Origin of the sequence: Cohnella sp. 56 (assembly GCF_037963805.1) — a bacterium.
Classification (GTDB): domain Bacteria; phylum Bacillota; class Bacilli; order Paenibacillales; family Paenibacillaceae; genus Cohnella.
The window spans coordinates 288357-346027 of sequence record NZ_JAZDQE010000006.1 but is presented as its reverse complement, the minus strand read 5'-3'; the positions used below and the strand labels follow the sequence as shown (position 1 = coordinate 346027).

Genomic DNA, 57671 nt, shown 5'->3' with positions numbered 1-57671 from the left:
CGCTCGCGCCGGGCAGCTACGCGATCGCCTGCGAGGCGGTGTCCGCCTCGGGCGAGCGCCGTCTGCTGCACCAGGGCTTCTGGTGCTACGACCGGGAGCTGCTGCGGCGCGGCGCGCCGCTGGCCGCCGGACGAGACTATTTTATCAAGGACGGCAAGCCTTTTCCCGTCGTCGGCATGACCTATATGGCGTCGGACACCGGCCGCAAGTTCATCAACCTGCCGAACCCGGCGCTGTGGGACCGGGAGATGGCGACGATGAAGCGGGCGGGCATCAACTGGATTCGCACCGGCATGTGGAGCGCGTGGCGGCATCTGATGTTCGAGGACGGGCATGCATCCGAGGAGCAGCTGCGCGCGATCGACGCTTTTATTTTGACGGCTGCGCGGCACGGGCTGGAAGTGACCTTTACGTTTTTCGCCTTCGCGCCGGAGGCCTGGGAGGGACGCAATCCGTACCTGGACCCGCGCAGCGTCGAGGCGCAGAAGCGGTTCATCGCAGCCGTCGTCTCCCGTCACAAGGACACGTCGAACGTGCAGTGGGACTTGATCAACGAGCCCTCCCTTTTCGACCCGACACGGATCTTCACCGGTCCGCGCGCGCTGCACGACAAGTTCGAGCGGCAGGCGTACAGCGCATGGCTGCGGCAGCGGCACGGCACGATCGAGCGGCTGCAGGCCCGCTGGAACATGACGCCGACCGAGCTGCCGGACTTCGAAGCCGCCGAGCCGCCGGAGCAGACCGATATCGCCTTCGACATCCACGACGTGAAGAAGCTCAAGAAAAACGGGCGCTGGCTCGACTACACGCTGTTCACGATGGACATGCACAACCGCTGGGTCGAGGCGCTGAGCGCGACGATCCGCTCGCTGACACCCGGGCATCTGGTCACGGTCGGGCAGGACGAGGCGCTGGGCAGGGGGCCGCGGCCGTCGCCGTTCATGTACGCGCAGAGCGTCGACTACACGAACGTGCATACGTGGTGGCTCAACGACCAGCTGCTGTGGGACGGCCTGTTCGGCAAGGACCCGGGCAAGCCGACACTCATCCAGGAGACGGGCATCATGTACGTGGAAATGCCGGACAATCGCGCCAAGCGGACGGAGGAGGAGCTGCGCAATCTGCTGGAGCGCAAATACGCCTACGCCTTCGCGGGCGGCAGCGCGGGCGCCGTGCACTGGCTGTGGAACACGAATTACTACATGGACAATGTGTGCGAGTCCAACATCGGCGCGCTGCGGGCGGACGGCACCGAGAAGCCGGAGGCGGACGTGTCGTACGACTTCGGCCGCTTCATCGGGCGCATCGCGGACCTGTTCGAGGAGCGCGAGCTGGCGGACATCGCCGTCGTCTTCCCGTATACGAACGACTTCTCGAGCCGCAGGTTCGCCTGCGAGGCGACGCAGAGCCTCACCCGGGTGCTCGCCTACGACATGAAGGTGCCGTTCTACGGCATCAGCGAGCTGCATCTCGATTCGCTGGCCGCGGACAAGCCCCGGCTCATCATCGTGCCGAGCGCGCACAGCTTCAGCGACGAAGCATTGGACCAATTGCTCGGGCATGTCGAGATTCATGGAGGCACGCTGCTGTTCACCGGTCCCATCGGGCTCGACGCCTACTGGAAGCCGACCACGCGGGCGGCGGAGGCGGTTGGCACAGCCTATCGGCTGACCAACCTGTCGCGCGAGGAGCAGGTGCGGATCGCAGGCCGTACGTACCGGGCTTCCTTCGGCGACCGCAAGATCGGCCAGCTGAGCAAAGAGGTCGTGCCGGGTGCGGACCGCGACGGCTGGAACCGGACCGCGGAGCTGCTCGTCCGTCCGCTCGGCGCCGGCAAGCTGCTCTGGTGTCCGCTGCCGCTCGAGCTGAACGAGCGCACGGATACGCTGCAGGCGCTGTATGCGGCAGCGCTGGAGCAGGCGGGGGCGGGAAGCGGCGCAATGGTATGGGAAGCAGGCGGCGACCACCCCGGCGTCTACGGCACGAGGCTGACGTTCAAGCGCGGCAGTCTGTATGTCTTCATCTCGGAGTCGGGCGCCGACTGCGAGGTGGCGATCGCCGACGGAGAATCGCGCTACCGGTTCACGCTGCCGAGCGAACGGTCGGTGCTGTTCGCGACGGACGCGCAGGGCGAGCTGATCGCCGCCTACCGGGACGTCGCCGTCGCCCGCTCCGAGCCGAGCGGCGCGCGCTAAGCTTGCAGCACAGGTCGTTGCTTCGTTCGGCATCGATGCGAGCGCTTGCCCCCGGGCAAGCGCTTTTTGTGCGTCCGGCCGTTTCCCCGCTGTCAGCTTTATTGGCCGTCTGCGTTTCCTGTCGATAGCTGCTTCTCCGAAAAATCAAGTTGACAGGCCGGTCGTATGTGCCGATACTTTAGAGTATATCGCTTTCTTAGCTATCGAGGAGAGGAAGCTATCGTAAAATGAAAGGGTTTACAAAATATGTAGGCGGCATCTCGATCCACAATAAAATCTTTATCTCGAACCTGCTCATTATTGTATTTTTTATATCCACCCAAGCGATCTTCACCAATACGATCTCGCAGAAGGCCATCATTGAGAAGGCTGTCAACGATTCCTCGCGGGAGCTTGTCCTGATCAGAAATAACCTGCAGACCCTGTTAACTTCGATTGAGGATTATTCCAAAATTTTGGCCAGCGATTATCGCCTGCAAAATGTGCTCTACAACGATCTGCTGCTGAACAACGAGTCCTATCCGCATCAGCCCGCTGCAGGACTGAGCAACCTTTCCATGAATAAAATTCTCTCTGAAACGATCAGCAACATCGTGGAGCCGAACACCAAGATCAAAGCGGTCAGCATTCTGACCTCGAATCGTCAATGGGTGGACGTAGGGTTTGCCGACAACGACTACGCCTCCCGCCTATTCGGCGAAGGAGACGAGACCGCGGATCATTCCTACCTGCCCGTCTGGACGGGACTGATCCGCTTCAAATTCAGGTACGAGGGAGAAGACAACGTTTTTGCAGTGTCCAAGACGGTCGTTCACAAAGACACGGGAAAAACGATCGGGCGCGTTTTTTTGTACGTCAAAGAAGACGTGATCACCTCGATCTACGAGGAGGGGAAAAATCACAAGGGCGGACAGTTCTACATCCTCGATGCAGACGGCAACATCATCTCCGCCAAAAACAAAGATATGCTGTACCGGAACTTCGACGAAGCGTTCGCCGTCACCATTCCCGACTTTGGACAGAAGGACGTCAGCTTCACGCAGGCCAGCGGAAGCAAGCGGATGCTGGTATCGACGCAGCGGTTCAAGCCGCTCGGATGGACGATCGTCAGCACGATTCCGATCGACGAGATTACTTCGGAGCGCAAAAAAATCAACCAGCTGATCATCGGAATCGGCGCCGTCTGCTTGCTGGTCGCCTTGATCGTTTCCTTCATGCTGTCCCGTTCGATTACGCGTCCTATCCTTCGCCTCGCCAAGACGATGAGAGAGATTCGGACCGGCAAGATGCAAGTCAGAAGCGCCTATCAGTCAAGAGACGAGATCGGCTATTTAAGCGACGGCTTCAACAATCTGATGGACCGCATCGAAGCGCTGATGGCCGAGAATGTGGAGAAGCAGAAGACAAAGGCCGAGATCGAATTTAAGCTGCTGCAATCTCAGATCAAGCCGCACTTTTTTTACAATACGGTGGAGACGATCATCTCGCTCATCAAGCTCGGCATGGGCAAAGAAGGGATCACGGCAGCGCAATATATGGCGGACTTTTATAAAATCTCGCTCAGCAACGGGAACGATATTATCTCGATCAAGGACGAGATGCGCTTAACGGCAAGCTATCTGGAAATTCAGCAGCTGCGCTACGTGGAATATATGGCGTATACGATGGAGATTGACGAGGAGATCATGGCCTATTCCATCCCGAAGCTGACCTTGCAGCCGCTCGTGGAAAACGCCATCTATCACGGATTGAAGATGAAAAGCGAAAAAGGCTTCGTACGCATCGGCGGGCGGCGCGTCGGCGAAGATGTGCATATTGAAATTTACGATGACGGGGTCGGCATGCGCGACAGCCAAGTTCAGGAGATGATGACGGGAACGGCTGCAACCAAGGAAAAAGGCGGCTTCGGGTTCAGGAGCGTATCCAACCGGATTCGCATGCTGTACGGAGACAGGTACGGACTGAAGGTGGAAAGCGAGTATGGCGCCTACACCCGAATCACGATCGTATTGCCGCTGAGACAGCACTAGAGCCTCGCGCCAATCGTTAAGCCGACATTATGACAATCCGCTCCGGGCGGGCAACAGGAGGGTTCGGGCATGTACAAGGTGCTTATCGTGGACGATGAGTATTATTTCAGGCAAGCTTTGAAAATATCGCTGCCGTGGACGGAGCTGGGATTTCAGATTGCGGGGGAAGCAAAAAACGGAGCGGAGGCGCTGGCGCTCCTGCCCGAGCTGAAGCCGGATGTCGTGCTGGTCGACATGAATATGCCGATCATGGACGGCATCGAATTCATCCAAAAGGCGAAGCAGCGCGGTCAGGATACGAAATTTATGGTGCTGTCCGGACATAGCGAATTCGTCTATGCCAGACAAGCCGTGCATCTGGGCGTGTTCGATTATGTGCTGAAGCCGATTAACGAGGGAGAGCTCCGGGGCTCCCTGCTGGACATGAAGGAGCAGCTCCGAACGGAACGCCTGGGCCGGATGGAGCTTGAAGACCTCCGGAAGCAGGCGATAGAGAGCTTGCCCGTGTTGAAGGAGCAGGCGCTGAACGGCTTGCTGCAAGGCAGCGTTCATGCGGCGGCGATGCCCGGACAGGATCGGCTGGCCTACCTGGGAATCCGGCTGGAAGGGCCCTATTATGCGGCGGTCGTGGTCGATCTGGACCCCCGCGACGATTGGAATCGCGAGGAGGACCTGCTGGCCAGCAAGGCTGCCGTTCAGGAGATTGCACAGCGCGAAGCGGAGCGCGCATACGCCTATGCCGCCTGCCGCGATTACGAAGACCGCCTCGTGCTCATCGTCGGATCGCCGGACGGCGCGTTTGCCGGACTGGAGCCGCTGTGCAGAGAGATTCGCGACCGGATTCGCGATCTGCCGTGCTCGGCAACGATCGGAATCGGCGGCGTCTGCCGATCGCTGTCGTCGATCTCCGGCTCCTACAAGGAAGCGCTGCTCGCCTTGAAGCGCAGGTTCGTGAGGGGCGGCGGCGAGGTATTCGCGTATGCCGCAGCGTCCGAGACCGGCCTCAGCGCCAGCTTGTTCCCGGTGGAAAAGAGGAGCGGTCTGCTGATGTGCATGCGCGTCGGCAACCCATCCGAGACGGAGGCGTGGCTTGCGGATTTTTTCGGGCATGTGCGCGCCCGGCAAGCCTCGATCGAGATGCTGCTGCTCGCCGGCATGGAGATCGTATCTACTTGCGTGGAGTTTCTGGCCGAAGCGTCGCAAAGCTTCGAGGATGTGTTCGGGCACACGACGCAGCCCGATATGCTTCAGCACGTGCAGCAGATGAAAACGTTGGGCGAGCTGGAAGACTGGATACGGGCCTTGATTCTGAAAGTCATGGACCATGTGCATCGCCGCAAGCCGAATCGGTCCGCCAAAGTCATCGAGGAGGTCAAGGCGTACATCGCGCGCCACTATGGGAACGAAGAGCTGAGAATCGAGGATATCGCCAAGAGCGTGCATATGAATTACAATCACCTTTGCTTTGTGTTCAAAAAGGAAACGACGGTCACGATCAATGACTATCTGACCGAGACGCGGATCATGAAAGCGAAGGAGCTGTTCGACCGGGGGGAGACGGTCATTCAGAGCGTAGCCGCCCGGGTGGGGTATGCGGATGCCAATTATTTCGGCAAATGCTTCAAAAAGTATATGGGGATTCCCCCGAGCAGGTATGTCAACCAGATGGGGTAAGGTCTATGACAACGCCAAAGGGATGAAGCGGGCACCGGCCTGCTTCATCCCTTTGGCGTTGTCTGGGGATGTGCAAACCGGCGGTTTGCCTTCGCTGCGACAGTTTTATTTTTTGCCGTTAATTTTACTTCTGGGCCGAGAATAATCTCTGTACTAAAATTGGCAAGATTCGTAAGATGAATTCAAGGTTGATATCGCTTACAATTCCGAATCAACCTGAGTAGAGGTCGATACGCAGGGGAGGCAAACAATGAGAATCAAGTCAAAGGCAAAAGCAACGATCCTGACGGCGAGCGCCTTGCTGCTACTGTCGGCATGCAGCGGCGGGAACGAAAAAGGGAACACACAACCATCCGACAGCCCGTCGGTCTCGGCGGGCAGCACGGAAGCTGCCAAGGAGAGCGCGGGGACGGACGGCAAAAAGATCAAAATGAGAGTCATCACGATTACGACCGACGAGAATCGCAACAACATCATGGAACAGTATATTAAGCCGAAGGTCGCGGAAGCGCTGCCGAATCTCGAGGTCGAATTCGAACCCGGCGGCGGCGGCGAGGATATGGCGAACAAATTGAAAACGTTGAACGCTTCGGAGGATATGCCGGACGTCTTCTGGAATGACGCGGGCTACTTCACGCCGCTGAAGAGCACGGGCAGCATCATGGACCTCACCTCCTACATTTCCAAAGACGGCTTCCTGAACAAGTACGCGGTGCCGGACGCGCTGAAGCATGTCGACGGCAAGATTTACAGCCTCTCATCCGGGGCGGACACGTACTTCACGCCGATCATCTTCTACCACAAGGATATGTTCGAGCAAGCCGGCGTTCAGGTGCCGACGACGTTCGACGAGCTGCTCCAGATCTCCAAGACGCTCAAGGGCAAAGGGATGGTGCCTGCGGTGACGCCCGGCAAGGACGGTTGGGGACCGAAGCTCTTCCTGCTGCAGCAGATGATCCAGATCGGCGATCCGCAGGCGATGGCCGATCTCGTGAGCAACAAGACGGACTTCGACAACCCTGCCGTCCAGGAGGGAGCGGCCCGCATCGAGACGCTGGTCAAGGGAGGCGTATTCCCGGACGGCATCGCCAACCTGGATTACGGTCCGGCGATGGAGATGTTCACGTCCAAAAAAGCGGCGATGCTCATGATGTTCACGTGGGAGCTGCCCAACCTCGCCAAAGACGAGACGGTCGACTTCTTCCCGTTCCCGACCGCCGGCGACAAGTACGATCCGACGAAAAACGTGCAGTTCTGGGGTTCTCCGCTTAACGGCTACGCGGTAAGCGGCAAGACCAAGCATCCGGATGAGGCGGTCCAGCTGGCCGAGTTCCTCGCCATGGCGGACGCGCTGTACTTCGAGAAAACCGGGGCGCCAATCGCGCTGCAGACCGGCAACCCGCCCGCGGACAAGAGCCCGCTGATGCAGAAGTTCGTGGACTGGTACAATCCGATCCCGAACAAGATCGCTTCGATGGCCCTGAATTCGCTGGATGCGCGGACGTCGGCCGAGATGTCCACGCAGGGTGCGAACCTGCTGACCGGCGAATACGCCGCCGCCGATTTCAACAAGGCGATGAACAAGATCTGGAGCGAGAACACGTGGTTTGACAATTAAAGGTCCGGCAACAGCTAATCCCCCTCGGCGAGCCCGCGGGGGGTTAGACATAAATTAAACGGTGGAGAGCGCTATGAACAAGTACTTCAGCACCAAGTTGTCCCTATTCGTGTTTGCTGCGCCGGCCTTGCTGTTGTTTACCGTATTCTGCGTGTATCCGCTGCTCCCGGAGATCTGGATGAGTCTGCACAAGCATGACGGCTTCCGCAATCTGGGCTTTGTCGGATTGGATAACTACAGGGAAGTGCTGTCGACGCCTTCCTTCTGGACCGCCCACAAGAACACGTATCTTATCGTTGGAATATCGCTGCTGCTGGGGCTGCCCCTATCGATGATGCTCTCGCTATTTATGGATGTGCAAACGCCGAGGCTGCGCCGCTTTTTCAAGACGGCGGCCATGTTTCCCGCCATACTGTCGGTTACGGTCGTGGCCCAGATCTGGCTTGCGTTCTACGAGCCCAACTGGGGACTGTTCAACCGCATTCTTGATTCGATCGGGCTGAGCGCCTGGACACATTCGTGGCTGACGGAAAAGAAAACGGTCATGCCCAGCATCGGGCTGTCGTTCCTGTGGCAATATATCGGACTTAACGCGATCCTGTTCTATACGGGAATCAAGACGATCCCCAAGAGCTATTATGAAGCGGCCCTGATCGATGGCGCCAGCTTTGCGCAGGTGAGTCTCAGGATCACGATTCCCTTGCTGCAGAACGTCATCAAGTACGTATTGATTCTCTCTACATTAGGTTCGATGGCGTTCTACTCGCATGTGCGCGTCATGACGGCCGGAGGCCCCGGGGATACGTCGAGAACCGTGATCTACCAGATGTACTATACGGCGTTCGACACCTCCCAGTTCGGCAAGGGGACTGCCATTGCCGTGATCTTCATTGTTCAATGTCTCTTGATCTCCTTCGTCATCCAGCGGTTTGTGGCGAGAGGGAAGCTGGAGTTCTAAGCTAGGGAGTGATTTATCTGAAAGTGTTGAGCCGAGTTCTTTGGGTGGCCGTTGGCTGCACGTTTTTGTTTCCCCTGTACTGGATGGTAACGATGTCCTTGAAGTCCAAAAACGAGGCTTATGCCAATCCCTTCGGCATTCCGACCTCGTGGGACTGGCTGAACTTCGGCGAAGCCTTGTCCAAATATCATTTTTATACGTACTTTCAGAACAGCCTGATCTATACCGCAGGGACGATCGCGCTCACGCTGACGACCGGCAGCATGCTTGCCTACTGCCTCAGCCGGATGCAGTGGAGGTTCAATTCGGCGGCGCTGTTCTATGTATCGCTTGGGCTGATCGTGCCGATCGAAGTCGTCGTCATTCCCTTATTCCAGCTGATCAAGTCTCTTCATATAAAGAACAGCTATCTCGGTCTGATTCTGCCGTATTCCGGGTTCGCGATCGCGTCCTGCGTGCTCATGCTGTATGCGTTCCTGCGCTCTCTGCCCAAGGAGCTCGAAGAAGCGTCATGCATCGACGGAGCGAACGTGTACCAAACCTTTTTCAAAATTATATTTCCGATCGTCATGCCGGCGCTCATGACCCAATGTGTACTCATCTTCATTCGCATATGGAACGAGTTCCCGCTCGCTTTTATTATCGCCTCCAAGGACCAGTTCCGGCCGCTCACCGTCGGTCTGCTCAGTTACTTCATTAATGTGGGGGTAGCGGACTGGGGACTGATCGGCGCGAGCATGCTGCTGTCCAGCCTGCCTATGATTATCGTCTATTTGATCGGCAACGAAAGAATCGAAAACGCGCTGACGGCGGGAGCCATCCTCAAGTAAGGAAGCCGTGAGCGGAACAGCAGGTATCGTCAAAGACACCGTCAAGGTGTCTTTTTTGCGGTTCAAACGACTTTCCGTAAATCATCCCGAAAATATTCCTTATGCACAAACAATCGTCTCTGTGATTATGCAGGGATGCTGAGTATCATTGTTGGTAGCGCTTCCATGGCCGCTAAAAGCGCGAATCGCTCAAACCGCTTGAACGCAGCGCACAACTAGAAAGCATCAGGCTGAACGAGAGAGGGACGGGGGGGAGGACGGTGCGCCAGCGAGGGACCGGCACCAATACCGCTTAGCCGAAAACGTGAAAGAAATATATCCAAGGAGGTTTTACGAAAGTGAGAAAAAGGGCACTGATCTGGATGATGACTTTGGTTCTGATGTTTTCCATGCTGCCATTTGCAGGGGCGGCAGCCGCAGCCGACAGCAGCGCGCCGAGTGCAATCATCTATGTGGCGACGAACGGCAACGACAGCACAGGCGACGGAACGCAGGGAAAGCCGTACAAAACGGTTGCCAAAGCAAAAGCGGTCGTAAGGACGCTGCCCAAGACCGGCGGCGACATCGTCGTTCGAATCGCGGATGGATTTTATTCGCTTGACGAAACGCTGCTCTTTACCAAGGAGGACTCCGGCAGCGCAAGCAGCACGATTCGCTATGAAGCGGCACCGGGCGCGAAGCCGGTCATCAGCGCCGGTCAAATGCTGGAAAAGGGCGTATGGACAGAAGCTGCAGGCCTGACCCAGACGGGCGGCCTGAAGGCGTATAAAACGACCCTTAACCGCAGCGACAAGCTGCGCGCGATCTATGTCAACGACAAGCGCGCCAACATGACGACGAGCACGCAGGTCGTGTCGGCCAACAGAACCGTCACCGGCACGCCCACGGCCAGCTTCACTTCCGCCAATAACCCCTGGGCGTGGCGGGACGGCAGCGGCATCCGGGCGGGTATCGTATTCGACGCCAGCGTAGGTCTGACGGCGGACACGAAAAACCCGCAGAACATCGAAGCCGAAAGCGTGGGCGGCTCCACGGCCAGATGGGCGAGGCCGTTTGTCACCTTCGCGTCGATCGAACAGGCGCCGGCAGCCAGCAACAAGCCCGGCGGCGTCATGCTCCGGTTCCAGATGCCGTATGCGGCGATCTCGCAGTCCTTGAGCAATAACACGCAATACAATCCGGGCAACAACCAAGTCATCCGCAACGCTTTTGAGTTCCTCAACAAACGCGGGGACTTCTACTTCGATCAGGCGGAGAGCACGCTCTATTACATCCCGCTCGAAGGCGAGGATATCAATACCGCCGAGGTGGTCGTGCCAAGACTGGAGACGGTCGTCGACATCAGAGGCATCCCGGTTGGAGACCGGTTGAACCCGATCGCGGGCTCGGATGACGGACGCGTCAAAAACATCACCTTCAACGGCCTCAAGTTCGCCCATACCGACTACAAGCTGTTCGAGCTGACGGGCACCTATACGCTGAGCGACGGGTCGGGACCCGTCACGACCAGCTCCCGCGGATATGCGTCCGTTCAGGGCTCTATCGTCAACAAAGTTTACTTCCCGAGCAGCATCAACTGGCATGAGACGTTCTACCGCGGCTATGACATCCCGCCTGCCGTGGTCATGATCAACGCCGCGAGGAACATCAAGGTGCTGAACGGCGAGATCGGTCTGGCCGGCTTCAACGGCATCCATATCGAGAACGATGTCAAGGATATCGAAGTGACGGGCAACTATATCGTAGATACGCTCGCATCCGGTATTGTGGTCGGACATCCGCAGCATATTTACGAGAACGACCAGCCCATTAAGCATGAATCGAGCGCTTCGGTTGGCGGCACGCCGATCAGGAGCTGGGCCGGCGTCGACAAGGAAAAATTCGCAGCGGGGACGGAAGCCGTACCGGAAAACATTTATATTACCAACAACTTCCTGTACCGCACCTGCTACGGATTCCCGGGCGCCAACGCGCTGGCCTCTTTTTACACGACAAACATGCAGGTACTGCACAATTACATTTATGACACCACTTACGGTGCCATGAGCATCGGCTGGGGCTGGGACGAGTACGACGGGTTCGGCTTCACGGCCCAAGGCACCAACAAGACCGGCGGCCCTTACAATGGTACGCACGAGACGAGCGTCGCAAGGTCTCCGGACATTACGACAACCTCGAGGAACAACAAAATCAACTATAACCGGATCGAGGAAATTTGCACGGTCGTCAACGACTCCGGGGCCATTTACTCCCTGGGCCGGCAGGGCGATCCGGGTAATCTGCCGGGCGGCGGGACATGGGACACCGTCAACAATCTGACGAACGATCCCGTCACCGACAAGAACAGCAACTGGAACCCCGACAACTGGACGAATTTTACCGAGATGAACTACAACTTCCTGAATCCGAATCCGACCGACAAGCCGACGACCTCCAACAACTGGACGAACGGATTCCATCCGGACGAAGGCAGCACGTTCATCAAGATGATCGGCAACGTCGTGCAGTCCAAGCTCTCCCATGCTCCCGGGCAGAGCCGTCTCTTCGAGTTCAACAACTGGAAGCGCAAGAGCGATATGATCGCCGTCGACGGCTATGTGGACGGGAACAACAATCAAAATGGCGCGCCGCGGATTGTCAACAACAATTACAAGAGCGAAGCGCGCATCTGGCCGATCAAGGGCAACGAGATCGTATTGAACTCGGGTCTGGCCAACGAATACACGTACATGATCCCGAGAAGCCTCATTGCCGACACCGAGTTCGAGCTGGCTTCCAACGTCATCATGGGTAAGGGCGAGAAGCTGAATCGCAGAGGTCTGTTGAAGGCGCAGGATACGGTTTGGCTCGCGCCTGCGAACACAACGGCCTTCCAGGAAGGCAGTGCGATGACCAAGGCTGCCGGCAACGCCAATTCGATCAAGGCGCCGAATGCCGCGGGAGAATACAAGCTGTATATCCAATACGCGGACGGCAGAGCAACGGCCACGTCCAAGTATACGGTATACGTCGATCAGAGCGCGGCAGCGATCAATGTGACGGACGGGGAGAGCTACGACGTCTCAGCCGTGCGGCCGCTTGAGCTGACCTTGAGCGCAGACTACACCTATACGCTGAACGGCAATCCCGTGACGAGCGGGTACAAGATCGCTACCGAAGGAAGCTGGACCCTGGTCGGCAGCACGCAGGCGCAGCCGAATGCCGTCACCGTCAGCTTCAGCACGACCGTATCGGTGGCCAACAGGCTGCTGCCGGCCGACGTGTCCGTCGCGCCCGGCGGGAAGGTCAGATTTGCGCTCGATCTGAACGACGCGTCAAAGAAGATATGGATCTCCTCGTCGAGCGGCGGACACTTTGACGGCGGCGACGATGAGACGGTGACCTCCGGCGACAAGGTCGGGATGATCGCGCCCCTGCTGCCCGGTCCGTACATCATCTACGTACTGGCGGCAGACGGCGAAGTGCTCAGCCAGTCGCATGCTCGCGTCATCGTGACCGATACGACGCTGGCCGATATTCCGAGAGAAGGCCTCGACCTGTGGCTCAAAGCCGATGAGGGCGTGGAAAAAGACAGCAGCGGCAACGTGACCGGATGGACGAATATGGGAAGCGTGCCGGCGAAGCTGGTCCCGGCGAACGTCCCCGGCAGCGGCGGCGATAATCTCGGTACGCCAACCGGCAATCCGACGATTAAGAAGGACGTATACGACTATGTAGATTTTGCGGCGAACGCAAGGCCGCTCAAAGCTGCCGGCTTCAAGGATTATAACGGCAGCACGAAGATGACGATATACACGCTGGTTAAACCGACCGCCACGGCCAACAACTCCAGCGATCAAAGCGGTCTTGTCTACTTCGGATTAAACGAAGCATACCAAACCTGGGCCGCCAACGACGGGTGGAGCGGCATTAACCTCGGCGTAGGCACGAACAGAGTCAACATCCGCTTCGGCAACGCGGACGGCAGCGTATCCGGCGGCGGGCAGCAAATCGCCACTTCGGCTACGAACGATCTGGTCAGCGTACGGGCACAGCTGGACGGAGCGAACAGAGCCGTATATGTGAACAACAGCGTCATCGGCACCGGCACCAACGCCAAGGCTCTTGCAGGGAACAGAGCGGATCTGGGCGTAGGCTATACGATGGCGGCTGCAACGCCTTACCGCTTCATGGGCAGAGTGCTGCAGGTTCTCATCTACGACAGAGCGCTGACAGCCGACGAAGTGACGAAGGTAGAAACGTACTTCAACGAAGTCAAGGCGGGCCGCGGCGGAGCCGCGAATCCGAGCGCCCCGGCGGCGGTCGACAAGTCCTTGCTGACTGGCCTGATCGGGACCGCCAGCAGCCTGGATCAAACGAAGTATTCCGTCGATTCGTGGAACGGCCTTGCAAGCGCATTGAGCGGAGCCCAAGCCGCCGTCTCGAATAGCGAGATCGGGCAGGATGCGGCGGACGATGCCTACTACGCGCTGCGCGGCGCGATCCAGGCGCTCCAGCCGCTGCAGGAGCTTGGCGGCAATGTGACGCTGACGGGTCCGACTGTCGTCGTTGCGGGTCATCAAGTCCAGCTAGCGCTTGGCGTCAAGGATGTTGAGTCCGGATTCGACGCGCTGTCCTTCGTCGTTCACTACGATCCGGCGAAGCTCGAATTCGATACTGTCACAGAGGACGGCGACACGCGCCTGGCTGACCAGGCGATCTCGGTCACACGGCCGGGCCTGCAAATTCTGGGCACGGGCGTGAAGGCCGATCTCGGACAAATTATCGTTATTATGTCTACGCTCGGCACACCCGATCTGACAGGCGGCGAGCTGGTGCGGCTGATCGGCAAAGCTAAAAACGATGCCGGAGCAGGTATGGCGAACGTAACGTTAAGCGACTTTATCCTGTCGCTCGGCGGGACCTCCGAGGACGTCAACACAGACGACGTCAAGGTAAGCATTCAAATCAAGCTGGCAGACAGCTCAGCGCTCGATTCCGTCGTCCGCGAGGCAGAGGAACTGCTGGCTCAGTCGGTCGAAGGCACACAGCCTGGGCAATATCCGGCCGGCTCCAAGGCGATCGTGCAGGCTGAAATTGCGCAAGCGATCGCGGTCAGAGACCGTGCGGATGCTTCGGAAGCGGAGATCGCGCAAGCGATCGCGAAGCTGAATGAGACGATTGACCAGTTCAAGAGCAAGGTAATCGGGATTCCGACGCCGACTGCCGACAAGACCGCATTGATCGCGACGCTGGGCACTGCACAGGCGCAGCTGAATCAAGCGAAGCCGGGTACGAAGGTCGGGCAATACCCTGCTGCCGCCATCTCCGCGCTGCAAGCTGCAATCGATACGGCGAACGGCGTGAAGAACAATGCGGGCGCTTCGCAAGCGACGGTCGATCAAGCCGTCACGAGCCTGAATACGGCCATTCAGACGTTCAAGGCGGCGATCGTCACGCTCGTACCGGGTCAGACGGAAGTCACGATTCGCGACCTGTCGTACTTGTCGATGTACTTCGGCTTGAAGTCTACCGATGCGAACTGGAGCAAGGTCAACAAAGCCGACCTCTTCGGAAGCGGCGAGATTACGATCCGTGAACTGGCGGCTGTCGCCAGAATGATCATCAGCAACTGGATGAATCAGTAGGAAAGGGTTCCGGTCTGTTCGCGCTGGCGAACAGACCGGAGCTTTAGCTTATCATCGAAAGGGAGCCGAGGAAAATGGCCATACGTAAACTTGCAGCATGGATAATCGTCTTCTTTGCCATAAGCATCTGTATCATTCCTGCGGCTGCCGGCGCAGAAGAGCCGCCCAAAATTGAGTTGAGCATGCAAGTTGCCGGAGACAGCGTTCAAATTACGGCTGTCGGAAATCATCTGAACGACATGTACGCCTATGACCTCACCTTCCGCTACGATCCGAAAAAGCTGTCTTTTCAGAAGTTTACGAGCCCGATTAAAGGCTTCTCGGTCGAACCGATCGTCAAGGAGGATACGGTCCGGATCGCCCATACGCAGGTCGGCGCAGGAAACGGACTGAGCGGTAAAGTGGAAATGGCGACGCTCGTATTCAAGCAAGTCGCCGCCGCGAGCTCGACGATCAAGCTGATCGACGTTCAGCTGGTAGACTCGAAGCTGAATGTCGCCGAGATGAAGCCGCAGGTGCAAGTCGTCGTGACTGGCGGCTTGGCGCTGAAGGACATCGCGGGCCACTGGGCCGAGGCCGGTATCCGGCAGGCCGTCGGGCTTGGCTTCGTAACCGGGTATCCCGACGGAACGTTCGGGCCGAAGCGCCAAGTGACGCGGGCGGAGTTCGCCGTCATGCTCGTCAAAGCGATGAAGCTGAGCACCGTCGATCAAAAGACGGCGTTCAAGGACGCGATCGCGCCCTGGGCAGAGCCTTATGTGGCGACTGCGGTGGAGGAAGGGCTTATTGCCGGGTATCCGGATGGCACATTCCGCCCGGGCGCCGCGATTACCCGTGAAGAAATGGCGGTCATCATCGCCCGCGCGCTGAAGCTGGAGACGAACGGCCAGTCCAAGCCAGGCTTTGTTGACGATCAAAAGATTGCCCCATGGGCACTGTCCTCCGTAGCCGCAGTACAGGATAAGAAAATCATGAACGGCATCGGCAAAAATCAGTTCGCGCCAAAAGCCTATACGACAAGGGCGGAAGCCGTGATCGTACTGCTGTCGGTCGCGTGAACGGGCGAGCGGGGCGCCGGTCGGCTTGCCCGCGGGCTTCGTGCCGGAGCGCCCGCCCGGCCGCGGAAGCCGACCGGAGGCCGCATCTTCGTCAAGAGCGCCGGCTACGGCCTCGCGATCAACGAATCCGGCCGGTGCCGCTCCATCCAGGCGACGGCCCAGTCGACGAACGGCCGCATCTCGAGCAGCCGAATCTCGGCTGTGCCGATCCTGCCGACCTGCAAGCCCCGCTCCAGCTCGTACTCGCTGCCCAGGCGCACGAAGTCGCCGTCGTACACCTCCTGCGTCCGGTAGGTGACCCATTGCCGCCGGCCGCCCGCGAGGACGGCGCTGCTCTCCTCGACCAGCCGCTTGCCTTCGAAGACGGCGCGCGTCTCGGCCAGGTGCAGGGAGGTGCTCTTGTCGTGGCCGACGCCGATGAGCAGGATGCGCCCGCCGAGGCCGTACAGCCGGCCGAGCGGCGAATCCTCTCCGAAGATGTCGGAGAGGTCGTGATCCGCGGTCAGGTAGTCCGCATGCCGGCCGACCGCCGCGAACGATCGCGCCGGATGGTCGCTCCGCCGCGCGCCCGGCCAGCAGCGCAGCATCTCGGCCGCAGCGCCCATGCCGACGGACGGCGTGACCGCCTTGTCGTACGCGGGCCAGCCTTCGCGGATGGCGGGCCACCACGCCTGCGGCACGTCGCCGTGCACGCCGGTCGCCGGATCGAGATTAAGCCATGTCTGCGACGGCATCATCACGGTGCCCGTCTCGCCGACGAGCGCGAGCAGCGCGCGCACGAGCGTCTCGGCGCCGCCGACGACGAAGCCCAGGCTTGAGAGCGAAGCGTGGACGATCAGCTGCTGTCCGCTCGCGACGCCGCAGCCCCCGAGCCGCTCCTGCAGCTCGGCGGGCGTCAGCAGTGTACGGTTGTCGATTGCATATGTCATATCCGGTGGTCCTCCCCCATAGATGAACAAAAAGGCGAATGCGGGCCAGCCCGTCACGCGAAAAAGGTCCAACCTCCCGACTTGCAGAAGAGGTTGAACCTGGCGTTCATTGCCTTTAAGTTTGATTCCTACTGTATCGCGGATCGGGGCTGCGGGCAAACGCCGTTTTTTGGAGCAAGCGTGAGATAACCGGAGCTATATCGAGGAAATCTGGTAAAATGCAAAGAAAAACTAAAAATCTTTTCCATTTTTGCATATTGCAAACGCTTTAACAGGTTGGTTATGATAAAGAAGATCCGGATCGCCTATATGAAAATTTCCAATTTAAAGGCAATGCTACCTGACAAGGGTACAACCTCGGCACTTTGTGCGAACGAGGCTGTGCTCTTTTTTGTTGTATCCAAGCCCGTGCGCCGGCTGCGCTGCGGGCCCCATCCTACGACGATAAAGGGAAAGGGCGGTTGTCATGAAAGAGATGGCGAAAACGAACGAAACGCAAACGAAAGAGATGCCGACGAGCAAGCGGAATGCGGGGAAGTGGGGAGGCCTCGTGCTGCTGAGCCTGGCGCTCGCCGCGACGGGCTGCAGCTCGAACAAAAGCGAGAACGGCTCCGGCGCCAGCGCGTCCGCACCGTCGCAGACGGAATCGGCGGCTCCGTCGTCCGCCTCCGCCAGCGCCTCCGCGGAGGACGAGGTGAAGCCGGAAGCGGGCGCGAAGCTGGTCGTGTGGGAGGCCAAGGAGCAGCAGGCCTATATGAAGGAACTGGCGACCGCCTTCGAAAAGGAATACGGCGTCCCGGTCACGATCGAGGAGATGGCCGGCGGCGATCAGGGCGGGCGGCTCGCGACGGACGGCCCGTCCGGCTTGGCGGCGGATGTACTGACGCTGCCGCACGATCAGATCGGGCAGGCGGTCAAGGCGGGGCTGCTGCTGCCCAACGACCTGTTCGAGGAAGAGACGCGCGCCTCCGCCGTAGAGGCCGCGGTCAACGCCTCCACCTATGACGGCGTGCTGTACGGCTATCCGAAGTCGGTCGAGACGTACGCGCTTTTCTACAACAAGGATCTGGTGCCGAGTCCGCCGCAGACATGGGACGATATCGTCAAGTTCGCCAGCACGTTCAACGATCCGAAGCAAAATAAATTCGCGGTCATGTGGGAGTTCGTCGGTTATTATTCGTATCCGTTCATCGGCAGCTTCGGCGGCTACTTCTTCGGCGATAACAATACGAATCCGAAGGACATCGGCCTGAACAACGAAGGCGCCGTGAAGGGCTTCAAGTTCCTGCAGAGCCTGAAGCCGATCCTGCCGCTCAAGGCGGGAGACGTCACCTACGACGTGAAGACGCAGCTGTTCCAGGAGGGCAAGCTGGCGATGAACATCGACGGACCTTGGTCGGTCGGCGCGTTCAAGGACAAGGTCAACCTCGGCATCGCGCCGCTGCCCAAGACGCCGGACGGCCAGCCGTCGATCTCGTTCTCCGGCGTCAAGTCGTATTACGTCAATTCCTACACCAAGTATCCGCTCGCCGCGCGGCTGTTCGCGAACTTCGCCAGCAGCAAGGACAACCAGCTCAAAAACTATCAGATGACGGGCGCGATCCCCGCTAGCCGCGAAGCCGGCGAGGCGCCGGAGATCAAGAACGATCCGATCGTGAGCGGCTTCTACGAGCAGTTCACCCATTCGGTGCCGATGCCCTCCATCTCCGAGATCAATGCGATCTGGGAGCCGCTCAAGGCCGCCTTCATCACGCTGTGGGACCACCCGGACCAGGATGCGAAGACGACGCTGGACCAGACGGTCAAGACGATTCAAGCCGACCTGGCATCGAAATAAAGAATAGGTGGACGACCGGATGCGCAAACGAACGACAGCCGCCCTGCTATCGGCCCTGCTGATGGGACTCGGGCAGCTCTACAACCGCCAGACGATCAAAGGCCTGCTGTTCCTGCTCTTCGGAGCGGCCGGCCTGTACGGCGCGGCGTACAAATACCCGGCCTTCATCAAGGGGCTCGTCACGCTCGGCGAACGGCCGAGCGGCATGGTCAAGGTCGGCAAGCTGACGAAGATGGTGGCGGGCGACCACTCGATCTATATGATGATCGACGGACTGATCGCGACGTTCGGTCTGGCGATGTTCATCGGTCTGTACGCGATCAATATCCGGGACGCCTACAGCAACGGGCTGCTGCGGGAGAGCGGGCAGCGGCCGCCGGGCATCGCCGGGTCCCTCGCGGGGCTGGGGCGCCGCCACTTCGCCTACCTGGTGCTCGCCGTCCCGTTCGTGACGATCACGTTTCTGACCATTCTGCCGCTCGTCTTCTCCATCCTGCTCGCCTTTACGAACTATGCGGACCCGATTCTGCCCCCCGCCAATCTCGTGGACTGGGTCGGGTTCGACAACTTCAGGAAGATGCTCGAGCTCAAGGTGTGGAGTTCGACCTTCGGCGGCGTCGTCACGTGGACGCTCATCTGGGCGGTTGTCGCCACCTTCACGACCTACGTGGGCGGCATCGTCGTCGCGGTCGTCATCCACCAGCCCCGCATCCGCTTCAAGAAGCTGTGGCGCACGATTCTGATCGTGCCGTTCGCCATCCCGAACATGATCTCGCTGCTCGTCATGCGCAATCTGTTCAACAATCAGTTCGGTCCCGTCAACGGGTACCTGCGGGCGCTGGGGCTGGACGGCCTGCCGTGGCTGACCGATCCCTTCTGGGCCAAGGTCACGGTCATTCTCGTCAACATGTGGCTCGGCATCCCGATCACGATGATCCTCGTGCTGGGCGTGCTGACGACGATCCCCGGCGATCTGTACGAGGCGGCGGAGGTCGACGGGGCGGGCGCGCTGCAGAAGTTCAGGCTCATCACGATGCCGATGGTGCTGTTCTCGACCGCGCCGGTGCTCATCATGCAGTTCGCCGGCAACATCAACAACTTCAACGTCATCTTCCTGCTGACGAACGGCGATCCGGTCAACCCGGACTACCAGTACGCAGGGCATACCGACCTGCTCGTGACCTGGCTGTACAAGCTCGCGCTGAACCAGTCGCAGTACAGCTTCGCCTCCGTCATCGGCATCGTCATCTTCCTGCTCGTCGCCTCCTTCTCCATCTGGAGCTACCGGCAGACGCGCGCCTACCGAGAGGAGGACATGATCGCATGAACAACCGCCAGGTCGGAGGCACGGCCAAGCTCACCGCCAGCTATATTTTCCTCATCGCGCTCTGCGTCCTGAGCCTGTTCCCCGCGCTGTGGATCGTCATGTCGTCGCTCAAGACGGGCAACAGCCTGTTCAGCGATACGCTCATCCCGCGGTCGTTCACGCTGACGCACTACGAGGAGCTGTTCGCCAAGACGCAATACGCGGTATGGGCCAAGAACACGATCAAGATCGCGGTGATGTCGACGCTGCTCGGGACGTTCCTGCTGCTGCTCTCGTCGTACGCCATCTCCCGATACCGCTTCTCCGGGCGCAAGACGTCGCTCACCGTGCTGCTCGTGCTGCAGATTTTTCCCGGCTTCATGGCGATGATCGCGATCTACGTGCTGCTCAATACGATGGGCCTGCTCAATTCGCATTGGGCGCTCGTCCTCGTCTATAGCAGCGGGGCGATCATCACCCATATTTTCGTGGCCAAGGGGTTCTTCGACACGATCCCGAAAAGCCTCGAGGACGCGGCCAAGATCGACGGCGCCAGCCATATGCGCGTATTCTTCGCGATCATGATCCCGCTGTCGACGCCGATGCTCACGTACGCCAGCCTCATGATTTTCTACGGCAGCTTCGTCGACTTCATCTTCGCCGACCTCATCCTCCGCACCGAGGAGCAGCGGACGCTCGCCGTCGGGCTGTACCGGATGGTCAATCAGCGCAACTCGACCGAGTTCACGCTGTTCGCCTCGGGCGCGGTGCTCGTCGCGCTGCCGATCACGGCGCTCTTCTTCTTCCTGCAGCGGTTCCTCGTGGACGGGCTGACGGCGGGGGCGAACAAGGGGTAAGAGACAGGCGCGGGGACGGCCGAAGCCGGAGCCGAAGCCGAAGCCGAAGTCCGAGCCCAAGCCCAAGCCGAAGCCGAAGCCCAAGCCGAAGTCGAAGCCGAAGTCCAAGCCGAAGTCGAAGCCGAAGCCGAAGCCGAAGCCGAAGCCGAAGCCGAAGTCGAAGCCGAAGCCGAAGCCCGAGCCCGAGCCGAAGCCGAAGCCCAAGCCGAAGCCGAAGTCCGAGCCCAAGCCAAAGTCGAAGCCCAAGCCGAAGCCCAAGCCCAAGCCGGAGCTGAAGCCGAAGCCCGAGCCCGAGCCCGAGCCGGATATACGTTTATCCGATATTGATATATGGCGCTTGCCCTCGGGCGGGCGCTTTCTTTTTGGGACGGCAACGCCCGATTCGCGTCCGGAGGAACGGTTTAATACATGTTGTTCTGAATACTAACAGCTAGGGGGACACACATGTATCGGCAACTACGCGCGATCGGCGCCGCTCTGTTGGGCATGACGGTTATCGGTTCGGCGGCATTGCCGCTCGGCGCCGCGCAGGCGGCTTCATTGGGATCAGGCGGGGCGAAGACGGCTGCTGGCGCTGCGACGGCGACGTTCCAGGATCGGGACGCGCAGGCGGGGGAGATCGGCGGCATTTTATATTTTGATGAAGACGAAGCGTCGTCGGCAAAAGGGTACGAGGCTTACCTGGCGGATGCCAAAGGCAAGCGGTACGGGAAGGCGCTGGGCGTATATGTGGCGGATCGGCATTCGTTCGTCATACCCGAGAATACGAAGATCACGAGCCGGGCCGCGGCGCTGGGCGTATACGCCGTGGCGGACAACGGCAAGGCGGCGGACACGCCGCTCGCGACGGCGCCGCTCAGAGACGATCCCGCGTACAAGATCGGGGATCTGAAGTTCGTGGATGCCAATCCCGACATCGGCGCCTGGGCGGCCGTAAGCTGGTCTGATCCGGCGGACGGGTCGAGCTATGACGGCTATCTGGTCAAGTACCCCGGCGGACAGACCAAGATCGCGAGAAAGTCACCAGGCAAGTACACGCTGCCGCTGCGCGATATCGGCATTCTCGGCGCAGTGTCGGTGACGCCCTATCGCGGGACCGCGCTCGAATACAGCGCGGGCGGCACCGTGCAGGCTTACGACGATATCGGCCAAGAGAGCGTGGATCTGCTGACGCCGGGAGATGTAAATTCTCCCAGTGCGCCTGTATCCGATATTCACTTCAAGCCGGTCGTCTCCAGCGGCAAGACGCGCGTGTCCGGCGAGCTCAGCTGGTACGACGCGGCCAGCGCTTCGGCGGTCAGCTATGTCGTCTACAGCGCGGATGCGGCCGGACAACCGATCCAGCCGCTCGTCGACGTGACCAACGACTATCCGTTCGACGGCAGGGAGGTTCGCGTGACGCTGCCCGAGTTCAAGCTGAAGGGCAGCGCGCAGGTCGCCGTCTATGCCGTGCGGGACGGCGGCCGCGGCAGCTCCGCTCCGGTGGCGGTGCCGGTCGGCGGCGACCCCGATCCGCTGTTCGCGGATACGGACGCGGCGGCCGGGCGGATCGGCGGCACCGTCTACGTCATGCCGCGTTTCCCGGCGTACGGGGCCAAGCTCCAATTCGTGGACGCATGGCTGTGGCCGGTCGGCGAGCCGATCGACATCGTGCAGGGCGAGAGCCGCTACTTCGAGATTCCGGCGGGCACCGAGATTCCCGAGGGCGCCTGGAAGCTCGCCATCTACGACAACGGCGGCCTCGAAGGCAGCGAGTTCGAGAAGGCGCCGCAGTATATCGGGTTCGAGGATAAGAAGTGAGGCGTTAGGGATCGAGGTTTAGATGATCTCGTGCCCCATGAACAATCGTTTTTATGATGACGTTCCCGTTAACGATTTAATAAATTAATTTATAGCTATGTACAAAAACTTCCCGCAAGTTCGGATCGTCCATTTCTGGAACCATTCGTCCTCTTTGCGGGAAGTCACTTCATGTAGCGGCTTTATTCATGATATCTTCGTATACTGATTGTTCCGGTTCAGCCATTTGTCCAACCTCGCTTTGACATCGTCATGAGCCAACAAATTGCCTTCAGCGATATCTTTCTGTCCCTTTTCAATTTTTGAACGAACATACAGCGTATATTGAATATCCTCAATCGAACAATTTTCAGGGAGCTTATCGATCATTTGCTTGACATCTTCTTTAAGCATACGGGATCACCTCGACAACATTATAACGTACGATGTTTTGATTACTGAACGGAGCTTTTTTTCGCGGCTGAACATCCAAGACTCGTCATCCCAAGCTGGGCCAGGTTTGCTGGTATTAGCATCCTAGTCTCTGCGTTGACACCGGCGATGGCGTTGGATAGCATGGAGGGAACAGCGGTTGGAGCGGGAGGAAGTGGAGCGGGATGCAGGAGCGAGTCGGAGGAAGCGAGAAGGAGCCGTCGCAGGAGCAGGGTGAGCGTGGCAGGAACGATGTTGCAAGCCGGCCGAGTACAAGCGAGGAAAATGGCAGAAACGACGCTGCAAGGCGGCCGAGCACCCGGGATGAGAATGGCGGGAACGGTGCTGCCAACTGGCTGAGTACAGGAGATGAGCGTGGCAGGTACGCCGGATCAGACGGGGCCGGCCGGCCGGGCGTCCTCGTCATCGCTCACGGCTCGCGCGAGCCGGGGTGGGTGGCGCAGGTCGAGCAGGCCGTCGCCGAGGCGAAGGCCAAGCTGCCGCCGGAGCTGCCGGTCGAGGCGGCGTACCTGGAATTGGTCGAAGGCCGGCTGATTCAGGACGGCATACGGGCGCTGGAGGCGCGGGGCGTGACGGACATATACGCGCTGCCGCTGTTCGTCTCGTCGGGCAGCACGCATGTCGACGAGATCGGCTGGGCGCTCGGCGCGTATGCGCAGCCGCGCCGCGAGACGGATCTGGAGCCGGTCGCCATGCAGGCGCGGCTCACGTACGGCGAGCCGATCGGCAGCGATCCGGAGATCGCGCGGGCGCTGGCGGACAAGCTCGCCCCGCGTTCGCGCGAGCCGGCGGCGGAGGCGGTGCTGCTCGTCGGCCACGGCAGTGACGAGCCCTGGTTCTATGAGGCGTGGCGCCGGGAGCTGGAGGGGCTGGCCGCAGAGCTCGTCCGCATCGGCGGCTACGCGGGGGCGGACGCGGCGCTGCTGCGCCCGGACGAGACGGCGGCACGGATCGCGCAGCTGCGGATGAGGCACCCAGGTGCGCGCCTGCTCGCCGTTCCCGTTTTCCTGAGCGAAGGGTACTTCACCTCGAATGCCGTCCCGGGCCGGCTCGCCGGGCAGGACATCGACTACGCCGAGCGCGCGCTGCTGCCGCATCCCGCGGTGAGCGACTGGATCGTCGGCCGGCTCCAGGCCTGGCTCGCTGGACGCGCCGCCCGGCTTGAAGTTTGACGGGATCATAAGCGTATGCGCAGGCCTCCGCTTGATGAGAAAAGCGGGGGTTTTTGCCGTGTGCTGTCAGGTTGGGAAGAGTCCTGTCAGCCCTGCATCCGACCCCCGTCTCCCGCGGCTCTCCCGCGTTGACATTGGGTTGACGATTCAGTAGCATGAATAAGTAAAAGAGAATTCGGATAGCGCGATATAGAAGAGGGGATTCCAGTTGGACATTGTGAGAGCTCGGCTGATCTACAACCCGACCTCGGGCCGCGAGGAGATGCGCCGCAGGCTGCCGCAGATTTTGCAGCGGCTCGAGCGGGGCGGCATCGAGACGTCCTGCCATGCGACAGAGTCTGAGGGCGATGCGGTCAAGGCCGCGTCCGAGGCCGTGGAGCGGGGCTTCGACATCGTCATCGCGGCGGGCGGCGACGGCACGCTGAACGAGGTCATCAGCGGGATATCCCCTCACGAACGCCGTCCCGCCATCGGCATCCTGCCGCTGGGGACGACCAATGACTTTGCCAGAGCGCACGGGATTCCGAAGAAGTGGGACGACGCCTGCGACCTGATCGTGAAGCGCTACGCGAAGCCGGTCGACATCGGGCAGGCCGACGGCAAGTACTTCATCAATATCGCGGGCGGCGGCTCGCTGACCGAGCTGTCGTACGAGGTGCCGAGCAAGCTCAAGACGATGATCGGACATCTGGCCTATTATATTAGAGGCTTCGAGAAGATCGTGCGGCTGCGTTCCTTCCATATGAAGATCGCGATGGACGGCGTCGGCGAGTTCGAGGACGAGTACATGCTCATGCTGATCGCCAACAGCAACTCCGTCGGCGGCTTCGAGAAGCTCGCGCCCAACGCCTCGACGGGCGACGGCATGTTCGACGTGCTGCTCATGCGCAAATGCAACCTCGGCGAATTCATTCGCATCGCGACGCTTGCCATGCGGGGCGAGCATGTGCAGGATTCGCATATCGAGCTGTTCCAGACGAATCGGATCACGGTCGAGTCCGACAGGGAGAGCCTGCACCTGAACCTCGACGGCGAATACGGCGGTCGGATGGCCCGGACGTTCACGATGCTGCCGGGACATGTGCGGATCATCATGGATGAGCTTGGGGAGACGAAGTATCACTGACGAGATCGGCGAGACGAAGTGGCGTTGACGAGATCGGCGAGACGAAGTGCCGTTGGCGCGTTCAGGTGAATAGGGCCCGCTACGGACGGAGCGGCTCTTATAATAGAAGCAAAATGCAAGAACGGGGTTGTGCAGCATGAGTGACAAGGACAAGCGCGGCGGCGGTAAGGCTGGAGGCGGCGTCGGGAAAGAAAAGCGGCAGGCCCCAGGCGGAGCGGGCGATCGCGGTGGGGCGAGCGGCGGCCAGCAGGAGCGGGGACAGTCGAGCGGTGCGGCGGTGCGCGCGGATTCGCGCGGGCGCGGCGCCGGCGCCAGCCGCGGGGCTGCGAGTGCGGGCGGCGACGGGCGGTCACGGGATCGCCGTCCGGGCGAGAGCAAGGATGGCGGGCGGCCGCAGGGGCAGTCGCAGCGTGAGCGCGGCGCGCGGGAGCGCCGCCAGGGCGAGGCGCCGCGCCAGATCGCGGGCGTGCCGGTTGCGGTCGGCGATTCCGTCGTCATCGACATCGTCGGGATGACGCATGAGGGGCAGGGTGTAGGCCGGGTAGAGGGCTACACCTTGTTTGTGTCCGGCGCATTGCCGGGCGACCGCGTGCAGGCCGAGGTGCAGAGCATCGGCAAGTCGTTCGGCCGCGCGCGCATGGCCGCGCTTGTCTCGGCGAGCCCGGACCGCATCGCGGCGCCGTGCGAGATCTATGATGCATGCGGCGGCTGCCAGCTGCAGCATTGGGGCTACGCGGCGCAGCTCCGCTGGAAGCGGGAGCACGTCGCGGGCGTGCTGGCGCGCATCGGCAAGCTGCCGGTTGCGCCGCTGGATGAGGCCGCCGGCGAAGCGGGCGGCCGCGAGAGCGCGCCCGATGCGGGGCGCGCGCCGGTCGTCGTCCATCCCGTCATCGGGATGGACGAGCCTTGGCGTTACCGCAACAAGGCGCAGGTTCCCGTGGCGGCCGGCATCGGCGGCCACGGACTCATCGGCGGCTTCTTCGAGCAGGGAAGCCACCAGGTCGTGGACATGGAGTCCTGCCTCATTCAACAGGAACAAAACGAAGAGACCGTGCGCGCCGTCAAGCACATCGCCCGCTCTCTCGGCTACTCCGCCTATGACCGCGCCACGGGGCGCGGTCTGCTTCGCCATGTCGTCGTCCGCCACGCCGAAGCGACCGGCCAGCGCATGGTCGTCCTCATCACCAATGGCCGCGACCTCCCGCACGTCGACGAACTCTGCGGTCTCGTCCGCGAGGACATCCCGGGCGTCGCGAGCATTTGCCAGAACATCAACACCAGCCCAACCTCCCAGGTATTCGGCGAAGAGACCCGCGTCCTCTGGGGCAACGACGTCATCTACGACGAGATCGGCGGCATTACCTTCGCCATCTCCGCGCGCTCCTTCTTCCAGGTCAACCCGACCCAAACTGAACGCCTTTATCGGACCGCCGTCGACTACGCCGGCCTCACCGGCGAAGAGACCGTCATCGACGCCTACTGCGGCATCGGCACGATCACCCTCTTCCTTGCCCGCCACGCCCGCCGCGTTTACGGCGTCGAGATCATCCCCGAAGCCATCGAGGACGCTCGCCGCAACGCGCTGCTCAACAACATCGCCAACGCTGAGTTCGCTGTCGGCCCGGCCGAAGTCATCATGCCCAAGTGGCAAGCCGGAGGCATCGCCCCCGACGTCATCGTCGTCGATCCGCCGCGAAAGGGCTGCGACCCGGCGCTGCTCGCTACGATGCTGGAGCTTCGTCCCGAGCGCATTGTCTATGTCTCCTGCGATCCGGCCACGCTCGCGCGCGATCTGCGCGTGCTGGAGGATGGCGGTTATCGGACGCTGGAGTTCCAGCCGGTGGATATGTTCCCGCATACGACACACATAGAGACCGTGGTAAAGCTATGTCGCATCGATACCTAGAGGTCCTTAACTATCAGTATTCTGCGAAGTATGCTTCGTTTACGATTGCTGGAAGCGACTTTAGAAATAAGGTACTTAAGGATAGAATTGAGGTTTCTATTGTGTTGGATTTGAAATGAGTGGGTACGTTCGACAGCTTTTAACTAAATATAGAATATCCAAGTGGGCGTCCCTTCAAATTTGGGGGCGTTTTCTTTCATTCAGATATAGGTGAACGATGAAGAGGACGCAAGATTTCAAATAGGTGTGTAAAACCGGAACTTACATGAGAGAGCTATATTCAATCTTTAATTAAATGATTATACCGTCAACCGAAAAGTGAGCAGAATGAATTTACATATTACAGCTATCTCGTGCAGTAAGAAAATCGTGCAATAATAAACGACCAATTTTGATAAATTTAGAGGTTTTCTCCCATAAAAGTAGAAACATTATTTAAATATCGATATAAGGTGGGTGTGGTAGAGATATGTATTTGAAAAAAGTTGACATTAAACATTACCGTAACTTTGATAATGCCGTGGTGGAGTTTCAAGATGGGATCAACATTATTATTGGTCCTAACAATGCAGGGAAGTCAAATTTACTAAGAGTGATCAATCTACTTGACAATATTAATGAAAACGATGGTTCCATACATGATTTCAATAAAAATGATCTCCATGAGAACTTGGCTAAATATTTAAAAGAGCCTCCTTGTATAGAGATTGTATACCATATTGAACATGCTTTGAACATGAATGGTTTTGATGACGGAATTCTAAGATTCAAAAATTTTATCGTTTATACTGCTGATGGCAATCTTGTTCAGTCTGGGAATGGAAGTTATATTATCGACGCGGTCATCATGCTTAAATATGAGTTGGATGCCAAATATATAAACGATTATGTTGATATAGTTAAAAATTCTAAGGGGACAAAGGAATTTCTTCTGTCATTAGAAAAACTTCTTCCTCGATATTCATGGAACTACTACAACACCACATCACAGACGCCAATAAAAAAATCCGAAGTACGAAACATCTTTAATATTGATTATATTCCTGCTGATCGAAAAACTGAGGAGTTATTACCCCACACTCAAAAATACGTTCGTAAAAAACTAGATGAATTTACGGGAAAGGTTGAGTTGCGTTCTGATATCACGCAACTACTTGTCACTAACTTTTCGTCTATTACCGAACAAATGAAGCAACTTATTGAGTTCGACCAAGGGAGCATCGGCATTAAGAATGGTAATAATACTTTAATTCCGAGTTTCATCTACAATTCAGAATTCGATAGATATTTTCAATATGTCTTAGAGGACAGCAGTTATGGATATGAAATGCCCATGAAGAATAATGGTTTAGGTTATAATAATTTGGTTCAAATTTACAATATTATCACTTTCAAAATTAACAATGACTATAACCTTTTATTAATTGAGGAGCCTGAAGCACACCTGCATCCTGCCATGCAATATAAACTATTTAAATATTTGAGCAAGCTAAAACAGGCTGATGAGTTGTCGAAAAAGCGAGAAACGGAGAATTTGGGAGAAGTCTCAGCAGAAAATACAAACGTTGGAAGAGTTATTAAAAATCAAATTTTTGTTACGACTCACTCATCGAATATAACAGCAGCTGCAAATCTCGATGATATGATTTCTTTAAAATACTATCGAGATCCTATTAAAAAAGAACACAAGGTTGTTTCGGAAAATTTAAAAAACAAATACTCCAATGTCAAATTTAAAGAAAGTAAAACCCATCTGACTAAATTTCTTGATGTCACTCGTTCCGACATGATGTTTGCTTATAAAGTGATATTGGTTGAAGGATTAGCGGAAAAACTATTGATGTCCGCATTTGCTCAAAAATGCGATATTGACTTCGACATTGAGGACAATCATATTTCGGTGGTAGAAGTTGGTGGTATTAACTTCAAACACTTTTTACCTTTGTTTGTAGGTACGAATACTCGCGTATTATGTTTTCGAGACTGCGACTACAAGTATTTTGATGAAAGTGAACTGAAATATCTATCTGAATATCGAGAACACTTGAATTCAATGAAGTTACTTGGAGACGATTTTCAACAGTGTACCAACATAATGGTGAGAACTCAGTCAAATCTAGGATCAACTTTTGAGAACGAACTTTTTATAGAGAATTTTGAAAATAAGTCTACAGTTAAAAGATTACTAGAGATGGTTACACCAGAAACTTTACATCCATTCATTGAAGCTATAGACGTTTCTTTAACAGAATGGCAGAATAATCTGACTTCAATTTCTAATGCAAAGACAAAGAAGAAAGTTGCCGAACTGCTTGAACCTTACTATGAAAAGTACACATCTACGAATGATGCCGAATACCAAACAGATATTGAAAAAATCTGTTTTGCCAACTTGTTTCTGAGTTACGCAGAAAATAAAAAAGGTGATTTGGCATTAAACATTTTATCAGCAAATATTTCAAGCGATCCCGATAAAGAACATTATTTAATAGATGATTTAATTGTGCCTACCTATATAAAGGAGGGGTTGGAATGGTTGAAGTTGAAGTAATACACTCATCCGACAACCTACATATTTATAACGATGACAGACACTTAAAGATATATGCTGGTCCCGGAGCCGGGAAGACACACCTACTGATAGAAAATATAAAAAAGCTTGTGCAGCATAGTACTAAGCTACAAAGTGGATTCCGAAAACTTTTATGTATTACTTATACAAATGTTGCAGCGGATGAGATTAGAAATCGGTTAGGTACGCTTAATCAGTACGTTGTAGTCTCGACAATCCATTCCTTTTTAAATGAGTTTGTTATAAAGCCTAACCAATTGCAATTGAAAGAAATTATCAAAGAAAATTTTGGATTAATAATTGATAAAGAACAAAAATTATCTTCTGTACAAGAGGGTTTCTCAACCCTGAGTGGACATAAAAAGGAAGAGATTCATCAGTATTTTGAACTGCATTATCCGGAAATAAAAACCGAACAATACTTGGAGTTATCTCGTACTAAAATGACAGAGGTTCAAGTTGGCATCACAAGTTTGAACGCTGCTAATAACTCAGCTAATGAAAAAATTAGTTTAGAGTATGATACGAAAAAAATGGATCTTACTCTGGCATTTGCGATTAAGGATTATGTATGGAATGTAGCCGGAAGATTATCTTTTGATGAAATCTTATATTTTGGCTACACCGTACTGGAAAAATATCAATTGTCCACACATCTAATCAGATGTGAGTTCCCCTATATCTTGATAGATGAGTACCAGGACACGAACCCGATTCAGAACAAAATAGTAAAAGTACTTTCGGAAAAAGAATGTATTGTTACTGTAATTGGGGATGTGGCCCAATCTATTTATTCTTTCCAAGGGGCCGACTATCGGGAATTTCACCAGTTCACATTGGACTCTAAGTTACCCATTCAGAATTATGTGATTAAGGGAAATCGGAGAAGTACACAGAATGTCATTGATTTTGTGAACTATTTAAGATATAGAGACAAAGAATTAAATGAACAGACATGCGAAATGAATCTCTCCAGTAATGAGAAAGTTACGTTTTTATTGCAAAGAGATAAGAATCATTTCGGGACTCCTTTGGAGTCAATTATTGATAGGGAGACAGTAGTTTTGTGTCGTAAATGGTCGGAAGTTTTTAAGTATATATCGAACGTAAGTGAAGACCAACAGAAATTGTTGAATGATATAAGTAATGCATACAGCTTTGTACTTCGTCGTAATTTTGAGACAGAACTTGAGTCCAAGAGAGAAGCTTGGATTAAGTCGATGATAATGATTGTTGAGCTTGAAGAAGCGCACCAAAGGAGATGCATACCTAGCGCGTTAAAGGTCTTGGATGAGTATTTGGAAATCAACTCGTTACTCCATCGTTTCACAGAAGACAGTAACCAATTGTTATTGAAAGTAATGCATCTATGGGGTTTTGTAAATCAATGTGTTCAAGAGACAAGTCTGCTAAAAGATGTTGTTATGAAAATCAATGCTGAGATGACGGCATCGGGTCTCTCTATTAAGAGTATGTTAAAGTATCCATTACCGGGCGAAGAAGAATACATTGAGTCTGTTTATAAGTATATCGACAAATTAGAATATTCTTCGGCTAAGATCATTACAAAAGAGATCTATTCGCCAGACAGTAAGTACATGACTATTCATAAAGCTAAGGGGGCAGAATTTAGTCATGTTCTAATTAACATTGAGCCTGCACCTAGGCTTGACGGAAAAGATTGTAATCCTGTCGATATTATTTGTGATCCTTTCATTTTTGACGACGGGAACGGTTTAGCAAAATATGAGGAGTTCACTCGAATTATATATGTAGCTGCGAGCAGAGCAAAAGATAAACTATACGTACATCTACAAGGGGACGAGGAGACTGCACGAAAAATAGATGATGCACTGGATAGATATTGCAATCTGAAGGGAAAAGGGAAATTTTATAATTTTTGTTTTTGTTGAGTTATTCGGGGTTCGATCTATATAAATTCTGCAGTGAATGTTGATTGGAAGTAAAATCCTAGGTGACTTGGAATGATTGCAGTCGCATATTGTAGAGCGAGTGATTCGATTTGAAGTAAGAAACCTTACGGCACAAACGGAAACCTTTTGTCCACCGTAAATACCCCCGAAACGCATACGGTTTCGGGGGATCTTGTTTCACATTAATTTTTCGCAATACAGAACTTCTTACGCCAAAGCTTGTTCGACTTCCTTTATTAACCCGTTTGCATCAATTCCATCAGGGTATTGGATCTCTTTGCCGTTAATGAATACGGTCGGCACCATCTTCACCTGACGTTCAATGGCTTCTGCAATGATGCTTAAACTTAAATCGATGTTATCAGGTTGTTCTTGTAACCCATACTCTGCGGTTAACATTTTTTTAATTGAATGGCTGTCGGATTCGCTCCACTGGTTTTGTTTGGCGAATAAATCCTTCATAAGCTCGTAGACTCGCTCCGGATCCTTATGCGCAATACGGGCACGCCAAATTTAAGATCACTTCCACTTTTACAGGCGCATCTTCCTTGCCATAGCTTAAAATGCATTTTCGATAACTCGTGTCATGTTCAATCCCCTTTACTTGAGGCTACCTGGAATGATGGACGCGTAGTCATGGCTAATTTTTGCCAGCTTGCCATGATTATATCATCAATCTGTTGTATACCCGTCTTCCGGTTTATAATGTCTTAAGGAGCCGATGCGTCGGCTTCGAGACGATTTCGACAGAGTCCTGATAACTTTAGAGAGGTTTCTGATATGACAAACAATTTCTGGCGTGATCTACCACGCCCTTTTTTTATACTGGCGCCCATGGAGGATGTGACGGATGTTGTTTTTCGACATGTCGTGAGCGAAGCTGCCAGACCGGATGTGTTTTTTACGGAGTTTGCGAATACGGAGAGCTATTGCCACCCGGAGGGGAACCATTCCGTGCGCGGGCGTTTGACTTTTACGGAGGATGAGCAGCCCATCGTCGCTCATATTTGGGGAGACAAGCCTGAGTTCTTCCGTCAAATGAGCATTGGCATGGCGAAAGAGGGATTCAAAGGCATTGATATCAATATGGGCTGTCCTGTAGCGAATGTGGCGGAGAACGGGAAGGGAAGCGGCCTGATCTGCCGTCCTGAGCTCGCGGCGGATATTATCCAAGCGGCCAAAGCCGGGGGACTGCCCGTCAGCGTAAAAACGCGGCTCGGTTTCAGCGAAGTCGACGAGTGGCGCGGCTGGTTAACCCATATTTTGAAGCAGGACATCGTGAATCTGTCCATCCATCTGCGCACGAGAGAGGAAATGAGCAAAGTAGATGCGCACTGGGAACTGATTCCGGAGATTAAGAAGCTTCGCGATGAAGTAGCACCGGATACGCTACTGACCATTAACGGGGATATCCCTGACCGTCAGACCGGCCTTAAGCTCGCTGAACAATACGGTGTGGACGGCATTATGATCGGGCGCGGCATTTTTCATAATCCGTTTGCTTTCGAGAAGGAGCCGAGGGCGCACAGCAGTGGGGAATTGCTTGATTTGTTGCGGTTGCATCTGGATCTCTATGATCAGTATTCAGGACTGGAGCCCCGTTCGTTCAGTTCGCTTGTCCGTTTCTTCAAAATATATGTCCGCGGATTCCGGGGAGCAAGCGAATTAAGAAATAACTTAATGAACGCAAAGTCAACAAGCGAAGTGCGCGCACGACTTGGCGAGTTTGAAAGCAAGGCGCATGATGAGGCCGAGGAACGTGGGGACTAGGGTCGGTTAATTGGAGGGGGGGAAGGCCACATGTCCTGGAGCAAATTAAAGCAGCAACTGGAGGGCTTTCTCAGTCCTGCGTTAAATAATAGAGTAGAATACCGCGCGCAGGGTTACCGTTATTTACCTGATAAATCAGGGGTTTGTTATATTATGGTAGATAAAAAGAATATACTCAATATGAATAATAAAACGAACGCGATCAGATGGTATCAAACGGAGCTGGAAATTAAAAATGACCCGGATATCCAAATTCCGATCGGCAATGAAGACATTGAAGCGATCAGAAAAAATACAAAGGGGACAGTGCCTGAAGATCGTTTAATCGTCATGGCCAGAAGCAGAAAAAGGACAGCGCATGCCAAAGCGCTTTTGTCAGCGCAGGATTCATTAAGTAAATCGAATTTTATCGTCGTGGCTAATAAGTATTTATCGAGTTCCATAGAGGAAAGCATAGAGAGCGATGATATGATATTGAATATTCTAGCTCTGGTGGACAGGAGAGTCGGGAAAAAGCGGGTTCTGAACATGACTGGGCAGATGAAGTTCAAGCATCCGATCGTGCAGTATTTTTATGAGCTGCGGCGTAGTGCATGATGAAGGATGATACGCGCGATTGATCATGGATGGCAAGGAGTCACCATGTAAGGCATATAACATCGTTTGGCAATGGACGAGTGCGGCAATTGCCTCAATCGCCCCAAATCTCAATCGGTTCTGCTGGACGCCGGAGCGGTATGTTTATATATTTCTTTTGCATATTCCGTATTTTCAAATGCCCTTGTAAAACGCGGCAAAGGTATGCCTGCCTTTTTGCCTTCTCTCACAACCTCAAGCACCGCAAAACCTGCTCTGCTATTGTTGTATTCCACGAAGAGTCGTGCCAAGCTGCCTTTTTGCAAAAATAACCTTGTTAAAAAGGATGCCGAGAAGTCCCGGTGGAATTTTAGTCAACAAAAGGGAAATGGCATCAAGCTTTGCACCTCTTGCTTTAAGTACCGGGATCATTTCCCTCATACTCAACCCAACACTGGAAAAGGAGTCCTTATGGTTCATGAGCGCCGGGGAACTCCCCCGTTTCAAAACCTCGGCTTCCATCGCTGCATTCATGGCAAAGTGATTCCATAACCCGTTTTGAATATCCTATCGAAAGGTTATAAGAAGAGAAGCCCCGGCGAATAACGCCAGGGCTTAACTAGTTTTTATCGACGCCTAAACTCGATTGCGCCTGCCACGGATTTCGCGCTATGTCCGCCCTTGCGACGCACCTCTGGCAACCAGCATATATCCGCTTCCCCGAATTGTAACAATTCTCTCGGGATCGGCGGGGTCAACCTCGATTTTTTTGCGTAAATTACTGATGTGTACGGCGACCGTTCTCGTATCCTCCAGACTCTCCATTCCCCAGATGAGCTGGAACAACGTATCGACAGTGACGACGCGATTCACGTTTTGTGCCATATAGGACAGCAGACTGAACTCTTTTTTAGATAAAAAGACAGTTTTACTGCCGACGTTGACGGATTGTGCGTAGTAATCCAGCGTTAGACCCGGCAACTCCAGCAATTGTTCTTTTCTGCCCGTCGACACTCTGCGAAGGTGAGCTTTGATCTTGGCCATAAGTACGCCCGGGCTGAACGGCTTGGTCACATAATCGTCGCCGCCATCGGATAAGGCGCTGATCTTCACTTCGTCTTCCTCGCGGCTGCTCAGAAACACGATCGGCGCATTCGTGTAGCTGCGTGCGTTCCTGCACCAATCGATGCCGTTTTCATGAGCCAGCAGGACATCCAGTACAATTAAATCCGGCTCGAAAGACGCCAGCAGCTTCATGGCTTCTGTCCCGTTGTGACTGTAGGCGGATAGGAAACCTTCCCGCTCGCAATATACCTGAACAATCTCGCAAATATGGGGATCGTCATCGACGATCATGATTTTGTGCGTGTCCGCCACACGGTCACCTTCTTTCCTGTACAATACAAGGCAGCGACACATAGAATATCGACCCTGTCTTGCCGTCGCTCTCTGCTCTTACCGTCCCGCCATGCGCTTGTACGATTTCTTTGCAAATCGCAAGCCCGAGCCCGCTGCCCCCTACGTCATTCTCCACGCCCGGTCGATCATACCTGTAATTGCGGTCGAAGATTTGCTCGAGCTGATCCGGAGGAATACCCGTGCCGGAATCTTGGACGCTAATGATCGCAGATCGGATATCGTTCACGTCGTCAACAGCTAGCGCAATACGCACCAGCCCGCCTCCTGAGGTGAACTTCATCGCGTTCGACACGAGATTAAACAAAGCCTGCTCTAATCGCTGCGCATCCATCTCGACAGCAATCTCGACTACAGGCAAGCGAAGCCGTTGAGCTTCCGCATCTCCGGTATCCAGCCTAAAATCCAACCCTGCGTCTCGCACGACCAGCTCATATTGTTCAAAAAAACTGCGCAAGAAACGAACCACAGGAACTGGCTCCATCCGATACGAGACTTGTCCCGTCTCCAAATGCGACAGGAAGGACAGCTCCTCGATCATACGGTTAATCCTGATCGTGTTGTCACGGATATACTTCAGGTATTGCTCGTTGCGTTCCGGCTTGACCCTGTCCTGCACGGCCTCTACATAACCAAGCATGCTGGACAGCGGCATGCGCAGATCATGCGTGATATAGGCAAGGAGCTTTTTCCTCCCTTGCTCGGAGTGGAGCAACCGGTCATACGAAGCGCGGAGATCGTCGTGGGCTGCGGATAAGGCATGCGTGCGTTCCTGCACGGTCCGTTCCAAATTCGCATTCATTTCCGTCAGTTTATGGTTGGCGTCCTGAAGCTCGCGCGCAATCCGCTCCTCATTCGATGCCGCCCTCGTAAATCTGGAAGAAAGCAGGATCATCTGGGCGACCGTAAATATGAACAGACCAAGCGGAGATATATTTCCGATCAGCGACCAGCCGTTGTAATATAAAAAATCGTCGATCACCGTAACTAAAGTAATCACTGACACGACAAGGAAGGTTAACGCACCATCCTGACGCCGCATGGCCGCCTGGACAAGCCCGATCATCAGATACACCATGTGCAGAACAACGATCGCGCCGATCGTCAGTAACATTTTCGAATAGATAAGCGCAGGGGTCGCCACGACAACCAGACAGAGTCCGCCGGTTGCGATCCGTGAGCCAAGACGAAACCATCGCGACACATAGTTGGGGAAAATGCAATCAAAATACATGGTGATGATATAACCGCTGACGCAAAGGATCAGATACTCGATCTTGAACTGCAATTCCCACGGAAAACGAGGAAACAACTGCGTAAGCATCAGCTCCCCGACCAGCAAGGACCGGATACCGAACATCATGCTGAACAAACCGAAATACAACGTCGCCTTATCCTTGCGTCGCTGCACGAACAACAGCAAATTATATAAGCCGATCACCAGCAGGCTTGCGGTTATGAATGTCTCTGCGGCAACTCTGAGGTTTGTCCGGATCGTTAACGCGTCACTGCCACCCAGTTCTATAAACTTGGTGATGCCGCCTCGTTTATGATGGAAGTTCGCTACCTGCATAACCAGCTCTACCGTGTTGCCTGCAGGCTGGAAGAACACCAGCTTCGTTGACAGACGCGGCGTCACGCCGTTCTTGTCCCGACCAACCACGCCGACTTCGGCCAGCCGTTCGCCATTCACCCATAATCGATAGGCATGGAAAATGGTAGGCAGCCGCAGCGCAAGACGCTCATTCCGATCCTGCTCGCTAAGGCGGATGACCAGCCGAAAGGTGGCAAAGCCTTCTCCTTTGATCGCTTGACCATCCAACGGGTAGCCTAGCCAGGATCCGGGGATGTCGATATATTGATTTTCCTTTTCTCCTTGTTCCGTACGGCTCCGTATATCCGCCGGCGACAGCAGCTCTTGCCAGTAGAACGCCCACTCCCCTTTTAACTTGATCGGATGCTCACTGACATGAGCCGGGGTTAAATCCAGAACGCCTTTTTCACTTTGAAACTTAGGAGAGTTCGGTGCAGACACGATGGCATAGCTTGCGAACAAACCAACGACCAAGACAATCGCTATATAAAGCAGGATAGAACGAGAACCGAATCGGAGAATGCGCCTCAATATGAATTCGACCCCAATCTACAAAATGCGCTAAAAACTAGTGGTTTCCTTTATGATAGCATCAGGCAAGGAAATGTGTGAATAGCGGCGATAAATTCCTCGCGAATCGCTCGAACTTAAAGTTTTCTTTGTAATTCAGAAGTGATCCCGGACGCCCTGCTAGAATGGGAGGAGAAAAATCGACATTTTCTCCTATATCCAGTTGCTAGAAGGGATGAATAAGTGTGAATAAGGCGACAAAATGGGGTTGGAAATCGAAATCGCGGATTTTGACGTGGATACTAATCATCAGCATGATCATGACTGTACTGCCTTTGCAGCAGGGAACAGCGGCCGAACTGCCGGTGCAGCAGGCGGCAGCGTCCGGGCCAAGCGGATTCCGGGATGTGAGTCCAACGGACTGGTTCTACGATGCGGCCGACTATGTCCGGAAGAATGGCATATTCAGCGGAACGGGCAGCGGCGTCTTCTCGCCGAAAGGGGCGATGACGCGCGCCATGTATGTGACGGCGCTTGGACGAATGGCAGGCGTGGATGCAAGCGAGTATTCCGCCTCGACCTTTGCCGATGTGCAGGCGGGGATTTGGTATGCGCCATATGTAGCATGGGCGGTTAAGCAAGGGATTACATCCGGCACGGGCAAGCAGCATTTTTCTCCGGATGCCAACGTATCCCGGGAACAGATGGCGACGATAACTTTGCGATATTTTGAAAGCTATCGGATTCCCTATCAAACTAGCAATCGCGTAACGACTGAGCCGGGCGATCTCGCCGATGTTTCTCCTTGGGCGGCGGATGCAGTCGTTAAGCTGTGGCAAGCAGGGGTGTTCCTCGGGGACAAAAACGGGAATTTTAATCCGCATGCTGAGGCGTCTCGCGCGGAAGCGGCTGTTCTCTTCATGCGCAACGATGCGATTGTGGAGGCATGGGCACAACAGAATCAAGCGACACCGACACCGACGCCGACGCCAACATCCGGTGCGGATAACGGCACGACGAACGGCACCGTCCAACCGACGCCCGAACCAACCGGCAGCGGCCAACCGACGCCCGAACCTACCGGCAGCGGCCAACCGACACCGACACCTACCGGCAGCGGCCAACCGACGCCCGAACCAACCGGCAGCGGCCAACCGACACCCACACCTACCGGCAGCGGCGGCGATGCCCCTGCGTATACGCTCTCGTTCGAGAGCAACGGAGGCACGGCGATCGCGGATCAGAAGGTGCGGCAAGGGGAGGCGCCGAGCCGGCTGCCGGCTCCGGTGAGGAGTGGGTATATTTTCCAAGGCTGGTTCAGGGATCGCGATTTGTCGCTCATATTCGCGGAGGGCAGCACGGTTGCTGCCGATACGAAGCTGTATGCGAAGTACATAGACAACGTGAACAATGCGGTCCAGCGCACGCCGAGCTACGCGGTGCTGGATGTCGCGCCGGGCTTCACGATCGCTGTCAACGATGCGACCGGCAGCCTGACGGCATCCGAGGTGCAGGCGCGGATGACGATTGAGGATACCGCGAATCCCGATTTTGCGGGGATTGCGGTCACCGGTACGAACGGCACCTTCACGGTAGCGTCTGCAGCCGCAGACGGTCAGTTCACGGAAGGCCACACCTATCAGCTTACGTTGACGGACGACAACCTCGCCTTCCAGGGTCAAGATTCAACGACGAGCATCTATGTTTTTAGCGTTGCCAAGCAAGAAGCCATGAATATCCCGTTGAATCCGCACATGATCTATCTGCCCTTTGCGGAAGTCTCGGATATGATGCTGGACGGCGCGGAAGCAGGTTCGCCCGCGATTCCGGTCGTCACGACGACGGTGGGCGACGATACCGGTCTCCCCGCGGCGAATGCGGGCAGCGGCACGTTCACGTATACCGGCAGCGCCGGGATTCAGGTTGGCGATGCCGTCGCCATCTATGAAGGGGTTCGCCCCGATCTGCGTACGGTAGACACAACCGGCGCCGACGATGGCGATGTCGCCTATGTACAGATTACGGCGATGAACGGCAGCAATTACACCTATCGTCATGCGGATGCCAAGCAAGTGTTGTTCAAGCCGGATGTGCTGCCTGTGAGCGTAGAGGCGGATACGGATGGAGACCGGGACGACCATGCGATCACGATCGCGCATACCGCGATGAACTACAGCGACAGTCTGTATGCGCCGCTGGGCTTGAGTGAACTCACCACCGTCGATGCGGGCGATTTTATCGCTTTCTACGAGGGTCAATTCACAGAAGAAGATGCTGCGGTAATCGGTTATGGGCGCATTACGTCGATTACGCCTGCGGCGGAGATGGACGTCATTACGTATACCGATGTTTCTGTGGAAGACATCGAGCATGTTCTCGACATCTACCGACAGCAAGCGATTGACGGCGGCCTGCTGTTGTCGGATGAGCAGATTGCGAAGCTCGAAGCTCAGATTGAGCGGCAAGCGACAGCCAGCGGATTCGTCGATCAAGCCGCGGACTATCTATCTACGCTGGCCATGAAGACGAATGCCTTCAAGACACAGATGGAGGTCAATGTACTATCGGCCTCAAAAGGCGCGGGCAAAGTCAGCGTGGAGAATCTGACCGTCACAGCTTCGCTTGGTACGACATTGAAGCATATTGCCGGACAAGCCTCCGGCGTAAGCGCTACGCTTCAGGTCGCAGCCGATATTGTCATTCGCATCCATGAAGAAAGCGACCTCGTCATCCATATGACCGGCACATTTCTTGAGGAGATGAGCTTGAATCTCGGCGTCAACGGGGAGACGGAATGGGGAGAAGCATGCCTTTTGTTCCTCTGCATCCCTTACCCGAGCGATTATCTGGTCACCGCAAATTTGGACGCCTATACGTATACCGGGATCAACGTTACGGCGAAGATCGCCACCGTCGAACACGACAAGCTGCAGGATGCGCTGGATGACTGGGACAAAGCCAGTACCGGCGGCAAGCTGGGCAAGGTGCGTGACATCACGACGGAAATTAAAGCGTTAATCGACGGGGTGCAGGATACCGGCGTAGACGACGCGTCGCTGCAGGCACAGTATCAAGAGTTGATGGAGAACGAGACGGATTGGGTTCCGTTAATCAAGAAAGAGCTTGTAAACTACAGCATGCGTGTGGCATTTGGTATCGTTGAAATCAACTTTACGGCAGAGTTTGTTGTCAATGCCAATGTGAACCTGACGATCGGGGCCGATTTCAACTATACGACTGCCAAGCGCTATTCGGCTACACTGCACGTGCTTGGTTTCACAGGCTCGAGCAGCACCGTGAGCTTGCCGGGGGACGGCAATTACCAGTTCACCTTCTATGTCATGGGAACGCTCGGTTTGCGGGCGGGCATTCATCTGGAACTTAAAGCGGGGGTCGGAAGCGTCAAGCTGAACAGCATCGGGCTGTCCGTAGAGCCCGGCGCTTATGTGAATCTGTGGGGGTACTTCTACTATCAATTGAAGCGGCTGAACGGGGTGGAGTCCACCCGTTCTCTAGGCGCTCTGTATGTAGAGATCGGCATCTATCTGGAGAGCGCAGTAGGCGCCCAATTAGGCGATGGATTGCTCTCGGCCAGCGTGCCGGTGTACGACAATATGTGGCCGCTGTACACGGTAGGGGAGCAGCAGCATGTCGTCGACTTTGCCTATTCGCAGGATAAGGCACCCGTAGTGAACTTGGCGGGCTCCGCGTCCTCCATCGCTGTGCCGGAGACGCTGTTCACGATGCGCACGTTTGATCTGAAGACGGGCGAGACGAATACCCGCGTGTATGACCGCTCGAGATTCGACATCCAGGTGGACCATGCGAGTTTCAGATATAAACCGACGACCGGGAAGATCGAAGTGGTGAACAGGGACATTCAGGTGAGCGAAGGCAACCTGGTCATCACCTGGAAGGGGGCGCCGCTGTCGTACTCGTCAGCTTCGCTCACGCGCAAGATTCCGTTGAAATGGTTGGCCAGAGTGGGCGACTATATTCTCCAGCTGGATCCGCAGAACGGCGGTGTGACCCAGGTTGTCGCCGCCCCGTATAACGCGGCGATCAGCGTGGACACCCCGGTATATCCGGGTTACACCTTTGACGGCTGGTACTGGTCGATCTCCGGCGGCACGAAGACGACGATTCCGAGCCGTATGCCTGCCGAGGATCGGAATCTGATCGCGCACTGGATCCCGAACACGGATACGCCGTATACCGTGCAGCATTATTTGATCGACCCGAACACCAAGACATCGACGTCGCCTGCGGTAACGGAAACGTTGACCGGAACAACCGGCGCGGAGATTCGGATCGCCTCCGACAGGTTCAAGAACCAAGGTTATGCGACAGGTACGGCAAGCGGCGTGTCGATCAAGGGAGACGGTTCGACGGTCGTCAAGGTTGATTACTACCCGGTGAATCGCACGATGACCTTCGATTGGGCTTATCCGGGGGCACCCGGAAGTTCGGTTACGGAAGCCGTCGGCAAAAACATCGCCGCGCGTATACCGGTGCCGACAAGGCCGGGATATACGTTCGCCGGCTGGTCGCCGGAGGTTCCAAGTACGATGCCGGCTTCGGACGCCGCCTATACCGCGAACTGGACAGCGAGAGAGGACACGCCTTATCTGGTCGTCTACTTGGTGCAAAATATCGGAAGCGACACCTATACGGTGGCGGATACGGAATCGTATCGCGGCACAACCGATACCGCGGCGAGCCTGACGAATCCGACCAGGTCCTATGAGGGCTTTACGTTCAACGACAGCGTGCCGGGGACTGTGCTGTCGGCTCCGATCGCAGGCAGAGGCACAACGGTGCTGAAGCTGTACTACAAGCGCAATAGCTACGCCATGACGATCCATTACAATGGCTCCGGCGATGCGACCAAGGTCGTTAACGTACCGCTTGGGGCAACGATTGGGTTGTACCTTGGCACTCCGACCTGGCAGGGCCATGCGTTCGCGGGATGGTCGCCCGCTTCTGTGGCCACGATGCCCGCGCGCGATGTCGAGTTCACCGCTCAGTGGACGCTGAACAACAACACGGTAAGCTTCAACAGCAACGGAGGATCGGCGGTGGCTGACCAGACTGTAGGTTACGGCTTCCAGGCAAGCCAGCCGGATGAACCGGCGAAGGACGATCTGGTTTTCGCCGGCTGGTACAGCGACAGCGCGCTGACGAGCGCCTATGACTTCGCGGCACAGGTGACGTCAGATCTCACGTTGTACGCGAAGTGGCTGCGCAGTTACACGGTGAGCTTCAACAGTGACGAAGGGTCGGCGGTGGCGGATCAGAGAGTGAACGAAGGAAGCAAGGCTGAGGCGCCCGGCGCGCCGACGAAGGAAGGCTTTGTGTTCGGCGGCTGGTACAGCGACAGCGGCTTGACGAGCGCCTATGACTTTGAGACGACGGTCGTGACGGGCAGCTTCACCTTATATGCAAAATGGACGATCGCTCCCAAAAACAGCTACACGGTGAGCTTCAACAGCAACGGCGGCACGGCGGTGGCCGATCTGACGGTGGAGGAAGGCGCTGTGGCTGCGGCCCCATCCGCACCGACGAAGCTCGGTTACACGTTCGAAGGCTGGTACAGCGACAGCGGTTTGACGAGCCGCTTCAGCTTCTCGACGACACCGATCGCGACGAACCTCACGCTGTATGCGAAGTGGACGCTTAACACCTACACGGTGAGCTTCAACAGCAACGGCGGATCGTCGGTGACGAACCAGACGGTGAGCTATGACGGCCATGCGACGGCGCCATCCGCACCGACGAGGAGCGGTTACGCGTTCGGCGGCTGGTATAGCGACGCCGGTCTGAGTACAGCCTACAGCTTCACGACACCGGTGAGGTCCAACCTCACGCTGTACGCGAGGTGGACGGCGATGTACAAGGTCAGCTTCAACAGCAACGGCGGATCGCCGGTAGCTGATCAGACGGTGGCAAATGGCGGCCTTGCTGCCGCGCCTGCCGCACCGACGAAGGACGGTTATACGTTCGTCGGCTGGTACAGCGATTCCGCAATGAGTGAAGCTTATCTCTTCACGGAGAGACAGGTGGTCGCCAACCTCACGTTGTACGCGAAGTGGTCATTTAACAGCTACACGGTGAGCTTCGACAGCAACAACGGGCCGGCCGTCGTGAGTCAGACGGTGATTCCCGGCGGCAAGGCTGCGGCACCTGCGGCACTGAAGTGGGTGGGCTACAGGTTCGGCGGCTGGTACAGCGATCCCGCCTTGACGAACACCTATGACTTCTCGTCAGCGGTAAATGCAGATATGACCCTGTACGCGAAGTGGACGATGACCTCGTGGCTAAGTCTTGGCGACGCGATGGCAGCGGGCGTGAATCATCAATCCAATGTCGTCATCGACAGCCAAGGCAATCCTTATGTCGCTGTTTTGACCTGGAGCAAAGAGGTATTCGTGAAGAAATACGTGGAAGCGGCAGGCGAATGGCAGATCGTCGGCGGCCCGACCGGCCTCGACAAGTCGTGGAGCGAGGTTGGCGTGACGCTCGCCATCGACAGCCAGGATACGCTTTACGTTGCTTATATCGGTTCAGCCATGAAAACCATCGTGAAGAGATATCGGGGAGGGACTTGGGAATCCGTAGGCAGTATAGCAGAATTTGGGGACCATATCTCCATTGCGTTCGACGAGGATGACACGCCTTATATGTCTTATATCGATGTCTCTCAGAGCTCGTTCCAGTACGTACACGTGGTGAGGCTTCAAGACGGCAACTGGCAGAAGATACAGTCTGGTATAGGGGCGAGAGGCGCGAATAATTCAGTCATCGCGCTGGACCCAAGCAACACGCCTTACTTGTTCTATACGTATTATAACGTCGGGAACCCGGTTAAAGCTGCCGTGGCGAAATACGAGGGCCAGAGTCTTACCCGGAATTTCCTCAGTGAGCCCCCGATACCAAGCGGTTATTGGAGTGCATCCTTCGCGCTTGATCCGGGCGGCGTACCTTATATGGCCTATACGAGCAATTCCAAGCTGACAGTGGCGAGATATACGGGCTCCGCTTGGGAAGCTGTAGGCACTGCCGGATTCCCGATCGAAGAGCATGGCGGAATCTTATACGCAAGTATCGCTTTCGACAGCCAAGGTACGCCTTATGTTGCTTATCGGGACGCTGCCAACGGCAACAGGGTGACTGTGATGAAATTCGAGAACATGAGTTGGAGCGTCGTAGAGTATGCCGGCATCTCCGCTGAGCATGCGGAATGGGTAAACCTCGCCATAGACAGCACAGACAACATCTATGTGAGCTACTATGTCGCAACAGGCAACGGCACATTAGGAGGCAAAGTGACCGTGATGAAGTATGATCCGGATTTGCATTAACCTTAAATCGATCAAAAGAGCAGAACAGCCTACTCCTCTCGGAGTAGGCTGTCGTTCAAGCTGCCCTGCCGTTGACTTTGCCGACATTCAAGGGCACTGGGCTGGCGAAGGATACTTTGGCTACGATATATGCTCATGGCCAAAGGTACGCGTGACGATATTTGTAATAAGGGGTGAATGGCGTGAATATAAAATCCGGGCAGCCAATCAGTGAATATTTGAAAACGATGCAACCCTACAAGGACGCACGCGAGACGAAGGATGAGTCGCGCGTGGCATCTATTCGAAACACCCTCATGCTGGGCAAGAAGCTGCGCACCGACGATTTGGACTACTTGCAGCGACATGATCCCAATCTGCATCAACAAGCGATGAGCCTCTCGATGGAACGCCAATTGTATGAGGACACCTTGCAGCATAGCCGCAGCAAAGCGGATGCGAACTATTACAACACGTTTAAGCTGATGCAGATTGCCGGGCAACTGAAGCAAGGCGGCTCCGAGGAGCTGCTGATGCGCACGAATGCGATCCAGGAAGCCCATCGCGAGTTCGTGCGATCGAGCAAGTACGCCTCGCTGGGGTGAGATGGATATTGAAAAAATAGCGGCGCAGGGATGATCTCCCTTGCGCCGCTTTTCCCAGGATAAGTTATAAGGTGAAGAAAAGATCGACAACGTCCTGAATATCTTGCTTGGTAGACATCGGCGTTCCAAAAGGATTGTTCCTGGACTCTTGATAGGCCAAACGAAGTTCATCTAAGATCGCGTCCAAATTGGCAGCATCCACACCGGTGATGCCGGCGCGAGCGAATACTTCTACGGTAGGGGCAGATCCTCCGCCGAAAGGATTTAAATAGGCATAGATGGCATCTACCGTCATTGCTTGAATCGTCTCGTCAACAATCGCTTGAATGTCGGCCAATGTTCTTGGAAGCGGCGAATGTGTCGATACAGCAGGATCAAGGTAATATTGGACGCTGTAAAGGTTCACGGATGTAACGCCCGTAACACCCGCATCGGCAAAAGTCGTTACGTCAACATGGTTCCAATCGCCCGACTCCGATGCTGCATTGATCAACGCCAGTGCCGTTTTGGAAAGTGAAGGCGCGATCGTAACCGTATATGGCAGGGTTACGGTTGCCGGAGGCATTGCCGAATCCGTCGCGGTGATCGCAAAGTGATATTCACCGCTCACGCTTGGCGTTCCGGCAATCTCACCCGTACTTGGATTCAATGTCAGTCCCAGAGGCAGCGCGCCGCTCGTCACCGCATAAGTAACGGCGCCCGTTCCTCCGGACAGCTTCGCTACGCTGCCGGTATAGGGTTGTCCTTCAGCCGAAGTCGAAGGCGAGATTGAGTCCGGCAAAACGATTGGCAGCGCGACCGTATATTCAAAGCTCGCAACCGAGCTATTCGTCGAGCCGGGCTTAACGGCGATGGCTTTGATGGTCGTACTGCTCGTAATGACGATCGGACCCGTATACGGCGTGCTGGACGTGGTCGGATCACTGAGATCCGTCGTATAGTACACCGTCGCAGAGGCGGTCGCCGAAGTCAAAGTAACTTGCGTTCCCGAAGTCACAGCGCCACTTGCGGGAAGTGCCGCAGGCGTCTCAACGGTAGCTTGTACCGGCGGGGGAGTTGGCGTCGGCTCCTCCTGCTGTACCGGCTGCGGAGTTGGAGACCAAGACTGCGCTTCCTGTTTTTTTCTTTCTTCTTTGGCTTTTTTCAGTTCTTCTTCCTTCTGTTTCTCTTCTTCCGCTTTCTTTTTTTGTTCTACCTGTGCAATATATTGCGACTGGGCTTCGTATGCGCCCGTAAGCAGCAGATCGCGCGTTGCGTTGGTTTGACCGCCGAAGTGTCCGTCCGTTCCGTTGTCCAACAATTTCTTCTCCAACGCCAAGGCGACATACCCCTTCGCCCAGTCGGATACAGTAGCATCATTCACGCCTGGCGTTGCCTTAGCTTCCTCTTCCATGTTGAGTCCGCGAACAAGAAACGTCGCGAGCTGCTCCTTCGTCACCTTGCCGGCAGGAGCGAAAACCCCCTCGCCATAGCCATCCGTGATCCCTGCTGCTTTCACCGCCTCGATGTACGGCAACGCGTAACCATTTGCAGGATCGTCGGCTTTGACGTCTTTAAACGAAGACGTCTTTGCGTCCTTATTTACCTCCAAATCAAAAATTGACGCTGCAACTTTAGCAAATTGCGCCCGGTTCATCTCAAGCTTGATACCGAATGTTCCGAAGCCTACCCCTTCGAATACACCAGCGCCAATCATCGCGTCGAACTTGGCCTTCGTCGCAGCATCCAGATCCTGCAAGTCCGAGAAGTCGGCTGAAGTCTTCGTTGCGCCTGCTGCAAAGCCGACCGAAAAGTGAAAGCACAGCAGCGCCGCCATCAGCAATCCTACCCTTTTTTTGCTCAATTGATCGTCCCCCAGAAGTAAGATATCGATTTTCTTCCTTCCATTTTAGCAGGGGAGATTTGTCGATCTCTGAAATGTAAAGAAAACTTTAATATCGAGTAGAGATATCTCTTCCTTACTCGCATGCAGCATCGAATAGAACATCTCTTCTGAGCATCCACAGTGTAGCAGGTTTGTTACAAAACCAAAAAGAGGGGAAAACCTACACACATCGAATGAGTTAAGTACGGAGTTGTATCACGAAATTCCAATAGAATAAAGGGTGCTGCAGACAATGGAAGTTTTAAATTATAGGGAATTTGTACAATTGGTTGAGAACTATAAGATTCTACCCTTTTCAGGCTTTGTTCCTGAATATCCGTCACTAGCAGATGTGACGGCCAGCGATCATTGGCACACCGGAACCGATACCGACCCTTGGCAATGGCGAGTTAAGATCGTTCAAGACGATGTTGCAGCTTATGGGAAATTCTTCGGCGATAAGGCATGTTTTATTCATAAAGATTTATTTCCCTTATTCAAAACGATACTTACATTGAACAAAACGGTTGAAGAAAGATATCATGATGGTCATATTTCCAGAACGGCTTTGCATCTCTATAAAGTCTTGATGGAGTATGGAATCATGGATTCACGGAATTTACGGAAAGAAGCAGGGTTAAATGCAAAAGAGGACAAAAAAGAGTATGAAAAATCACTTGTTGAACTTCAAAATTATGGCGATGTAGTCATCACTGGTGCAGCAAAGCAAAGTGAAAATGATTCTGGTTGGAGCAGCATGTGCTACCAGCCATCGGATTTATGGTTAAACTCGGTGAAGGGGACTCAGGACGATGTGTCTATTGAGGATGCGAAAAAACGGATGTTAGCGGAATTATCAACAACCTGTACGGACAAAGCCTTAAAGTTTTTTGCTAAAAAACTGAAGCTTTAGCCGTTATTGCACATTCGTCAAGGAAGTAATATAACAGAACCGTTTACCTTCTATATTTGAGCCCAAGCGTGTTAGCGCTTGGGCTTTTCTTATGAAGAGCGAGCTGCCTTATATTTTTATGTCGAAATAAAGTTTCACTATAAAATATGTTTGTGAAATTTATTGACGACACATTCGAATTTGTATAATATTCAAATAAGATCAGCTGTGCGACTTTATAGGGAGGGATTGGGAAATAAAATAAGGCGGATCTGTTCGGCGGCTTGGAGAGAAATGCCAAAATTAATAAAAGGAGCAGTGAAAATGAATCGTTTTTTTGCGCGTTGTAAAGCCATATGCAGCAGGATGCTTATCGTGCTAATGCTAACATCCATGCTGCCTGCTATTCACGTTTCAGCGGCGGGGGCTAACCCTCCAGATTCAGATGCATGGGCACCCTATCAGCAGTACTTGAACTCGGATGTTTCCAAGAAGGAAGATATGCGTGCGACTTGGATTGTAACCGTTTACAATTCTGACTGGCCATCCTCAGCATCGTTAGCTATTGCCGATACTGCAGCAAGGGTGGAAAAGCAAAAGCAAGAACTGAGTAATATGTTGGATGCGGCGGCTGCCAGCAATCTGAATGCAGTTATGTTTCAGGTGCGCCCATCTTCGGATGCGCTGTATAAATCTGATCTCGTGCCCTGGTCTACAGTTATGACAGGGACACCAGGCGGCGATCCAGGCTTTGACCCGCTTCAATATGCAATAGATGAAGCGCACAAGCGCGGCATAGAGCTGCACGCATGGTTTAATCCATATCGCGCTGCAACTGCGATCAATGATACGATGGTTGCTCAACTGAAGGCACTGCCCAAAAGTATTTTCAACACTCATTTTGATTGGATTAAAAAATCCTATGATGGTGTGTATGTAGTAGATCCGGGCATACCTGAAGCGCAAGCATGGGTAGAGGATAGCGTTATGGAAGTTGTCAATAAGTATGATATTGACGGCGTTCATTTCGATGACTATTTCTATCACGAGGGCAATGTCTATGATTATGATGACAAGGCTACATTTGAAAAGTACAAGGGCGGTTTTACAAACATAGGCGATTGGCGAAGAAATAATACGTACAAGCTGATCAGCGGTCTGTCCCAAAAAATCCGTTCGGCAAAACCCTGGGTACAGTTTGGAATAAGCCCTGCCGGTATGTGGGGCAATATGAAAGACGGGCATGCTAACGGTTCTCCGACTGCCGGTGGTGGACCCAACTATGATAGGGACTTTGCAGATACGTTAAGATGGGGGAACGAGGGACTGGTTGATTACCTGACCCCGCAGGTTTACTGGCCCTTTGGCCGTGATGTGGCTCCCTACGGTGTCATCGCAACCTGGTGGGCGGATCACCTCACAAATCCCGATACCAAGCTTTATATGGGCATGGGATTGTACAGGGTGAATGATACGACCAATTCAACTGAAACTGGATTTTTAGATCCCTATGCCAAGGATGAAATTATCAGAGAGATACAACTCAATACAAATTACATAAGTGCAATTACCGGCCGCGGGATCAATGGTTCATTCCTTTACCAGGGCAGCAATATTGTTCCGGATGCCAAAGTTTATAAAAAGGAAGCTGTAGAAAAGGGAGTAAGAGCCGCTTGGGCGAACAAGGCGATCGCTCCAACATCAACCTGGAAGAGCGGTGTTGCCCCAGCGATGCCCACAAACGTTGCTGCCGAGCCTGCAGATGGTGTTACACAAGTAACATGGACATCTGGTGATGATACAGGCAGCACCGCATATTATGTGATTTATAGATTTGCACAGGGTGCAAATCCGGATACATCAGATTCGACAAAAATAATCGCAGTTGTCGGTAAAAATGTGGATCTTGACGGAAAAGATATAACGAGCTATACCGATACAACTGTATCTGATCCAAGCAAGGTACAATATGTTGTCACTGCACTGGACCGCCTCCATAACGAGAGCTCGCCAAATGCACCGGCACCGGTTCATGCAATCGATGCAAACATGACTACTGCAGTCGGTACAGCCCCGGTTCTTCCCGTATCCGTAAAGGTCGACATGACATCGGGTTCTCCGGCTAATATGATGGTCAAGTGGGACAAGATTACGGACCCTAATCTTTATTCCGCTGCCGGAGATAGCTTTGATGTAACCGGGACAGTTATGAATACGAACGGAACACCAACAGAAATGACTGCAACAGCACATGTTTCAGTTGTTGCGCCGGCTATAAAATACATTAATCCTGTCATTGTAAGAACAGAACAACATACAGCTCCGGTATTTCCAGCTACTGTAGATGTAATATATACGGACCATACAGTGTCGTCACTTCCTGTTGTATGGGAAACTCCGGACCCTGAAGATTATAAAAACGCTGCGCCTTTCAACGAATACAAAAATCCAAGTGTGAGAGGCATACAGGGAACCGTTGATGGAACAAATCTAAGAGCGGAAGGCAATTATATCGTATATCCGGCAGTTAACGCATATGCACCCATAGCCGTTAAAACGCGGGTGGGAATACCTCCCATACTCCCCCCTAGCGTTAATGCCACATACGCTGACGGTACAAGCGCAACTGTAGCAGTCGTCTGGGATGATATTCCGGCGGCAGACTACGCTAGCATGAATACCTTTACCGTGAAGGGTACAGTTGAAGGTGCCGCAATGAAGGCAGAAGCTGCGGTAACGGTCGAAAGGGCTGTAAACATCGTAAGCATTGATCCGGTATATGTGCAGACAGGGATCGGCGTAGCGCCGAAGCTCCCGAATACTGTCAAGGTCACCTACGATGATGGCACAACGGACACTGTTCTAGTAACCTGGCCAAGTGTGGACCCGGCTGTTGAGTGCTTATCGACACACAGATTTACTGTTGCAGGGACAATAAACGGAACATCCACGAATGTTACGGCGACAGTTGAAGTTGCTGCAGTTGTATTTCTGGACGACTTTGAAAATGGGGCTGTTAACGGCGGTGCTGCCCAAAGCATGATGAAGTGGACAGGCGACAGTGTCAGCAGCACACCGCCAACTTTGTCCTACGATACTGTTATCAAGCATAGTGGAAATAGTTCCTTGAAGGTTGACTATAAATTATCCAAAGTTGCAGGGACTGCAAGCGCCTATGTTCGTCCGAACCAAGGGACGGGCATTGTGTTTAAACCCGGAGAAGTACCGCAAAAGATCGGTTTCTGGGTATATGGAAATAATGTTAAAACATATTCTCTGAGGGCAGAATTCCGCTCAGGAATGACTACGGGTTCCCCTAATAAAAATCAGGACATTTCGAATACGCTGAACTTTACCGGATGGAAGTACCTGACGTACAACGTGGATCCATCCTATCAAGCTACGGGCCTTTGTATCACGCTGCTGCCCGGTATTGTTGCCACATCCTCCACTGATAAGGTGGACAGCACCATTTATATAGACGATCTTGTGGCTGTCTATGGAAGTGAAACAAAGGATACGGCAGAAATAAGCGGGGCAATTGCAGCTGCGCAAAGCCTGTATGACAGCACAACTGCCGGTACGGGCAACGGGCAGTATCCTGTATCGGAGCGCATGGGGCTTAATACTGCTGTCGATGCTGCAGCTCGTGTGATGAACAATCCGGCAGCCGTTATGGCAGATATCTATAGCGCTACCGATTTGCTTAACGCAGCGGTTGATGCTTATCATGCTGCACAGATTGTCAGCGAGCGCCATCAGATCATAGAGGACTATGAGGACCATGGCAGCGGCAAGAGCTTGGTTGACTGGATTAATGATGGAGGAAGCACGAAGCCTGCTATTTCATATAACAACGATTCCAATTATGTAAAAAACGGAAATAGATCATTTAAGATTGATTATAATTTTGCCGGAACTAGCGGGACAGTCAGTGCTTATGTAAAGGGTGCATCCTATCCGAATCCAAAATTGAAATTTACCGGAGACAATACACCGAACAAAATTGGTTTTTGGCTTTACGGCAATGACGAGACGATTTTCAGCTTGCGTGCAGAGGTCAGAAAGGCAGACGGTTCTTCACCCACGACTGCCAATTTCTTGCCTGCCAATTCAGTGATGAGATCAGGCTGGAATTTTGTAACCTATGATCTGTCAACAGCCAATATTAATTCATCAACCGGCCTTTTGCTAAACATTATGCCCGGATTGGTTGAAACCTCTGCTGCCGGCAGAGTAAACGGTACGATCTACATGGACGATCTTACTGCGATATATAATGTTGCGCCGGCTGCCACATTAAATAAAACGGCGCTGATCGGAGCAATTGCAGCTGCAAAATCCCTGCTGCTCGGCGCAGTGGAAGGGACACAGGGAGGTCAGTACCCTGTAGGCTCCATAGCTGATCTGAATGTTGCTCTCGTGGCCGCACAATCTTTGGTTAGCAGCACCGTACAGTCAGATATCGATCATGCGGCAGAAATCTTAAATACGGCAGTGGATACTTTTAAAGCTTCGCAAATTCCGCTCATTGATATTCAGGGTTTAAAAGCTGCGATAGACGCCGCAAAGGCAAAGCATGATGTTGCAGTCGAAGGAACACTGCCGGGACAATATCAAAGCGGAGCCAAGGCAGCACTGCAGGCAGCGATAGAGGCAGCAAACACAGTATCTAACCATGCAGATGCAACCAAAGAAGAGGTTGAGGCGGCAAAAGCTGCGTTAGCGCAAGCTGTTGTTGATTTCGACGGAATGGTGGTTGCACCTTTGGTGACCATTGATCTAGATGCTGCGATCGCCAAGGCTAATGCGCTGCATGATGGAGCAGTTGCAGGCACGGAACCTGGACAGTATCCACCAAAATCAATTGATGATTTGGGATCTGCGATAACATCTGCAATAACTGCTAAAGCTGATGCAGCAACCCAGACAGATATTGATCTGATACTAAACCATCTAAATGCTGCAATTAAGACGTTTGAGGATTCAATGGTTCCAATGGATGTTGATAGAACTAAACTTAACGGGGCTATCGCAGATGCACAAGCGAAGGTGAATTCGACAGTAGTAGGGACACTTGGCGGACAGTATCCGCAAAATGCAAAAACTGCTGTCATTACCGCCATTGCAGCGGCACAAGCAGTGTTAGACGATATTCATGCGAATCAGGATGCGATTGATGCTGCTGTAGCCGTATTAAATACAGAAGTAGGAAAATATTTTGCAGCACGAATCGCAGCACCATGGGATAAGTATAATGTCCCGGAGGCAACACCGGTAAACAAGCGTGAGATGCGTGCTGCCTGGATAAGCACTGTCGTGAACATTGACTGGCCATCGACAGATTCGTGGAAGATTGAAGACACACAAGCGCGTATGGCGGTGCAAAAAGCAGATCTTATAAAAATTCTCGATGATCTCGCAGGAACAGGCGCCAATGCAGTAATGTTCCAGGTAAGGCCGACATCAGATGCCTTTTATAAATCAGAGCTTGCACCATGGTCCTACTGGCTGACAGGAAAACAGGATGGCGATCCGGGATTCGACCCGCTGCAGTTTGCCATTGAAGAAGCACACAAGAGAAATCTCGAACTGCATGCGTGGGCCAACCCGTACCGCGTGTCCATGCCGCCGGCAATGTATAAGGACGAATCAGGAAATCCTTTGCCGGACTTAAAGGCAGTTGGAGAAATGTTGAGCAAGGTGCCTGATAGTATCTATGCCAAACATCCGGAATGGATCAAGGTGGGCACAAGCCGCTTTGTCCTTGACCCGGGAATTCCGGAAGCTGAGAAATATGTCGAAGACTCCATTATGGAAATCGTCGAGAACTACGACATAGACGGCATACACTTTGACGATTATTTCTATGTTGGCAGCAATGGCGGATTTGATGCAGGCTATAGCGATACGAGCACCTATGATACGTATGCCGACAAAGCTGAGTTTCCGAAGATTGAGGATTGGCGCAGAAATAACACCTATACACTGGTTAAAAATCTGCATAATCGAATAAACGCAGCTAAGCCGTGGGTTAAATTCGGGATTAGCCCGGCGGGTGTATGGGGCAACATGAAAGACGGACATCCGGATGGTTCTGAAACTTCGGCCGGAATACCAAACTATGACCGTGCTTATGCGGATACGAAGAAGTGGGTGTTGGAAGAAATCATCGACTATATAACCCCACAGGTGTACTGGACATTTGCCAATTCGGCCGCAGGGTATGGCGTTGTATCGTCATGGTGGTCGGACTTGCTTAAAAACAACCCTGATGTCCAAACACAGCTATATATTGGTGTGGGTTTGTACTGGTTAGATCCTAATGAAGCCGCTAGCGATAAATATTGGAATACGTTGGGTGTCGGGGATCAGGAAATTGCACGCCAGCTTAAGTTTAATGCTGCAAACCCCAATATAGACGGTACTATGATTTTTACGTATAACTCATTCAAAGTGAATTCTCCTAACGCTGTGTCTGCTGCATCACTTATAAAGAACGACTTGTGGGCAACCAAAGCCCTGATGCCGGCAATGCCGTGGAAGGGTGGAGTTGCGCCTGAAGCTCCGGTAATCGTAAGTGCGACAGTCGAAGACGGGAGCCATACAATTAGTTGGCAGGATAATGATGAGAAAACGGCCTACTATGCAGTTTATCGTTTTGAAGATCATGAGGCTGTAAACATTAACGATCCTGTTAAATTGATTGCCAAAGTTCGCAAGAGTGAGACAGGTCTGCACAGCTATACTGATCCTGCAGGAACACCGGCAAGTAATTATGTTGTGACTGCATTAAACAGGCTGAGCGATGAAAGTATGCCGTCAAACGAAAGCACTCAATTAGAAATAATTGATACTTCCGCATTGGACAGTGAAATAGCAGCAGCGATGGAGCTATTAGAAAATGCTGAGGTTGGTACGGAAGTCGGGCAGTATCCGCAAGAGGCCATAGATGCCTTGACTGCTGCAGTAGCCATAGCCTCAGGTACAAAGGTTAATGCAAAGACCCAGGAAGAGATCGATATTGCAGTGGAAGGCTTGAAATCCGCAGTAGAAAGCTTCAAGGCTGCACAAATACCGGATCCGGATGTCAAAGTGGAGGAAGTGAGCCTCGATAAAGAAACGCTTCAATTAAACGTAGGCGCTGTTTTCCAACTGAAGGCGACAATCACGCCATCAGGAGCAGCTAATAAAAATGTAACATGGACATCCAGCGATGACGGAATTGCAGCCATTGACAATACGGGCAAGGTTACAGCGATCGCAGAGGGCACGGCTGTTATCACAGTGACGACCGAGGATGGCAATAAAACGGCAACCGCTGTTGTAACTGTAAGCTTACCATCAGAGACAATCGATACGACCGAGTTGGACAATCAAATAAAAACAGCTGCAGATTTAAGAGACACGGCAGACATCGGTACTAATCCGGGGCAGTATCCGCAAATTGCAAAAGATGCCCTGGAAGCTGCAATAACAGATGCGCTAACCGCCAAAGCGGATGCACAGACGCAGGATGAGATCGATCGTGCAGCTGTTAACTTAAAAAGTGCTGTAGCAAGATTTATTGCCGCAAAAAACCCAGCACCAGTCTATGAAGTGGTACATGTTACAGGTGTCAGTCTTGACAAGCAGACATTGGAACTGAAAGTTGGCGATCAATCTCAGTTGACAGCAGCGATCAGGCCCAATAATGCGGACTTTATGCAGGTGACATGGAAATCCAGCGACGAAAATGTTGCAATTGTCGATGGTGCAGGTAGAGTTGTAGCAAAAGGAAGCGGTACGGCAACAATCACAGTAACAACCGCAGATGGAAATATGACTGCGACTTGCGTTGTGAATGTAATTGCTCCTGTGACCGAAGAAGAGGAAACGAAGCCTGAAGAGAACGTTGAAGTCAAATTTAGCGACATTGTAGGTCACTGGGCGGAAGCAAGTATTAAACTTGCAGCGGCTAAGGGCATTATCGGCGGCTATGCTGACGGCACATTCAAGCCGAAGAGCGAGGTTACCCGCGCCGAGTTTGCAGTCATGCTGGCTCGTATGCTGAACTTGCCAGGTGACGGAGCCGAGCTGGCATTCAACGATAAGGCAGCCATCGGCTCGTGGGCGAAGCAAGGCATCGCTCAAGCTGTGCAGGCTGGAATCGTGAACGGCTACTCCGATGGCAGCTTCAGACCGAACGCGAAGATCAGCCGCATCGAGATGGTGATGATGATCGTGAATGCGCTTGGCTTCGCCGACAACTCCAAGGCAACTACTGTATTCGCGGATGACGCCGAGATCCCGGCATGGGCTAGAGCGGCAGTCGCAGCGGCAGTTGAGAACGGGCTCGTGCAAGGCGTCGGCGGCAACAGGTTTGCTCCGAATCAAACGGCAACAAGAGCCGAGTCGGTGGTCATTCTGCTGAGAGCGCTAGAGTTCGCAAGTAAATAAAGCTGAGATCAATCCGTAAAACCAGGCCCCCGGCAATTGAGCCGGGGGCCTGGCGATTTCTCATCGTAAAAACTTATTCAATACTTACTGTAAAACCATATTGTGATACTCAGTGTTTTCAAAAGCCTCAGTAAGACGCGGTAAAGGAATGCCAAACTTTTTGGCTTCTCTCACAACCTCAAGTACCGCAAAACCTGCTTTACTATTGTTGTATTGCACGAAGAGTCGTGCCAAGCTGCCCTTTGCAAAAATAACCTTGTTAAAAAGGATGCCGAGAAGGGCCGGTGGAATTTTAGTCAACAGGAGGGAAATGGCATCAAGCTTTGCACCTCTTGCTTTAAGTACCGGGATCATTTCTCTCATACTCAACCCAACATTGGAAAAGGAGTCCTTATGGTTCATGAGCGCGGGGAAACTGCCCCGTTTTAACACTTCCGCTTCCATCGCTGCATTCATGGCAAAGTGATTCCATAACCAGTTTTGCATATCCTTTATCCAGTTGATTTTAAAATGGGCGCTTTCAAATAGTTCTCTGACCTTGTTGTTAATAGGCTCCGTGCCTGCACGTGGCTTTTCCAGAAATACCATTTTCAAAAAGCCGCCCCTAAGCTTATTGTCCGCTATGCCGCCGCCTGCTCCGGGGAAGCCAAAGACAACATTGTTCATAGATAATGGTGCGATAGACGACTTCAGATCTTGCCAAATATTATTAAATAGGAGGATCGGGGTATTTCCTGCAGCAGTTGACAGGAATTGTGCGGCTTCCGGGAGCTGTTCCGTATTGACGCTCACAATAATGAGATC

Annotated in this window: 31 protein-coding genes (2 of these 31 cut by a window edge); 23 read left to right on the top strand and 8 right to left on the bottom strand. The window is 54.1% G+C overall.

Translation table 11 applies throughout. The annotated features are described in order from the left end of the window. From VQ071_RS13765 to VQ071_RS13730, 8 genes are all read left to right on the top strand, one after another. Positions 1-2195, top strand: partial view of a beta-galactosidase gene (locus VQ071_RS13765; protein ID WP_340514590.1) — the 3' portion only. The gene continues 1261 nt to the left of window position 1, outside the view; the window shows 2195 of its 3456 coding nt (coding positions 1262-3456); the start codon falls outside the window, past its left edge; it ends in the stop codon at positions 2193-2195. Between the two features lie 227 nt (positions 2196-2422). Next, positions 2423-4225, top strand: coding sequence for a cache domain-containing sensor histidine kinase (locus VQ071_RS13760; protein ID WP_340514588.1), 1803 nt, complete (start codon positions 2423-2425; stop codon positions 4223-4225). Between the two features lie 69 nt (positions 4226-4294). After that, entirely contained in the window at positions 4295-5899 is a 1605-nt protein-coding gene (locus VQ071_RS13755; RefSeq protein ID WP_340514587.1) for a response regulator, read from the top strand. 250 nt (positions 5900-6149) lie between these two features. After that, positions 6150-7517, top strand: a complete 1368-nt coding sequence (locus VQ071_RS13750; RefSeq protein ID WP_340514586.1) for an ABC transporter substrate-binding protein — start codon at positions 6150-6152, stop codon at positions 7515-7517. Positions 7518-7590: 73 nt separating this feature from the next. Beyond that, positions 7591-8475 (top strand): carbohydrate ABC transporter permease, encoded by an 885-nt coding sequence (locus tag VQ071_RS13745; protein ID WP_340514585.1) that lies wholly within the window; start codon positions 7591-7593, stop codon positions 8473-8475. Positions 8476-8567: 92 nt separating this feature from the next. Next, a complete protein-coding gene (locus tag VQ071_RS13740; RefSeq protein ID WP_340514584.1) occupies positions 8568-9305 on the top strand; it encodes a carbohydrate ABC transporter permease in 738 nt (245 codons plus the stop codon). 338 nt (positions 9306-9643) lie between these two features. Further along, positions 9644-14932: a cohesin domain-containing protein gene (locus tag VQ071_RS13735; protein WP_340514583.1), complete on the top strand. Its 5289-nt coding sequence runs from the start codon at positions 9644-9646 to the stop codon at positions 14930-14932. A 182-nt stretch (positions 14933-15114) separates the two neighbouring features. After that, positions 15115-15990, top strand: coding sequence for an S-layer homology domain-containing protein (locus VQ071_RS13730; protein WP_340514609.1), 876 nt, complete (start codon positions 15115-15117; stop codon positions 15988-15990). 104 nt (positions 15991-16094) lie between these two features. Here the strand turns inward: VQ071_RS13730 and VQ071_RS13725 are convergent, their stop codons facing one another. Beyond that, the gene (locus tag VQ071_RS13725; protein WP_340514582.1) at positions 16095-16919 is read right to left on the bottom strand and encodes an aminoglycoside N(3)-acetyltransferase; all 825 of its coding nucleotides are present in this window, start codon (positions 16917-16919) and stop codon (positions 16095-16097) included. Positions 16920-17385: 466 nt separating this feature from the next. On the opposite strand from VQ071_RS13725, the gene VQ071_RS13720 reads away from it, so the two are divergent. The 4 genes from VQ071_RS13720 (at position 17386) to VQ071_RS13705 (ending at position 22719) form a co-directional block, all read left to right on the top strand. Beyond that, entirely contained in the window at positions 17386-18756 is a 1371-nt protein-coding gene (locus VQ071_RS13720; protein ID WP_340514581.1) for a sugar ABC transporter substrate-binding protein, read from the top strand. A gap of 19 nt (positions 18757-18775) precedes the next feature. Further along, positions 18776-20083: a sugar ABC transporter permease gene (locus VQ071_RS13715; protein ID WP_340514580.1), complete on the top strand. Its 1308-nt coding sequence runs from the start codon at positions 18776-18778 to the stop codon at positions 20081-20083. Further along, positions 20080-20919 (top strand): sugar ABC transporter permease, encoded by an 840-nt coding sequence (locus VQ071_RS13710; protein ID WP_340514579.1) that lies wholly within the window; start codon positions 20080-20082, stop codon positions 20917-20919. Before VQ071_RS13715 ends, VQ071_RS13710 begins: the two co-directional genes overlap by 4 nt. 444 nt (positions 20920-21363) lie before the next feature. After that, complete coding sequence (locus tag VQ071_RS13705) at positions 21364-22719, top strand: hypothetical protein (protein ID WP_340514577.1); 1356 nt, start codon at positions 21364-21366, stop codon at positions 22717-22719. Between the two features lie 186 nt (positions 22720-22905). Here the strand turns inward: VQ071_RS13705 and VQ071_RS13700 are convergent, their stop codons facing one another. Then, positions 22906-23112, bottom strand: a complete 207-nt coding sequence (locus VQ071_RS13700; RefSeq protein WP_340514576.1) for a hypothetical protein — start codon at positions 23110-23112, stop codon at positions 22906-22908. Positions 23113-23315: 203 nt separating this feature from the next. On the opposite strand from VQ071_RS13700, the gene VQ071_RS13695 reads away from it, so the two are divergent. From VQ071_RS13695 to VQ071_RS13675, 5 genes are all read left to right on the top strand, one after another. Continuing rightward, complete coding sequence (locus tag VQ071_RS13695) at positions 23316-24323, top strand: sirohydrochlorin chelatase (protein WP_340514575.1); 1008 nt, start codon at positions 23316-23318, stop codon at positions 24321-24323. A gap of 208 nt (positions 24324-24531) precedes the next feature. Continuing rightward, on the top strand, positions 24532-25449 hold the full coding sequence (locus VQ071_RS13690) for a diacylglycerol kinase (RefSeq protein ID WP_340514574.1): 918 nt from the start codon (positions 24532-24534) through the stop codon (positions 25447-25449). 136 nt (positions 25450-25585) lie between these two features. Next, positions 25586-27355 (top strand): 23S rRNA (uracil(1939)-C(5))-methyltransferase RlmD, encoded by a 1770-nt coding sequence (gene rlmD / locus VQ071_RS13685; RefSeq protein ID WP_340514572.1) that lies wholly within the window; start codon positions 25586-25588, stop codon positions 27353-27355. 475 nt (positions 27356-27830) lie between these two features. Continuing rightward, the gene (locus VQ071_RS13680; protein WP_340514571.1) at positions 27831-29906 is read left to right on the top strand and encodes an ATP-dependent nuclease; all 2076 of its coding nucleotides are present in this window, start codon (positions 27831-27833) and stop codon (positions 29904-29906) included. After that, complete coding sequence (locus tag VQ071_RS13675) at positions 29888-31840, top strand: ATP-dependent helicase (protein WP_340514570.1); 1953 nt, start codon at positions 29888-29890, stop codon at positions 31838-31840. The genes VQ071_RS13680 and VQ071_RS13675 overlap by 19 nt, the downstream gene beginning before the upstream one ends. A 228-nt stretch (positions 31841-32068) precedes the next feature. Here the strand turns inward: VQ071_RS13675 and VQ071_RS13670 are convergent, their stop codons facing one another. Further along, positions 32069-32323 (bottom strand): thioredoxin domain-containing protein, encoded by a 255-nt coding sequence (locus VQ071_RS13670; protein WP_340514569.1) that lies wholly within the window; start codon positions 32321-32323, stop codon positions 32069-32071. Positions 32324-32641: 318 nt separating this feature from the next. Here VQ071_RS13670 and VQ071_RS13665 point away from each other — a divergent pair, with 318 nt between their 5' ends. Both VQ071_RS13665 and VQ071_RS13660 read left to right on the top strand, forming a co-directional pair. After that, positions 32642-33631, top strand: coding sequence for a tRNA dihydrouridine synthase (locus VQ071_RS13665; RefSeq protein ID WP_340514568.1), 990 nt, complete (start codon positions 32642-32644; stop codon positions 33629-33631). A gap of 30 nt (positions 33632-33661) precedes the next feature. Next, a complete protein-coding gene (locus VQ071_RS13660; protein ID WP_340514567.1) occupies positions 33662-34228 on the top strand; it encodes an SF0329 family protein in 567 nt (188 codons plus the stop codon). Positions 34229-34486: 258 nt separating this feature from the next. Here VQ071_RS13660 and VQ071_RS13655 read toward each other — a convergent pair whose 3' ends face one another. The 3 genes from VQ071_RS13655 to VQ071_RS13645 all read right to left on the bottom strand — a co-directional run bounded on the left by VQ071_RS13655 (position 34487) and on the right by VQ071_RS13645 (position 37748). Beyond that, entirely contained in the window at positions 34487-34741 is a 255-nt protein-coding gene (locus VQ071_RS13655) for a hypothetical protein (RefSeq protein WP_340514566.1), read from the bottom strand. Positions 34742-34876: 135 nt separating this feature from the next. Then, positions 34877-35584, bottom strand: a complete 708-nt coding sequence (locus tag VQ071_RS13650; RefSeq protein WP_340514565.1) for a response regulator transcription factor — start codon at positions 35582-35584, stop codon at positions 34877-34879. 4 nt (positions 35585-35588) lie between these two features. Continuing rightward, positions 35589-37748, bottom strand: coding sequence for a sensor histidine kinase (locus tag VQ071_RS13645; protein ID WP_340514563.1), 2160 nt, complete (start codon positions 37746-37748; stop codon positions 35589-35591). Positions 37749-38041: 293 nt separating this feature from the next. Here VQ071_RS13645 and VQ071_RS13640 point away from each other — a divergent pair, with 293 nt between their 5' ends. Then, positions 38042-45088 carry an InlB B-repeat-containing protein gene (locus VQ071_RS13640; protein WP_340514562.1) on the top strand — a complete coding sequence of 2349 codons (7047 nt, stop codon included), beginning with the start codon at positions 38042-38044 and terminating at the stop codon, positions 45086-45088. 272 nt (positions 45089-45360) lie between these two features. Beyond that, positions 45361-45672 (top strand): hypothetical protein, encoded by a 312-nt coding sequence (locus VQ071_RS13635; protein WP_340514560.1) that lies wholly within the window; start codon positions 45361-45363, stop codon positions 45670-45672. Between the two features lie 64 nt (positions 45673-45736). On the opposite strand, the gene VQ071_RS13630 is transcribed toward VQ071_RS13635, so the two are convergent. Beyond that, positions 45737-47515, bottom strand: a complete 1779-nt coding sequence (locus VQ071_RS13630; protein WP_340514558.1) for a chitobiase/beta-hexosaminidase C-terminal domain-containing protein — start codon at positions 47513-47515, stop codon at positions 45737-45739. 274 nt (positions 47516-47789) lie between these two features. On the opposite strand from VQ071_RS13630, the gene VQ071_RS13625 reads away from it, so the two are divergent. Both VQ071_RS13625 and VQ071_RS13620 read left to right on the top strand, forming a co-directional pair. After that, positions 47790-48449: an AlkZ-related protein gene (locus tag VQ071_RS13625; RefSeq protein ID WP_340514557.1), complete on the top strand. Its 660-nt coding sequence runs from the start codon at positions 47790-47792 to the stop codon at positions 48447-48449. 303 nt (positions 48450-48752) lie between these two features. After that, the gene (locus VQ071_RS13620) at positions 48753-56867 is read left to right on the top strand and encodes a family 10 glycosylhydrolase (protein WP_340514556.1); all 8115 of its coding nucleotides are present in this window, start codon (positions 48753-48755) and stop codon (positions 56865-56867) included. A gap of 84 nt (positions 56868-56951) precedes the next feature. Here VQ071_RS13620 and VQ071_RS13615 read toward each other — a convergent pair whose 3' ends face one another. After that, positions 56952-57671, bottom strand: partial view of a ketopantoate reductase family protein gene (locus VQ071_RS13615; protein ID WP_340514555.1) — the 3' portion only. Its footprint extends 243 nt past the window's final position; only the last 720 of its 963 coding nucleotides appear in the window; the start codon falls outside the window, past its right edge; its stop codon occupies positions 56952-56954.

What these genes read in the sequence shown, in the direction of transcription:
- VQ071_RS13760 (WP_340514588.1), top strand. Translation starts at nt 2,423, where the DNA reads ATGAAAGGGTTTACAAAATATGTAGGCGGCATCTCGATCCACAATAAA.
- VQ071_RS13755 (WP_340514587.1), top strand. Translation starts at nt 4,295, where the DNA reads ATGTACAAGGTGCTTATCGTGGACGATGAGTATTATTTCAGGCAAGCT.
- VQ071_RS13750 (WP_340514586.1), top strand. Translation starts at nt 6,150, where the DNA reads ATGAGAATCAAGTCAAAGGCAAAAGCAACGATCCTGACGGCGAGCGCC.
- VQ071_RS13745 (WP_340514585.1), top strand. Translation starts at nt 7,591, where the DNA reads ATGAACAAGTACTTCAGCACCAAGTTGTCCCTATTCGTGTTTGCTGCG.
- VQ071_RS13740 (WP_340514584.1), top strand. Translation starts at nt 8,568, where the DNA reads ATGTCCTTGAAGTCCAAAAACGAGGCTTATGCCAATCCCTTCGGCATT.
- VQ071_RS13730 (WP_340514609.1), top strand. Translation starts at nt 15,115, where the DNA reads ATGCAAGTTGCCGGAGACAGCGTTCAAATTACGGCTGTCGGAAATCAT.
- VQ071_RS13725 (WP_340514582.1), bottom strand. Translation starts at nt 16,919, where the DNA reads ATGACATATGCAATCGACAACCGTACACTGCTGACGCCCGCCGAGCTG.
- VQ071_RS13720 (WP_340514581.1), top strand. Translation starts at nt 17,386, where the DNA reads ATGAAAGAGATGGCGAAAACGAACGAAACGCAAACGAAAGAGATGCCG.
- VQ071_RS13715 (WP_340514580.1), top strand. Translation starts at nt 18,776, where the DNA reads ATGCGCAAACGAACGACAGCCGCCCTGCTATCGGCCCTGCTGATGGGA.
- VQ071_RS13710 (WP_340514579.1), top strand. Translation starts at nt 20,080, where the DNA reads ATGAACAACCGCCAGGTCGGAGGCACGGCCAAGCTCACCGCCAGCTAT.
- VQ071_RS13705 (WP_340514577.1), top strand. Translation starts at nt 21,364, where the DNA reads ATGTATCGGCAACTACGCGCGATCGGCGCCGCTCTGTTGGGCATGACG.
- VQ071_RS13700 (WP_340514576.1), bottom strand. Translation starts at nt 23,112, where the DNA reads ATGCTTAAAGAAGATGTCAAGCAAATGATCGATAAGCTCCCTGAAAAT.
- VQ071_RS13695 (WP_340514575.1), top strand. Translation starts at nt 23,316, where the DNA reads ATGCAGGAGCGAGTCGGAGGAAGCGAGAAGGAGCCGTCGCAGGAGCAG.
- rlmD (WP_340514572.1), top strand. Translation starts at nt 25,586, where the DNA reads ATGAGTGACAAGGACAAGCGCGGCGGCGGTAAGGCTGGAGGCGGCGTC.
- VQ071_RS13675 (WP_340514570.1), top strand. Translation starts at nt 29,888, where the DNA reads ATGGTTGAAGTTGAAGTAATACACTCATCCGACAACCTACATATTTAT.
- VQ071_RS13670 (WP_340514569.1), bottom strand. Translation starts at nt 32,323, where the DNA reads ATGAAGGATTTATTCGCCAAACAAAACCAGTGGAGCGAATCCGACAGC.
- VQ071_RS13665 (WP_340514568.1), top strand. Translation starts at nt 32,642, where the DNA reads ATGACAAACAATTTCTGGCGTGATCTACCACGCCCTTTTTTTATACTG.
- VQ071_RS13660 (WP_340514567.1), top strand. Translation starts at nt 33,662, where the DNA reads ATGTCCTGGAGCAAATTAAAGCAGCAACTGGAGGGCTTTCTCAGTCCT.
- VQ071_RS13655 (WP_340514566.1), bottom strand. Translation starts at nt 34,741, where the DNA reads ATGAATGCAGCGATGGAAGCCGAGGTTTTGAAACGGGGGAGTTCCCCG.
- VQ071_RS13640 (WP_340514562.1), top strand. Translation starts at nt 38,042, where the DNA reads ATGATCATGACTGTACTGCCTTTGCAGCAGGGAACAGCGGCCGAACTG.
- VQ071_RS13625 (WP_340514557.1), top strand. Translation starts at nt 47,790, where the DNA reads ATGGAAGTTTTAAATTATAGGGAATTTGTACAATTGGTTGAGAACTAT.
- VQ071_RS13620 (WP_340514556.1), top strand. Translation starts at nt 48,753, where the DNA reads ATGAATCGTTTTTTTGCGCGTTGTAAAGCCATATGCAGCAGGATGCTT.